The organism is Pseudomonas sp. S3E12, from assembly GCF_001702295.1.
GTDB classification, from domain to species: Bacteria; Pseudomonadota; Gammaproteobacteria; order Pseudomonadales; family Pseudomonadaceae; genus Aquipseudomonas; species Aquipseudomonas marginalis.
In genome coordinates this window covers 230,687-287,549 of sequence record NZ_MBDT01000035.1, presented here as the reverse complement: position 1 = coordinate 287,549, position 56,863 = coordinate 230,687, and the positions used below count along the sequence as shown (strand labels likewise).

The window sequence follows — 56,863 nt, the reverse complement described above, 5'->3', positions numbered from 1 at the left end:
TATGAGATAAGGGGGGCCTGCTCCGGTACCAGGGCACCGGAGTGTTCGGTCATTCCAGGGTCAGGCGTCTTCGAGATTGACGCCGGTCAGGCGCAGGTTGCGTGCCGCCCGGCACTTCACCAGGCTGGCGCCGAGTGCCAGCAGTACCACCGGCAGGCAGAGCCAGCCGGCCCAGCCAATGGTGGTGGCCAGGCTTCCGCTGACCTTGCCAACGGCCACGACCAGGATCGGGCTGAAAAACATGCCCAGGCAGTAGCTGCCGTACCACATGCCAGTGCCCAACCCGCGGCGCTGCCACGGCAGTTCACGCATGTTCCAGATGGCCAGGGTGGGCAACATCAGGCCGCAGCCCAGGCCGTTGATCAGTGCAACAACCATGATTGCCTGCCAGGTGTGCATCGCCGGAATCAACAGAAAGCTGGTAGCGATCAGGCCAAAGGCCAGGGCCAGGCAATGGGGGGTGCGCAGGCCCAGGCGAGTCAGCAGGTGCACGCTAAGAGTACCCAGCACGATCATCACGCTGCACGCCGACGCGACGAGGCCGGCGGTCTGCGGCGACGGTTCGCCGATGTCCCCGAGCAGATAGGCCATCTGGATCTGCAGGATCATGAACATGACCGCGCCGATGAAGGTCACCACACAAATCCCCAGCATCAGCAACGGCCGAAAGCTCACGTTGTTGCGCGCCTGCTCTTCGTCCGACGCCATGCTGGCGGCGCGCGGTTCCCACAGCATGACCTTGCTCAATAGCGCCAGTGCCAGGGGCACCGCGTAGACCACATAGGGCATGCGCCAGCCAAGTTCACCCAAGGCGCCGCCTACCATGAAGAACAGGATCGCCGACGACGACGCAAAGGTGGTTTGCAGCGCCAGGTACTTCTGGCGTTGCGCACCGCTGTAGTAGTCGCCGATCAGCATGGTGCTGATGGTCACCACCACCGCCTCCACGCAGCCCAGGGCGATACGACTGACGATGATTGCGTAGAGCGAGTCGAGGAACATCGGCATCAGGCCGAACACGCCGTAGCCGACAATCGACGCCACCAGCAATTGCTTGCGCCCATACCGATCGGCCAACACGCCCACCAGCGGGCTGAGCAACGCCACCAGCAAGCCGGGAATAGTCAGTGCCACCGGGATCAGGAACTCGACGTTAGGCACGTCGGAAAAATGCGCCTGCATCTGTGGCAGGCTCGGCGCTACCACGATGGCCGCCATCGGTGACAGACAGTTGATCAACAACAACAGGTACGTCGCGAGGGTCGCCTTTGACTGGGTGACGCGGGTAGGAGCGTTCATGGTCTCTCCGGATTGTTATTATTAAAGGGTGAAACGCACGCTGGGGTATTACAACTGCAGGGTTCGCTCGATCAGTTGTTCGATGCCTCCGTCATGGCGCAAGCCCAGGGCTTCGGATGCCTCGGCATGCAAGGGCGGGTAGCGGCCGAAATTCGCCTCCAGGTGTTCATCAGGCTGGTACTCCACCTGTGCACGGCGGTCTTCGCCGAAACGCCTGCACAGCCCGTCGACCAACTGCGCCATACTCAGGTGCAACACCGGCAGCGCGAACACTCGCCGCGCCACCAGTCGCTCGGGCGCCAGCGTAGCGGCGTGCAGCAGGTTATCGACACAGCGTGCCGCCGACATCCACCAGGCCTGCGCCTGCGGCGATACCGGGCACTCGAAACGCGTGCCCGCCGCCAGCGCCCAGAACACCTCGCTCATGAACGCCGACAACAACCCGGAAGGTTGCGGCGGTCGGGCCACAATGCCCGGTAAGCGCAGGCTGATGCCATCGATCCAGCCACGGCGGCTGAAATCATCGATCAGCAACTCACCCATCAATTTCTGGGTGGCGTAACTCAATTGCGGGTGCAGGCGCGTGTGGTCGTCTACCGCGGTCGGCAAGGGCGAGCCATACACTGCGATGGTGCTGGCGAACACTACACGCGCCGGGCTGGGTTGATCCTTGAGCCCTTCCAGCAACGCCAGCGTGGCGTCCAGGTTGACTCGACGGCCCAGGCTGTAGTCGCGCTCGGCGGCCCCACCGGGGATGCTCGCCAAATGGAAGGCGATATCGACCGGCGTTTCCAGGGCATCGGCCAGCAACCGCAGGTCGGCGATACTGCCGGCAAGGCAGCGCACGCGGGGGTCCGGCGGTATCTGAGGAAACGCCAGGTCCAGCAGGGTCAAACGTGTCCAGCCCGGCAGTGCATAGGGATCGGCCAGTAAGCGACGTACCAGGGTGGCGCCCACAAAACCATTGGCGCCGGTGATCAATACATGCATGTCAGTGCTCCTGCACGGGGGCTGGAACAAACCGGTGATCGATGGCGCCGAACAGGCTTTGCCCGTCCAGGCCAAAGATTTCAAAGCGCAAACGGTCGCCGAATTTCAGGAAAGGCGTGTTCGCCTCACCCTGCTCGATCACTTCTATTGCACGTCGCTCGGCCAGGCAGGCCGAGCCTTTGGCGGTGTAGTCACGGTTGGAGAAGGTGCCCGAGCCCAGCACCGTACCGGCGCGCAAGTTGCGGGTACGAGCCAGGTGCATTACCAGTTCCGGGAAGCTGAAGTCCATTTCATCGCCGTTGGGTTCGCCGAAACGCTGGCCGTTGCACTGCACATGCAGCGGCAGCTTGACGCGGCCGTCGTGCCAGGCTTCGCCCAGTTCATCCGGGGTGACCGCCACCGGCGCAAACACCGTACTGGGTTTGGCCCGCAGTGGACCGAAACCGATACTCACCTCCTTGAACAGATGCGCGCGCAGGCTCACGTCGTTGAGCAGCATCAGCAACTTGATATGCCCCGCCGCTGCCGTTGGCTGAATGCCCATGGGCACATCATCAAGCACCACTGCTACCTCGCCCTCGAAATCGATCTGGTGGTCCTCGCCGGGCACCGGGTAATCGTCGCAGGCACCGAAGAAATCGTCCCCGGCGCCCTGGTAGATGATAGGCACGCCGGGATCTTTCTTGATGTCCAGATTGTACGCACGCTCCATCAGGCTGCCGTGGTTGAGGAACGACGAGGCATCGGCCCATTGGTAGGCACGGGGCAGCGGTGCCATGGCCGCGCGCGGGTCAAAAGCGAACGCCTGGGGTGCCCGGCCTGCGTTAAGTGCTGCGGACAACTGCTGCAATGCCGGTTCGCAGCGGGTCCATTCTTCCAGCGCAGCCTGCAGGGTGCCGGCGATTCCACTGGCCAGCACCGCGCGGCCCAGGTCGCGACTGACAACCACCAAGCGCCCATCGCGGGTGTGATCCTTCAGGGTTGCAAGTTTCATCGGTGTGCTCCTGGCCCGGACCACAGGGCCGGGCATTCAATGAGTTCCAGCAGATTGCCGCTGTTGTCGCGCACAAAGCCCATGGGGGTGCCTTCGATGACCGTTTCGAAAACGATGTCGGCACCTTTGCCGCGCAACGCGTGGAAGGCAGTCGCGGCATCCTGCACGGCAAAGCACAAGTGCTTGTGGCCGTGGGTCTTGAGGTCCAGGTGCGGCTCGCGACGCTCGCTCGGTAACGGGTGCGCTTGGTCCAGCTGGAACAGCTCGATGCGGTAGTCGCCGCAGCGGATAAAGGCGATATGCGCCGGGATCCGGTCAATGTAGGCGCGGCTTTCCAGCTCGAAACCGAGCATCAGCCGGTACCAGCCGATGGACGCCTCCAGGTCGGGGACGCTGATCCCGCCGTGGTGGGGTTTGATCGCAAACATGGCAGCCTTCCTCAGCTCAGTGCCCGACCGCCATCCACTGGGATGACCGCGCCGGTGGTAAATGTCAGATGGCAGGCCAGGGCCAACACCGCCTGGGCGACCTCTTCGGGCAAGGCCAGGCGACCCAACGGGGTACGTGCGGCTTGCTCGTCACGCCAGCCCTGGGCCAGGCCCTGGACGAACTCCGTATCGGCCAACCCCGGCGCCACCGACACCACCCTTACCTGAGGCGCCAGGGCACGGGCCAGGGACTGGGTCAGGTTGTCCACCGCCGCCTTGCTCGCGCAGTAGGCAATATTGCTGCCCATGGCCGTACGCGCGGCAATCGAGCTGATGTTCACCACCAGCCCATCGCCGCCGGCCTTGAGCAGCGGTGCCAAGGCCCGGATACAGGCGATCGGACCGCGCACGTTGATGGCCAGGATATTGTCGATCAGCCCGTCATCCAGCCCCTCAAGGTCGGCATGCGCGACAAACCGCGTCGTGCCGGCGCAATTGACCAGAATGTCGCAACGCCCAAAGTGCCTCTGTACCTGAGTGGCCAGTCGCTCGAGCATGGCGCTGTCGGTGACAGGTGCCGCCACGGCGAGGTGGCCACCGGCAACAGTCGGCAGGTCAGTCACCAGGGTATGAGCGGCATCGCTGGAGCGGTTGTACCCCACCACTACGCTGGCACCCGCGCGGGCCAGGGCATGGCAGATCACCGCCCCCAACCCGCCGGTGGCTCCGGTAACGACGGCGACCTTGCCTTCCAGGCGGCCCATCAGGAGGCCTTCTTCAGCCGACGCACACGGATATCCGCCTGCTCCTTGTGGCCGGAGAAATGCTCCAGTGCACACAACCGCGAGCAGACTTCACCGATGGCCACGCTGGCTTCGTCTGTGAGCACCCGCTGGTAGGTATGAGTCTTGATGAACTTGCCCACCCAGAGCCCGCCGGTGTAACGCCCGGCGCCCATGGTCGGCAGCGTGTGATTGGTGCCGATCACCTTGTCGCCGTAGGACACATTGGTGCGATGCCCCAGGAACAGGCCGCCATAGTGAGTCATGCGCGCCAGGAACCAGTCCGGGTCGCGGGTCATCACCTGCACGTGTTCAGAGCAGATGCGCTCGGATTCGGCGAGCATCTCTTCGTCGCTGTCACACAAGATGATCTCGCCATAGTCGCGCCAGGCCACACTGGCCACCGGAGCAGTGTCCAGGCGCGCGAGCACCTGCTCGATGGCCGCCGGCAATTCTTCGGCAATACGGCGGCTGGTGGTCACGCAAAACGCCGGTGAAGTCGGCCCATGTTCGGCCTGGCCCAGCAGGTCGACCGCCACCAGTTCGGCATCCACCGTGTCATCGCAGATGACCATGGTTTCCGTAGGCCCGGCGAACAGGTCAATACCGACGCGACCGTACAGTTGACGCTTGGCTTCGGCCACGTAGGCATTGCCCGGACCGACGATCATGTCGACCTTCTCGATGTGCTCGGTGCCCAGGGCCATGGCAGCGACACCTTGCACGCCACCCATCACATAGATTTCATCAGCCCCCGCCATGGCCATCGCGGCGATGATCTCCGGCGACGGCTGGCCATCGAATGGCGGTGCACAGGCGATCACGCGTTTCACACCGGCCACTTTGGCGGTAAGCACGCTCATGTGCGCCGAGGCCAGCAGCGGGTACTTGCCGCCAGGGATGTAACAGCCTACCGAACTCACCGGGATGTGCTTGTGCCCGAGCACCACGCCCGGCAGGGTTTCGACCTCCACGTCGCGCATCGACAGCAACTGGATTTGGGCGAAACGACGGATCTGGGCCTGGGCGAAGGTGATGTCCTCAATGGCCTGGGGCGACAGGCTGTCTATGCACGCCTGGATCTGCTCCTGGCTCAGCCGCAGGCTCGGCGGGTTCCAGCCGTCGAACTGTTGCGAGTACTCCCGCACAGCCGCTTCGCCGCGCTGATCGATCGCATGGATAATCTGTTCGACCGTGTCGCGCACCTGGGCGTTGAGCGCCGCCTTGTGCTCCGCCGGTTTGCCTTTTTTCAGATAACGAATCATGAGCCGGTTCCTGTCTTGTTATTCGGTATTCAGCGCCAGTGGATCAGCGGTTGGCCCGCCAGTGGCGCCCGGAAAAACGGAATGCGTGTGCCCTGCAGACTGCCCAGGTACACGGTTTTCAAATCGGGCCCGCCAAACGTCAGGCTGGCCATCCATGGTGCCAGTGTGCCGTGGGCAGCCTGCATGATCTGCGGGGTGAGGGTTTTGGCGCGGTAGTGCTGGTTCAGCAACGCTGTGGCGACCGGGTTACCGTCATCAAGCAGGTTGAGTACTTCGCCATCGGGGGTCAGGGCAATCAGCTTGTCGCTCATCACCAAGGTCACCCACAGGTTGCCGAAGCTGTCGAAGGCAAAACCGTCGGGAAAGCCCTCCAGCTCCGCCGGGCCAAACACTTCACGCTCCCCTAGCGAGCCGTCGGCCTGCTGGCGCAGGCGGGAGATTCGCCGCACATTGCTTTCCACCACGTACAACCATTCTTCGTTGTCGTCGAAGCGGATTTCGTTGGTGCCGCCAAACCCTTCGGCGACGATGCGAATGCCCTGGGCGTCGATCACGCCGATGTAGCCATCCAGCACGCCGGAATTGATCGAGTCGGTCCACGGTTGCATCGTGGTCGTCACCGTGAACCAGATACGCCCCTTGCGATCCCGTAGAGGGAAGTTGGTCTTGCCCAGGGGCTTGCCGTCGAGCTGGTCAAACAGCACCTGGACATGGCCCTGGCGGTCGAGCTTCTCGATACGGTCCAGGCCCCAGTTGCAGATGATGAAGTCGCCCTGCTCCGTCAGCGCCAGGCCATTGGGCAGCGACGCGCCCTGGGACTGCACATAGCGCGATTCGAAGGACGCCGCCTGCGCCTCCACCTGCGTGGGCGCCAACAAGGTCTGCTCGCCATTGGCAGTAATATGCATCACCCCGCCACGTGCGTCGGCGGACCACAGGCTGCCGTCGGGCTGGGCGATGATGCATTCGGGGCGTTGCAGGTCGTGGCCGATGAAACCGATAGCGTCGCGGTCGACCTGCCAGCCTTTGAGCGGATTACGTTGCATGAGCATGTCCTTGGGTCATATAGGCTGGGCGACTACATCGATCATTTGTTTCATCAAACCGGCGAAGTTGGCATCCGGTGTCGGCCGCTGCTCCCACTCGCCGATCTGCACGGACCCTTGGTTGATGAATTTGCAACGCTCGTAGCGACGCAGCATGAAACCTTCGAGCACCTCGGCCAGGCTCAGCTCGGCGCCACACAGTTCACCCAGCACCACGGCATCCTCCACCGCCTGCGCGGCGCCCTGGCCCATGTGCGGCGTGGTGGCGTGCGCGGCATCGCCAATCAACAACACGCGCCCGCGGTACCAGGGGGCCGGCATCAACAGGGCTTCCAGCGGGCGATAGACCACTTGGGTGTTGTCGGTGATCTGGGCGCTCAGCTCCGGTACCAGGCCGCCGTAGCCTTCAAGGCGTCGGCGGAACTCGGCGGCCAGCGTGTCCGGGTCGAAGAACGGGTTGCCGGGTTCTTCGAACACCGACAGGATGTACAGGCTGTCTTCGGTCAATGGCGTGTAGCCAGCCTTGCCGCCCGGCTTGCCCTCAAACATGTGCGACCAGAGCAGGTCCTTGGGCCGTGGCAGGTTGTAGCGCCACACGCCCTGCCCCGTGAATTGCGGCGTGTACTGCTCGCCGAATATCGTCGTACGCACTTTGGAGTACACACCGTCGGCCCCCACCACCAGGTCATAATCACCCCGACTGCCGTCGGTGAACCCCACGCTGACGCCGTGTTCATGTTGAGAAATATCACTGAAGGTCAGGCCCAGACGCAGGTTGGCGCCACTGGCGGCCACCGCATCAAGCAATACCTGATGCAACGCGGGACGGGTCAGTCCGAGGTTCGCGGGATACTGCTCGCCGGCCAGCCGTGCACCACTGAGTTCGGCTTTTACCTCCCCCTGCTGGTTGCAGATGCGCAGGCCCTTGTAAGGGAAACCGGCGGCCACGGCCGCGTCGGCAATACCCAGTTGCGCCATGGCGCGAATGCAGTTGGCCTGGACCACGATACCCACGTGATACACCTTGGCCTGGGGGCTGATTTCGACAATATCGACCACTACGCCGGACTTGCGCAGGGCGATGGCGGCGCTGAGGCCGCCGATGCCACCGCCGACGATCAGCACATGCTTGATGGCGCTCATCAACGCACTCCTCTTGGATGCAGAGTGAAGTGGGCACACAGGCTTGGAAGCGTGAGGTGGGGCACAGGACTGCTCTCCATATTTATTGTTGTTATGGCCGGCCTCACAGGGGGCTGGCTGAACATGGGCCAACCTTACTCACCCCTCAGGTATGCCGGAAATTGTTTGTTCGGATAGGTCCCATCCATCAGATGGATAGCCCAACAGCCACCGCTATTTGCGTTTCAAATCCTTTGCCAGGCAGGTATAACAAGCCTGGATGCCCGTAAGCACAATCATAAAAAACGGAGTAACGCCATGCGCTTTCACGGTCTGGATTTGAACCTCCTCGTGGTGCTGGACATGCTGCTGGCGGAGCAGAACATCACCCGTACCGGTGAGCGCCTGCATCTCAGCCAGCCGGCCACCAGTGCGGCGTTGTCACGCCTGCGCGACTATTTCGAAGATGATTTACTGGTACAGGTCGGTCGCAGGATGGTCCGCACACCGATGGCCGAAACCCTGGCCCAGCCGATTCGTGATTTGCTGATCCAGATGCGCTCCACCTTGGAAAACCGCAGCCGATTCCAGCCGGACCTGGCACGCCGAAACTTCACGCTGATGGCGTCGGATTATGTGGGCATGGTGCTGCTGCCCGAGGTCAGTCGCAGGCTGAACACCCTGGCACCGTCATGCTCCATCGAACAGTTCCTGCCCACGGATGAGGCCGCCCTTGAGATCGAGCGTGGGCACGTGGACTTCCTGGTGCTGCCGGACAAGAACATCCTCAAGGAACACCCCTGTGTGGCGCTGTTCAGCGACGAATACGTGTGCGTGATGTGCAAGGACCATCCGGCGGCCAATGGGCCTTTGTCCATGGATGACTATAAGGCGCTGGGGCACGTGCTGGTGCGCTGGGGCGGCGAACATCGCGCCCCGATGGCTGATGAGTGGTTTGCGCGCAGTTTCGGGTTCACACGCCGTGTGGAAGTGACCACCAACACCTTCAACAGTGTGCCGCCGTTTCTGATCGGTACCCTGCGGGTCGCCACCATGCACCGTCGCCTGGCGGAGAGATGGGCGCAATACTTGCCGCTGCGGATCGTGTCCGCCCCCTGGACCGCGCCGCCGCTGACCATGTCCATGCAGTGGAACAAATACCAGCAGCTCGACCCCGGGCTGGCCTGGTTGCGCAACCTGATCATCGAGACCTCCGCCTCGATGGATCCCGATCAGGCATCGTAGGCCTGGCGGGCGGCCTCGATGACCGGGGCCTGTTGTTCGAGCCACACCAGCAGCGCCTCAAACTGGGTAACCAATGAAACGCCCAATGGCTTGAGGCTGTATTCCACCTGCGGCGGAATGGTAGCGATCACACGACGTTCGAGCATCCCGTCACGTTCCAGCGCACGCAGCTTGAGGGTGAGAATGCGCTGCGACAAGCTACCCTCCGCCATATCGTTGACCTGCCGTTGCAGTTCGGTAAAGCGCAGCGTACCGGTGTGCAGTACCAGCAACAGCAACGGGGTCCAGCGATCGCCAAGCCGAGCCAGGGATTCACGCACAGGGCCATGGGGATCATTGCCGCCGCGCAGCACCCGCGCTTTCAGATCATCCAGCGCCTGGCGCTGAATCTTGTCGACCACATGCATCGAGCCTTCACCTTTGTGCATCCCACTCTCCCTGCCAGCCCCTGGGGGGTACGTACATTCAGGTAACCGACCTACATTAAAGTGCCGTCTTCCGCCTGCCGGCCCGCTGCCCCAGTATCCGGCACAGCGGCGCCCTGCCCCCGGGCAGTACGCCGACAACAAAAACAACAGAAGCGGAAGATCCTATGAATCATTACGATATCGTCGCCATCGGCGGCGGGCACAATGGCCTCGTGGCCGCAGCCTATCTGGCCAAGGCCGGCAAAAAAGTCCTCGTGCTGGAACGCAAGGACTATGTGGGCGGTGGCGTGACAACGCGCCAGCTTAACACTCCAGGCTTCTGGCATGACGAGCACTCCAGCGTGCATATCATGATCCAGGGCAACCCCATGATCACCCGCGACGAGCTCGGTCTGTTCAGCCGGTTCGGCCTCAAGTACAACTACTCCGATGTGCCCCATGCGACCGTCTTCGAAGACGGCAGCGCACTGATCACCTACCGCGACCTGGACAAGGCCTGCGAATCCATCGCCAGCGTGTCGCCTCGCGACGCAGAGACCTATCGCAAGCTGGCGACCAAGGCCGCCGGGCTGCTACCGATGTTCCTCTCCGGTTTCTATTCACCCCCGCCGCCCATGGGGGCCATGGTCGCCATGCTTGACCAGAGCCAGGAAGGCCGCGAGATGTTCGACGCCATGCAGCGCAGTACCCTGGACATCGTCGATAACCTGTTTGAGCACGACAAGGTCAAGATCCACCTGTTGCGGGTGATCGCCGAAAACCTGCAAGCCCCGGACGAGTTGGGTACAGGTATGGGTGTGTATGTGTTCGTCGGCATCATGCACACGTACGGCGTGTCGCAACCGGTGGGTGGCAGTGGCAAGCTTTCAGAAGCCCTGGTGCGCTGCATCGAGCACCACGGCGGCGAGATCCGTTGTAACAGCGAAGTGCGCAAGGTGATCGTCGAAGACGGGCGCGCCAACGGTGTGGAGCTGGCCGACGGTGAGCGAATTCTAGCCCGAGACGCGGTGGTCGGCGCCTTGCACCCCCATGTAATCAAACGCTTCGTCGACGGGCTTGATCCTGGGGTGACCGCACGCGCCGAACGCGCCACGCTGGCCCCATTCAGCCTGTTCGTCAGCCACTACGACTTGCACCGGCAGGCCGAGTTTCATGCCGGCGCCGATGTCGGTCGCGCCACGATGCTGACCATGATGAGCTGCGACCGCCTGAGCGACATGCTCGACGACTTCGACGAGTTGCGCCGTGGGCGGGTGTCCAGGCGCAGGCTGGTGGCCGGTGGCGACGAGAGCATCAATGACCCGACCCGCGTGCCGCCAGGCAAGGGCATGTTCCACGGTATGACGTTCGCACCCTATAACCTCGCCGAAGGCGGTGCCGCGCGCTGGGACGAGTACAAGGAAGAATTCGGCGATCTGAGCCTCCAGGCGTATCGCAAGTTCGTCAAGAACCTTACGCCGGATAACATCATCGCCCGCAAGGTGTGCTCGCCGCTGGACCTGGAACGCAGTTCGCCCAACTCCATGGTCAAGGGCGATGTACACGGCGTCGCCCCCTACTTCTACCAGAGTTTCGCCCACCGCCCCACGCCCGACCTCGGCCGCTTGAGCGTACCCGGGCTGGACAACCTGTACCTGGTGGGTCCTTTCATGCACCCGGGCGGCGGCGTATTCGGTGCCGGCCGGGGCACCGCAATCAAAATATTCGATGACCTGGGCATCGATTTCGACCGTGTGACAAGGAACTGATCATGAAAATATTCGGCAGCGACAACAGCGAGCTGATGACCGTGAGCGCCATAGAGCGCAGCGGTGACGACCTGGTACTCAAGGGTAAGATTTTCGGCGCCATGCCCATGCTGGCCAGGGTGCGACCGGAAGAAGCACGTGCAGCCTTACGCCTGCTTGACATCAAGACGGCTGTGTTCCTCTTGAGCCTGCTGTTCAGGCCGGCCAGCCGCAAAGCCGGCAAGTAAGCGCCAGGGTGCTGCAGGAGAGCGGCTTGGCCACTCACCTGCAGCGCTGCATCAGTCCACTCCCAACTCCACCACCCCACGGCTCAGCCGCACCGGCCACACTCGCAAACGCTGGTGCGGTGCCTCCAGGCATTGGCCGTCGTGCAAACGGTAATGCTGCTTGTAGATCGGCGCGGCCACCACCAGGTCGCCCTTGATGCTGCCGACCAGCCCGCGTCCGATCACATTCGCGCCGGATTCAGGGTCGTGGTTGTCGATCGCGTACAGCGTCTGGTCCTGGGCGCCGGGCAGGTAGAACAGCGCGACTTGGGCGCCGTCCAGCCACACCACGACGCCGGAATTACTCACCAGGTCGGTCTCGTTGCACACGCTTTTCCAGGTGGCAAGGTTGCGCTGCGTGTTGGACTGGCTCATCAGGCAAGCTCCTCGGTGACGGCAATCAGGTTGAGTTCGGCGGCCATGATCGGCCGACGCTGGCCGCGTTCCTGGACAAAGTGGATGTCCGGGTCGGGGCGTTTATCGTTGACGAAGGTGCGGAAGCGCTTGAGTTTTTCCGGGTCCTTGAGGGCGTTGGCCCACTCGCATTCATAGCGGTCGACCACCAGTTGCATTTGCGCTTCAAGCTCGGCGCCCAGGCCCAGGCTGTCGTGCAGGATCACGTCCTTGAGGAAATCCAGGCCGCCTTCCAGGCTTTCGCGCCAGACCGAGGTGCGTTGCAACTTGTCGGCGGTGCGGATGTAGAACATCAGGAAGCGGTCGATGTACTGGATCAGCGTGGCGTCATCCAGGTCGGTGGCGAACAGTTCGGCGTGGCGTGGGCGCATGCCGCCGTTGCCGGCGATGTACAGGTTCCAGCCCTTCTCGGTGGCAATCACGCCCACGTCCTTGCTCTGCGCCTCGGCGCATTCGCGGGTGCAGCCGGACACCGCGAACTTGAGCTTGTGCGGCGAACGCAGGCCCTTGTAGCGGTCCTCGATCAGCAGCGCCATTTTCACGCTGTCCTGCACACCGTAGCGGCACCAGGTGCTGCCGACGCAGGACTTCACCGTGCGCGTGGATTTGCCGTAGGCGTGGCCGGTTTCAAACCCGGCGGCGATCAGCTCGGCCCAGATGTCCGGCAGCTCGTGCAGTTGCGCACCAAACAGGTCGATGCGCTGGCCGCCGGTGATCTTGGTGTAGAGGTCGTATTTCTTCGCCACTTCGCCAATCACGATCAACTTGTCGGCGGTGATCTCGCCGCCGGGAATACGCGGCACCACCGAGTAGGTGCCGTTCTTCTGCATGTTGGCCATGAAGGTATCGTTGGTGTCCTGCAGCGGCACCAGGGACGCGTCCATGATCGGCTGGTTCCAGCACGAGGCCAGGATCGACCCCACCGCCGGTTTGCACACGTCACAGCCGATGTGGCCACGGCCATGCTTGGCCAGCAGTTCTTCAAACGTGGTCACGCCTTCCACGCGCACCAGGGCATACAACTCCTGGCGGGTGTAGGCGAAGTGTTCGCACAGGCTCTTGTCGACGCTGACGCCACGGGCAATCAGCTCGTGCTCAAACACCTGCTTGAGCAACCCGGCACACCCACCGCAACCGGTGCAGGCCTTGGTCTGCGACTTGAGCAGGCCGAGGTCGCTGCACCCGCCGTCGATGGCCGAGCAGATCGCGCCCTTGTTGACGTTGTGGCACGAGCACACCGTGGCCGAGTCCGGCAAGGCGCCGGGGCCGAGGGTCGGTGCGCCGCTGGACGATGGCAGGATCAGGCTGGCCGGTTCGGCCGGCAGCGCGATGCTGTTCTGCATGTATTGCAGCAAGGTGTCGTAGTAGCTGTTGTCGCCGACCAGTACCGCGCCGATCACGTGTTTGCCGCTCGCATCCACCACCAGGCGCCGATAGCTGGCAGTCGCCTCATCGATGAACTGGTAGCTGCGCGCACCCGGCGTGTGGGCGTGGGCGTCGCCGATGGAGCCCACGTCCACGCCCAGCAACTTGAGCTTGGTGGACATGTCGGCGCCGACAAAGGGCTCGGCGCTGTGCTCGCATAACAGCGCGGCGACGCCACGGGCCATCTGGTAACCCGGCGCAACCAGACCGAACAGGCTGCCGTTCCAGGAAGCGCATTCGCCAATCGCGTAGATGTTGGGGTCGCAGCTCAAGCACTCGTCGTTAATCACTACGCCGCCGCGCGGGCCAATGTCCAGGCCGGCCTGGCGGGCCAGTGCATCCTGGGCGCGGATCCCGGCGGAGAACACGATCAAGTCAGTCTCAAGGAACTCGTCATTGGCAAAGTTCATGCGGTAGCGGTACTGCTCGCCGGCACTGATCGACTGGGTGGCGCGGGACAGATGCACACCGACGCCCAGCCGCTCGATCTGGGCCTTGAGGGCCAGGCCGCCAAAATCATCCAGTTGCACCGGCATCAAGCGCGGCGCGAATTCCACCACATGGGCTTCCAGGCCCAGGCTTTTCAGGGCGTTGGCGGCTTCCAGGCCGAGCAGGCCACCGCCCACCACCACACCACGGCGGGCATTGGCGGCTGCGGCACGGATGGCGTCGAGGTCTTCGAGGGTGCGATACACCAGGCGCGAGTCGCCTTCGGCGCCCTCGATCGGCGGCACGAACGGATAGGAACCGGTGGCCAGCACCAGCTTGTCGTAGCCCACGCAGCCCTGGGCGGTGATCACTTCACAGCGTTCGCGATCGATCTCCAGCACCGGTACACCCAGGTGCAGGGTGACACCCGGCGTCTGGTACAACGCGGCGTCCGACAACGCCAGGGACTCGGCATCGCGGCCGGTGAAATACTCGGAAAGATGCACGCGGTCATAGGCACGCATCGGCTCTTCGCTGAACACGTGCAACCGGTAGTGATCCAGCGCGCCGCGTTCGATCAATTGCTCCACGCAATGGTGGCCGACCATGCCATTGCCGACGACGATCAGGGTTTTCATCTGTTTGTTCATAGCAAGCACCCGACAACGTTCATCACGGTTTAAAAAGCAAAAAAAAACGCCTGAAACCTTGCGGTTCCAGGCGCCTTTGCCTGTTCTTATGCGGGATCGGATCGGCGACTGCGCCGGATCTACCGCTTTATGCCCCTGTTGTCGATCGTCGTTGACCGAGGTGGGTTGAGGGGGAGCTTGCAGGGTCTGTGCCAATTGGTCGCGAGCCTTACTGCGACGCCTTCTGGCGGCACTTATCGAGTCTGAATGCACACTTCAGCGCCTCCAACTGGTGCATCCCGCGACAAAAAAGTGCATTCCCGGATAGAAATCAAAGGGTCACGAAAAGCGGGCTTATTGTGGTGAGCGGGCTTGCCCCGCGCTGGGTGGCGAAGCCGCCCTATCACTGCCACTGCTTACTTCCTGTAAGGACTGAGGCGTCTGGGTTTAGGGCTGCTGCGCAGCCCAGCGCGGGGCAAGCCCGCTCACCACTGCAAGCCCGCTCATCACAGCAAGCCCACTCACCACAGTAACCCCGCTCACCACAACAAGCTGGCTTGCCACAATTTGCCCATGCTTAAGAAATTGGCGCGTGACTTGCTAGGAACACACACAGAGCAGTCAACGCTGATTGCCCATTCACGACAAAGGCGCTGTGCAATCCCCGTTTCCAACGGTGGGTTGCAGGGCGCTTTTTTGTTGGCGGGCAGAAAAAGTTTCGAGGGTGACGGATGGCAAACCAAAGCGTACGCAGTGTGTGTCCCTATTGTGGTGTGGGCTGCGGCATCATCATGCAGGTCGAGCACAATAAGGTGGTCAAGGTGATCGGTGACAAGGCCCACCCCACCAACTTCGGCCGCCTGTGCACCAAAGGCACCACCTGCGGGCAGGCCATCGCCGAGTCCGGGCGGATGGAAAACGCCTACCTGCGCGAGAAGCGTGACCACGACCCGGTGCGCATCGCCATGGACACCGCCATCAGCGAAACCGCCGGGCGCCTGCGCGGCATCCTCGACAGCCACGGGCCGGATGCCCTGTCCTTTTATGTGTCCGGACAAATGTCCCTGGAGGCCCAGTACCTGATCAATAAACTGGCCAAGGGCTTTGTGCGCACCCACAACGTCGAGTCCAACTCGCGCCTGTGCATGGCCAGCGCCGGCAGCGGCTACAAGCTGTCCCTCGGCGCCGACGGGCCGCCGGGCTCCTACGAAGACTTCGACCGCGCCGATCTGTTTTTCGTGATCGGCGCCAATATGGCCGACTGTCACCCGATCCTGTTCCTGCGCATGATGGACCGGGTCAAGGCCGGGGCGAAGCTGATCGTGGTCGACCCACGGCGCAGCGCCACGGCGGACAAGGCCGGCCTGTACCTGCCGATCAAACCCGGCACCGACCTCGCCCTGCTCAATGGCCTGTTGCACCTGCTGGTCAAGAACGGCCACACCGACCCGGCCTTTATTGCCGAGTTCACCGAGGGCTGGGAGGCCATGCCCGGCTTCCTCGAAGACTACCCGCCGCACACCGTCGCCGAGATCACCGGCCTGGCCGAAGCGGATATCCGCCAGGCCGCCGACTGGATAGGCGCCGCTGCCGAGTGGATGAGCTGCTGGACCATGGGCCTCAACCAAAGCACCCACGGCACCTGGAACACCAACGCCCTGTGCAACCTGCACCTGGCCACCGGCGCCATCTGCCGCCCCGGCAGCGGGCCGTTTTCCCTCACCGGCCAACCCAACGCCATGGGCGGCCGTGAGATGGGCTACATGGGCCCGGGCCTGCCGGGGCAGCGCTCGGTGCTGGTGGAAGCCGACCGCGCATTTATCGAAGACCTCTGGCAGATCCCCCCAGGCAGCCTGCCGCGCCAGGTCGGCGGCGGCACCGTGGCGCTGTTCGAGCAGATGAGCGCGGGGAAGATCAAGGCCTGCTGGATCATCTGCACCAACCCGGTGGCCAGCGCGCCCAATCGCCGCAAGGTCATCGAAGGCCTGCAAGCCGCCGAACTGGTGATCACCCAGGATGCCTTCCTCGACACCGAGACCAACCGCTACGCCGACATCCTGCTGCCCGGCGCGCTATGGGCCGAGGCCGAAGGGGTGATGATCAACTCCGAGCGCAACCTGACCCTGATGCAAAAAGCCGTCGAACCACCGGGCCAGACCTTGCCCGACTGGCAGATCATCGCCAGGGTCGCTTGCGAGATGGGCTTTGCCGCAGCCTTCACCTATGCCAGCGCCGCCGAGGTCTTCGACGAAATCAAGCGCGCCTGGAACCCCAAGACCGGCTACGACATTCGTGGCGCCAGCCATGCACGGCTGCGCGAACAACCGCTGCAATGGCCCTGCTCTTCAGAGGCTGGTGCGGAGCGCAACCCGATCCGCTACCTGAATACCGGCACGCTCAGATTCGCCACCGAAAATGGCAAAGGCCAGTTCCTCGCGCGTCCGCATATGCCGCCGGCGGAGATGCCCGACACAGCCTTCCCTTTCGTGCTCAACACCGGCCGTTTGCAGCACCAGTGGCATACCCTGACCAAGACCGGCAAGGTCGCCACCCTGAACAAACTCAACCCCGGCCCCTTCGTCGAACTGCACCCCGAAGATGCCGCCAGCCTGGGCATCCAGGACAAGGACCGCGTGGAGGTGCGCTCCTCCCGCGGGCGTGCCGTACTGCCTGCGGTGGTCACCGACCGCGTGCGGCCGGGCAACTGTTTTGCGCCTTTCCACTGGAACGATGTATTTGGCGAAAACCTGGCGATCAACGCGGTGACCAACGACGCGGTCGATCCGATTTCCCTGCAACCCGAGTTCAAGTTCTGTGCCGTCGCCCTGGCCCGGGTCGAGTTGATCGATCACCAGTTTCTCGATGGGCCGGTCTCGCAAGACCTGCCCGCCTTAGCAGAGGACCTCACCATGTCGCGCCTCGACGCCTTCGCCGATATTGCCGGCCTCCGTAACGTGCCAGCGCCGCCACTGAGCGACAGCGAGCGTACTTACCTGGCAGGTTTCCTCAGCGGTCTGCGCTCCGACGCCGGGCGCCAGGCAGCCGGTGTGCCGGTGATGCCAACCCATGCGCCGCTGACCAAGGATTCCCGACTGTGGCTGGACGGTTTGCTCGGCGGATTGTTCAGCCGCGCAGACGTCAGCGCCATCGCCGCAACGCCCTCCCCGGCCGTCACCCTGCTATGGGCCTCCCAGACCGGCAACGCCGAAGCCCTCGCCGAGCGATTCGCCAAGCGCCTGCGCGACGCCGGTATCAGCGTCGAGCTCAGCGCGATGGCGGATTTCCCGGCCAGCAAACTGGCGAGCACGCAAAACCTGGCGCTGATCAGCAGCACCTTCGGCGACGGCGACCCGCCGGACAACGGCGAAGGCTTCTGGCACAGCCTCAGCACCGCCGAGATGCGCCTGGAGTCGCTGCGTTTTGCGGTGCTGGCACTGGGCGATCCGAATTACGACCAGTTCTGCAAGCACGGCAAACGCCTTGACCAGCGCCTGCTGGAGCTGGGCGCGACCCGCCTGCTGGAGCGCGTGGATTGCGACACCGAATTCGAAGAGCGCGCCGATGCGTGGCTGGCCCGATTCCAACAGACCCTCCACCCGGCAAAGCCCGTAGCCCCGGTAACACCCGCCACACCGGCTGGCAAAACCAAGCTGCATGGCTCACGGCTGCTGCTCAACCGGCACCTGAACCCGCAGAGCACCCACAAGGAAACCCGCCAGTTCGCCCTGGACCTGACCGACTCCGGGCTGAGCTATGAAGCCGGTGATGCCCTGGGGGTCATGCCACGCAACTGCCCAGAGCTGGTCAGCGAACTGCTCGATCTGACGCGCCTGGATGCCAGTGCCTGCGTGAACATCGACACCTTCGGCGATGTACCGCTGCACCAGGCATTGACCCAGCGTTTCGAAATCGCCCGCCCCAGCAGCGACACCCTGGCCTTTATCGCCGAGCGCAGTGCCAACCCAGGCCTTAAGCGCCTGCTGAGCCCCGAGCACAAGACCGAACTGCAGGCTTGGCTGTGGGGCCGGCAACTGGTGGATGTGTTGCACGAGTACCCCATCGATTGCTCGGCGGACGAACTGCTCGGCACCCTCAAGCGCCTGCAACCACGGTTGTATTCAATCGCCTCCAGCGCCAAGGCCTACCCGCAGGAAGTGCACCTCACCGTGGCCGCCGTGCGCTATGGCAAGCGCAAGGGCGTGTCCTCGACCTTCCTCGCCGACCGCGCCGCAGACAGCGAGGTGCCGTTGTTCGTGCAGCCGTCCAAGCACTTCCGCACACCGGCCGACGGCGACGTGCCGATGATCATGATCGGCCCCGGCACCGGTGTGGCGCCGTTCCGCGCGTTTTTGCAGGAACGTCGGGCCCAGGGACACCAAGGCCGCAACTGGCTGTTCTTCGGCGAGCAGCACGCGGCCAGCGACTTCTATTACCAGGATGAACTGCAAGGCATGCAGCGCGACGGCCTGCTCACCCACCTGAGCCTGGCGTTCTCCCGCGACCAGGCGCAAAAGATCTACGTACAGGACCGCATCCACGAACAGGGGGCCGAGCTGTGGCGCTGGTTGCAGGACGGCGCCAGGCTGTATATCTGCGGGGACGCCAGCCATATGGCCAAGGACGTCGACCAGGCGTTGCGCCAGGTCGCGCAAACCCACGGCGGGCTTGGCGTTGAGGGCGCAGTGGAGTACTGGCGCCAGTTGAGCGAACAGAAGCGTTACCTGCGTGATGTCTACTGATTGGATACAGAACAATAAGCACTTTGTATTGTGTACAAAAAACCCTAAAGATTTACCGGCACCGGGCCGAAACAGCGGTGATAGCAAATCGCCGCGCTGTTTTCCTGAGCGGACGATTTGACCACCCTCTGCGCTGATGGTCGTCTCGATGAAAATAAAAAATAAGCTGGTGCTGGCATTTGTCTCTGTGGCGTTTATTCCGGTAAGCCTGGTGGCCGTGATCTCCGTGATGAACACACGGACCCAGGCGGTGGATCAGTTCATCGATGGCAGCACCCGGGAAATCCGCCAGATCGATGGCAATATCCGCCAGTTCTTCGACGGCACGCTGCAGAACGTCGATCAAATGGCCACCGATCCTGTATACACCTCCGTGGACACACTGAAGAATTACCAGCCTGCCGATGCAGCCAGCCAGCCGATGCCGGCGGCGGCGCAGGATGTGATCAACCGCTTTGCACGCTTCGGCGCCACGCACCCGGCCGCCGCGATCCTGTCCATCGGCCTGGAAGACGGTACCTACGCCAAATGGCCGGATGACCCGCAGTTGGCCAAGTACGACCCACGCACGCGCCCCTGGTACAAGGCGGCGATGGCCAGCCCCGGCAAGACCGTGCGCACGCCGGCTTACTACTACGACAAAGACGATGTGGCGCTGGTGGGCACTGCCCGGGCGCTGCTGGATAACGCCGGCAAGGCCAAGGGCGTGTTCGTGGTCAGCGTGTCGCTGAAGAACCTTACCGAACTGGTCAAGAGCATCAAGCTCGGCGAAAGCGGCTACGTGATGCTGATCGAAGACGGCGTGGTGCTGGTCGACCCGCGCGACGCCGCCCACAGTTTCAAGCCGCTCAAGGACCTGGGCGCCGCCTATGCGCACCTGGCCGAGACGTCCCAGGGTTCTACCGAGGTGGAAATCGACGGCGTGCGCTACATGGCCAACGTGTGGACCTCTCCCGGCCTGGGCTGGCGCTATATCGGCCTGATCGAGCACCGCGAAGTGATGGCCGAAGCCACGCGCATGACCTACCTCACAGCGGTCATCGTCGGCGTGCTGGTGCTGATCTTCGGCGTGCTTGCGGCGGCGTTTTCCAAGGTGATCGTCAAGCCCATCGGCCAGGTCAGCAGCGGCTTGCAGTCGATTGCCGAGGGCGAAGGCGACCTGCGCCACGCACTGCAGGTGCAGGGCAAGGATGAAACCGCTGAACTCGCCGGCTGGTTCAACAAGTTCCTTGCCGCGATTCGCCAATTGATCCAGCACATCGGTGCCGCCTCGGCCAATTTGCACAACGCCTCCCAGGTCAACAGCGAAGTGGCGCACAACATGAACGAAGCCGCCGGGCGCCAGCGCGAGGCGGTGGAACTGGTGTCCACCGCGTTCAACGAAATGGTCGCCACCGCCAACGAAGTCGCCCGCTCATGCAGCAGTGCGGCAGAGTCGGCGGAGAACGGCCATCGCCGCGTGGCCGAGGGCAAGCAGCAGATCGAAGTCACCACCGATAACGTCAACCGCCTGGGCCGCCGCTTGACCGAGTCGTCCGACGCCATGGTCGAACTCGAAGCCGGCAGCCGCAGCATCAACCAGATCATCGGCACCATCCGTGCGATTGCCGAACAGACCAACCTGCTGGCCCTCAACGCCGCCATCGAGGCCGCCCGTGCCGGTGACCAGGGCCGTGGTTTTGCCGTGGTCGCCGACGAGGTGCGCGCGTTGGCCAAGCGCACCTCCGACTCCACCGGCGAGATCGAGCACCTGCTCGGCACCCTGGAAAACAAGACCCAGGAAGTCACGCAAAAAATGGGCAGTTGCCTGGACCTGTCACGGGCCAGTGTGTCGTCCATCGAAAGCGCACGGGACAGCTTTGAAGGCATCCAGCTGTCGGTCAACGAAATCCGCGACCAGAACCTGCAAATCTCCGCCGCCGCCGAGGAACAACACAGTGTGGCCGAAGAGATCAACCGACATATCCAGCAGATCTACGACGAGGCACGCCTGGTGGAAAGCCTGGCCAACTCGGCGCAGGACGACTCGGGGCGCCTGTCGAATCTGTCGGATGAGTTGAATGGCCTGGTGGGGCGCTTCAAGTCCTGATGAATGCCGCGATCTGTTGCCACATCGCCTGCGGGTTGGAATACATCGGGAAGTGCCCGCACGTCGCAATGGGCGCCAGGCGCACACCGTTGGCCTGGATGTGCGGCAGGTAGGACAGCCCGGCGTTCTGCTCGCCGTACATGAACAGCTTCGGGCATGGCAGCCCGAGGAACTTGTCCATCAGGTCGGCGTTGTCGGAAAGCGTCACCATCGACCGGAAAATCCCGCGCACCGCACCGGCGCGGACCTTGTGGCGCAGGCTCGCTGAATACAGGGCGCTGGCATACGCCGGCGCATGGCGGGTGCGTTCGATAAAGGCACTGAAAAACGCTTCGGGATCCTGCGCCGGGTAGTCGACAATCTGGCGGCTGAGAAAGCAGTCTTCCGCTGCGATATTGCCTTCGATATCGGTGAAGCTCAGGACACGGCCAGGGAAACGGTGCGCCAGCAGCAAGGCCGTCAACCCGCCCATGGAGTGGCCGACCAGGTGGAAACGTTCGATTTGGAAGTGCTCCAGCACCTGCAAGGCGGCTTCGAGCAGGAACGGGATGCTGATTGCTCCCAGGTCGGCGCATTCACTTTCGCCACAGCCGGGCGCGTCATACGCAACAAAGGGATGCCCGTCGAAAGCCGGGTGCAGGACGATATCGGCATAGTCTTCCTTGGTGGAGCCAAAGCCGTGCAGGAACAGGATCGGCGCGTGCTCGCCGGAGCGATACAGGGCGGCGATATCCAGCGATACGCCATCTACCGTCAGCGGCAGACGGGTGTGAGTGAACGACATGGCGAGGGCTCCTTGAACACAAAGGCGGCCAATTTCAAGGGTTTCCCTACGCGTGTAAATGACCGATTGCAGAACGTTTTCATACGCCAATCGTATGAGCCTGGAATTGTGCGACCAGTTCTGTGACTAGCGGGTTTGGCCTTTGCGAGTTCCAGGCGACCGCCGTCGTCACGACGTTGAGCTTCTGGGTCAAGGCCCGCAGCACCACGTTATCCGGCGCGAGTTTTTTCAACGAAGCCGGCACCAGCGCAATGCCCTGGCCGCAGCTGACAAAGGCAATCTGCGAGGCCACCGAGCGCACCTCATGCAGCACCCGCGGCGAGAACCCGCTGGCGCGGCAGGTGGCGATCAGGTTGTCGAAATACACCGGGCTGACCTTGCGCGAAAACATCACCAAAGGCTCGCTGGCCAGGCTCGCCAGGCTGATGCGCGTGCGCGACGCCAGCGGGTGATCGCTGGGCAGCGCCACCATCAGGCGGTCCTCGCGCAACGGCAGGGACTGGATCGCCGGGCCGAGGTCGCCGTCCAATCGTGCAAACGCCAGGTCGATATCCCCCGCCTCCAGCGCCGGTACCGCCTCCACGCTGTCGATCTCGCGTACCGATACGGTGAGCTGGGGGTATCGCTGCTTGAGCAGGTCGATCAAGCCAGGCAACACATCAAACATCGCCGTGGAAATCGCGCCAATGGTGAGCATGCCCGACTGCCCCGCCACCGCCTCCTCCACCGCCAGCTCCAGGCGCTCCAACTGTTCGGCGAACTTGCGCACCGCCGGCAGGATCGCCGCACCCACCGGCGTCAACTTGGCGCCCCGCCGCGAACGCTCGAACAACGTGACCTTGAGCGCCTGCTCCAGCACCTGGATCTGCTCGCTCAACGGCGGCTGCGACATGCCCAGGCGCTTGGCGGCACGGCCGAAGTTCTGTTCTTCGGCCACGGCGAGGAACAGCCAGAGGTGGCGAATAAGGCGGAAGTTGATCATGGGGATTCCATAGGCTTGACGTATGAAAGGTCAGGTTTAACGCTAATAAACCTATCATCTTTGGATAAGCCATATGGCGCAAGCACAGCCCCACATTTTTAATCCGCTACGTACGTAGGAAGGACGGTGGGTGAATCCATCCAGTCCAGAAAAGCCCGAAGCCGCGCGGTGAAGTTTTCCATCGTGGCGCCAGGGTTCCTGGCCTCAAAGAGAAAGAACGCAAGGTGAGTGACCCGCTGCGGATACCCCCGGACGAACATCGCCACATGCTCTTCGAGGGTGCGGGGCCATGTCGACGCATCTTCCGAAAGCAATACATGGGTGGACCTGATCAGCTTGCGTGAAGCCTCGCGCTGCAAGCGAAGTCGCTGCACCTCGGTGTCGGCGCACGCGATGCGCGTGAGGTACGTGCTCAATACGGCGTGAAAATCACCATTTACCGCCAGCGCGATGTCACGGGATGGCCGAAACCGTTCGAAATGCACTGACAGATCATTGCCCCACAGGCAGCGGCACTGGTGTTTGAGCCAGAAGCCCCACCTGTTGCGGTTTTCCGCCGCCAGTACTTGCGCGCGGTGGCCGATATCGAAATCCACCTTGGTGACAAGGGGGTGCCGCTGCTCCAGCGCACGTCGGACTGCCTCCAGCCGGGCCAATAGCTCCGCGGTTGCCGGCTCGCGCAGCACCAAGGTGAGGTCGAGGTCGGAAACGCCGGGAGTGGCATCGCCCCTTGCGACACTGCCGTAGAGATAGAGGCCGTCCAGGCCCAGGTCGTCCCTCGAGAGCGACGCGCAGACGTCCGCCAGCAACGGCTGGTATTCAAGCTGCACGGCGGTGTCGGGGACGGTGAGGATAAAACCGTCCGCGTCGATGCCCGCAGAAGGCGTACTCATGGGCGATGCACCTCGATCACCAGCCCTTCCGCCTCGCTCGGCACGCAGAAATGCCGGGTGATCAGGTCGAACTCGGCATCCGTTGCCGCGAAATCATGATCGCCCCGGGCATTGCGCGCATGCAGCCTTGCGCGGCAGGTGGCGTCGTCCAGCTCGAGGTAATGCAGGCGGTGCGGCACCTTGGCGGCCTGCGCCAACCCCAGCAGCCATTCGCGATTGGCCAGGGTATTGGCGGGAAAATCCAGCACCACGTTGACGCCGGACTCAAGCAGGTTGATCACCAACGGGCCCAACGCCCCGCGAATACGCTGGGCACAGCGCAGGTAGTCGGCGATCGAGAGGATTTCACCGGGGTACAACTGGGCGAGCCAGGTGTCTTCGCTGAGCAGGATGGCGGCGTGTTCGGCCACCAGGGTCTTGGCCAGTGTTGACTTGCCCGAGGCGATCTTGCCGCACAGCAGGTGCAGGGTTGGCATGGGGACGGCTCCTTATGTGAAGCCTTGAGCATGCCAGCTTTCAGGCTGGTTCTTAATATTTCGACACGAATTATGCTGAACTATCTGATACGTAAGGCGTTCATTTTCTATGCGCAGCCCCGACCAGGGGCGTTGTACAACAAGGAGCCGCCTTACCATGACAACCCTTCCCGCCTACCGATACACGCCGGGGCCGCTGCATGCGACCTTGCTGGCCGGCACCGTGCCGCTGTTTCTTGGTGCCTTGCTCAGCGACATTGCCTACACCCAGACCTACCAGATCCAATGGGCCAACTTTGCGTCCTGGTTGATTGCCGGTGCTCTGGTGTTCTGTGGGTTCGCGTTCCTGTTTGCGCTGGTCAACCTGCTTCGCGCCGAGCGCAAGGCGGGGCAACCCACGCGGTATGTCCTGCTGCTGTTAGCCACCTGGGTATTAGGGCTGGTCAATGCCTTTCAACATGCCAAGGATGCCTACGCCTCAATGCCTGCCGGGCTGATCATGTCGGCCGTCGTCTTGCTGCTGACACTGGCGGCCACCTGGACCGGCCTGCGCTCGGGAGGTGCCAAATGAAAACGTCCCACACACTGAGCGTATTGAGCGCCGCGCTGTTGCTGAGCGCCTGCGGCGGCGAAGGTGACAAGACCCAGGCCCGTGGCCCCGACCCCACGTTGCCGGAGCAACAAAGCAGCCTGTTGCCGAGCATGAAGATCGCCGAGCCCACCCCCTGGGGCGATCAGAAACCCAAGGTGCCCGAAGGCTACAGCGTCACGGCCATCGCCACCGACCTGGCCATCCCGCGCCAGACGTTGGTGCTGCCCAACGGTGACATCCTGATCGCCGAAGGCCGTGGCGGCAGTGCGGCCAAGCTCAAGCCCAAGGATGTGATCGCCAGCGTGATCAAGGCCCAGGGCAACACCAAGGTAAAAGGCGGTAACCGCCTGACGCTTCTGCGCGATGCCGACGGTGACGGCACCTATGAGTTGAAGACGGTGTTCGCCGACAACCTCAACGCGCCCTACGGCCTGGCGTTTGCCGATGGCAAGCTCTACGTGGCCAACCAGGATGCGCTGGTGCGCTTCGACTACACCGATGGCCAGACCAAGGCCAGCGGCGCACCGGTGAAAGTCACCGACCTGCCGGCGCAGATCAACCATCACTGGACCAAATCCCTGGCGGTGAGTGCCGATGGACGCCAGTTGTATGTGGGGATCGGCTCCAACAGCAACGTGACCGAACGTGGCATGGAAGTGGAAATCGACCGCGCCATGGTCTGGCAGATCGACGCCGCCACCGGCGCGCACAAACCATACGCCACCGGCCTGCGCAACCCCACGGCGCTGACCATCCAACCCGACTCCGGGCAACTGTGGACGGTGGTCAACGAGCGCGACGAACTCGGCCCCGACCTGGTGCCCGACTACCTGACGTCGGTGAAAGAAGGTGCGTTCTACGGCTGGCCCTACAGCTATTGGGGCCAGAACGTCGACCCGCGCGCGCAACCGCAGAACCCGGCCAAAGTCGCCGCCGCGCTCAAGCCCGACTACAGCCTGGGCTCCCACGTGGCCGCACTCGGCGTGGACTTTTCCATCCCGGCCATGGGCGAGCAATTTGCCGACGGCGTATTCGTCGGCGAGCACGGCAGCTGGAACCGCGACAACCCGGTGGGCTACAAGGTGATCTTCGTGCCGTTCAGCAATGGCAAGCCATCGGGTGAGCCGATTGATTTCGCCACCGGCTTTCGCGGTGACGACGGCAAGACCCGTGGGCGCCCGGTGGGGGTGACGGTGGACCCGAAAGGCGCGCTGATCATCGCCGACGACCTGGCCAATACCGTGTGGCGGGTGACGCGCAAGCCATAGCGGCATATGACAGGGGCGGCGGCGCCCCTGTCAGCCTTCATCCTGCAATTGCACCTCCAGCCAGTCGAGCAACGCCATGACTTCAGCGCGGATGCCCTCTCCCTGCTGCCGATAAATCGATAGAGCCTGGGGCAAATGCACACTCTCGGCACAGGGCCTTACCAGCGCCCCGCTGTCAATCAACCGGCTCCCATGGCGCCGACTGGCAGCCCCCCTGGCATGCCTCACGACGAGCCTCGTGCTGTCGAACATCAGCAGTTTTCATCAACCTGCATTGGATACAAGCGCCTGGTTCGCGGGGCTGGCTTTGTCCCTGCGTGCGGTCGCCCTTTGGTTGTGGTTCAGCGTGATCAACCAACGGCAACTGACGCACCTCGCGGCGCAGGCAACCGGCCTCTGGACCGCACTGATGATGGGGGGCGCCGGTGTCGCCACGCTGTGCCTGCTGCCGTTCATCCAGGCACTTGGCTTGTTCACGCTGCCGACGCTCGGCTTCGGCCTTTCCCAAGCGGGCCCGCTCTATGCCTGGGCCCTGATCATTGCGGTAATGTCGACCCTCGTCGGCGCCTGGGCCTGGGCGCGGTGCTGATCGGCGTGGCCATGGCGATTCGAATCATATTGACGAGCCCACAGGCGACGGCCAAGCCTGGGATGACCATGATCGGCGATCATAGCCGTTGACATGCTTGCCTGAAGCAACAATATAATTGCCTCAGGCAACCATTCGAGCATCCACCATGTCCACCCCTCTGCTTGTGGAACGCGCCGGCATCGTGCGCGGCTTCAATCGCTTCTACACCCACCAGATCGGCGTGCTGCAGGAACACCTGCTGCACAGCGACTATTCCCTGACTGAAATTCGGGTGATGTACGAGCTGTCCTCCCGTGGCGACCTCACCAGCGCCGACCTGTGCCAGATGCTCAGCCTCGACGCGGGTTACCTGAGCCGCCTGACCAGTGGCTTCGAAAAAAACGGCCTGATCCAGAAAGTCCGCTGCGCCACCGATGCGCGCGCGGTGCAATTGCACCTCACCGATCTCGGTCGCGCGGTCCTGGCGCCCCTGGAACAGCAGACCCAGGATGAAGTCATCGCCCTGCTCGAGAGCCTGCCCGAACCTCAGCAGCATCAATTGACCGACGCCATGCAACGCATCCAGGCCCTGTTGCAAGGCCGCCCGTCGAGCTACCTGCTGCGTGATCCACGCCCCGGGGATATGGGCCTGGTGGTGCAGCAGCAAGCGGCGCTGTATGCCCGCGAATACCACTGGAACTGGGAGTTTGAAGCGCTGGTGGCGGAGATCGTCGCCAAGTACCTGCGCGAGTTCGACCCGGCGCGGGAGCGGTGCTGGATCGCGGAGAAGGATGGTGAGGTGGTGGGTTCGGTGTTCGTCGTGCGCCATGACGATACAACCGCCAAGCTGCGCATGCTCTACGTGGATGCGAGTGCGCGGGGCCTGGGCATCGGCCAGCGCCTGGTGGACGAATGCCTGCGCTTTGCCCGCGATGCCGGCTACACCCGCATGATGCTGTGGACCATGAGCGCCCTGACCGATGCGCGCAAGCTCTACCAGAAAGCCGGTTTCGAGTTGGTGGAAGAAGAGCCCACCTTGAGTTTCGGCAAGCAGCTGGTCAGCCAGACCTGGGCGCGCGCGTTGTAGAAAAGACGTTTGAAGGAATGGGTCTCGACACAACGTTATGGGTGATTCGACGGACCTGTGGCGAGCGGGCTTGTCCCGCGTCGGGCTGCGCAGCAGCCCCTAAACCAGGCGCAGCGGAGTGCCTGATACAACGCATCCGTCTTTATTAGGGGCGCTTCGCACCCCAACGCGGGCGGTGCGACGATTCGACAAGCCCGCTCACCACAGAGGTAGCGGGTCTGGGTTTACAGGTCAGTGATTTCCTTGTGGCGCGGCACCAGGGTCTTCATCACGCTCCACGCCACCAGGTACGCCAGCGCACAGATCGCGAACATGATCATGTAGCCGGTGTGGATGTCATTGATGGATTTGTAGTAGTCGAACACCCAGCCGCCGATCTTGGTCATCACCACACCGCCGATGCCGCCGGCCATGCCGCCGATACCGACCACCGAGGCCACGGTTTTCTGCGGAAACATGTCAGACACGGTGGTGAAGATGTTGCACGACCACGCCTGGTGCGCCGAGGCGCCGACGCCGATCAGCAATACCGGGACCCAGAAGCTGATATAGCCCAACGGTTGCGCCAGCAACACCACCAACGGGAACAGCGCGATCACCAGCATGGCTTTCATGCGGCCGTCGTAGGGGGCATCGCCACGGGCCATGAAGTAGCTGGGGAACCAGCCGCCGCCGATGCTGCCGACCATGGTCATGCTGTACAGCACGGCCAGCGGCATGACGATATCGGCGCCTTTCATGCCGTATTGCGCCGACAGGTAGGTGGGCAGCCAGAACAGGAAGAACCACCACACGCCATCGGTCATGAACTTGCCGAAGGCAAACGCCCAGGTCTGGCGGTAGGTGAGCAACTTGAACCACGAGACTTTTTTCTGTACCGCGCCTGCAACCGGCGGGATAGAGGGCTGCTGCGCCTGGTCGCTGCGGATATAGGCCAGCTCTTCGGCCGACAGGCGTTTTTGCTGCTCCGGCTTCTCATACACCGCCGCCCATACCGCCACCCACACAAAGCCCAGCATGCCGATGACCATAAAGGCCGCTTCCCAGCCCCACATCCCGGCGATCAGGGGCACACAGATCGGCGCCAGGATCGCGCCGACGTTGGCGCCGGAGTTGAAGATCCCGGTGGCCAGCGAGCGTTCTTTCTTGGGGAAATATTCGGCGGTGGCCTTGATCGCAATCGGGAAGTTACCCGCCTCGCCAATCGCCAGCACGGCCCGGGACAGCATGAAACCGGCGATGGACACCGGGATCACTGCCAGGCCGAGCGCACCGCTGACCGCCGCGATGCCCTCGCCCATCGGCACCGAAAACGCATGCATGATGGCACCGGTGGACCAGACCGCAATCGCGATCACGTACGCCGCCTTGGTGCCGATCTTGTCGACGAACCGCCCGGCGAACAGCATGGAGATCGCATACACAAACTGGAACACCGCCGCGATATTGGCGTAATCGGTGTTGCTCCAGCCAAATTGCGTCGACAACTGCGGCGCGAGCAGGCTGAGCACCTGGCGGTCGAGGTAGTTGACGGTGGTCGCGAAAAACAACATCGCGCAGATGGTCCAGCGATAGTTGCCTACAGCTTGGCCAACGCGCTGGGCGTTGATGGGCTCGATCAAGTTCATGGCATCACTTTTTATTTTTGTTAGGTAGGACATATGTAACGTCATATGTCGTCGTACAACTGTGGCTTTTATATCGGGCTACCTACCCGCTGTCAATCTGAAAGATTATGGCTTTTGCGGGCTATCTCACGGGTGTGAAAAGTGTCAGGCGCGGCTAGGTTGTAGGACGACAAGCGCGCATGACCGTGGCGAACAGGCTTTTTGTGGTGAGCGGGCTTGCCCCGTGCCGGGCTGCGAAGCGGCCCGAAAACCAGGCACTGCGGTTTGTCTGATGGAACACAGTGATCTTGATTGGGGCCGCTTCGCAGCCCAGCGCGGGGCAAGCCCGCCCACCACAGAATGCCGGATCGCCCCAGGGTAGGTGCTCACCCCGAAACCCAGCCCATTGCACGCAAATTGCGCCCAAGGCAAAAAAACGCAAATAGCGGTGAATTATTTCATGTCCGCTTGTATCTGAACTGACAGAGCGGTGCCATCGCAACGATGGCACCTCCCCTGTTCTGTTTTAGAGTGGTCCGCATGAAATTACGTAAGAAAAGCGTCAAGCCCATCGGTTTGAAAGACATCACCATTGTTGACGACGCCAAGATGCGCAAGGCGATCACCGCCGCCGCACTGGGTAACGCCATGGAGTGGTTCGACTTTGGTGTCTACGGGTTTGTCGCCTATGTATTGGGCAAGGTGTTCTTCCCCGACGCCTCCCCCAGCGTACAAATGATCGCGGCACTGGCGACGTTCTCCGTGCCGTTCCTGATTCGTCCCCTGGGCGGCCTGTTCTTCGGCGCGCTGGGCGATAAATACGGACGCCAGAAAGTCCTCGCCGCGACCATTGTGATCATGTCGCTGAGCACCTTCGCCATCGGCCTGATTCCCGGGTACGCCTCCATCGGCATCTGGGCACCGATCCTGCTGCTGCTGTGCAAAATGGCCCAGGGCTTCTCGGTGGGCGGTGAATACACCGGCGCCTCGATCTTCGTCGCCGAATATGCGCCGGACCGCAAGCGCGGCTTCCTCGGCAGCTGGCTGGACTTCGGCTCCATCGCCGGTTTCGTCCTCGGTGCCGGTGTCGTGGTGCTGATCTCCAGCGTGCTGGGCGAAGCCGACTTCGAGGCCTGGGGCTGGCGCCTGCCGTTCTTCCTGGCCCTGCCCCTGGGCATGATCGGCCTGTACCTGCGCCATGCGCTGGAAGAAACCCCGGCGTTCCAACAGCATGTCGACAAGCTCGAACAGGGTGACCGCGAAGGCCTGACCCATGGCCCGAAAGTGTCGTTCAAGGAGATTGCCACCAAGCACTGGCGCAGCCTGCTGACTTGCATCGGCATCGTCGCGGCCACCAACGTGACGTACTACATGCTGCTCACGTACATGCCGAGCTACCTGTCCCATAACCTGCACTACTCCGAAAACAGCGGCGTGCTGATCATCATCGCGATCATGGTCGGCATGCTGTTCGTGCAGCCGTTCATCGGTTTTGTCAGCGACAAGATCGGCCGCAAGCCCTTCATCATCGCCGGCAGCATCGGCCTGCTGTTCCTGGCCATTCCGGCCTTCATGCTGATTACCAGCGGCAAGACCGGCTTGATCTTCGCCGGCTTGCTGATCCTGGCCGTCGTGCTTAACTTCTTCATCGGCGTCATGGCGTCCACGCTGCCGGCGATGTTCCCCACGCACCTGCGCTACAGTGCCTTGGCCAGTGCGTTCAACGTCTCCGTATTGATCGCCGGCGTCACCCCTACCGCGGTGGCCTGGCTGGTGGAAAGCACCAACGACCTGTACATGCCCGCCTACTACCTGATGGTGTTTGCGGTGGTCGGCCTGATCACCGGCCTGACCATGAAGGAAACCGCCAACAAACCCCTGCGCGGCGCCGCACCGGCTGCGTCGGACATGGAAGAAGCGAAGGAGTTGCTGCAGGAGCATCACGACAATATCGAGCAGAAAATCGAAGACATCGACGCCGAGATTGCCGAACTGGAAGCCAAGCGCCAGAACCTGGTGCAGCAGCATCCGCGTATCAATTAAGACCTGACCAAGCGTGGTGGCAAGGGCCGCCACGCCAGTGGAGTGTTCAACCATGCTTCCAAGCTTCACCGCCGCACACGCGTTACTCAGTGCCGACGAACGCGCTGCCATCGCCGAAATCGAAGCCACCACCAGCATCCTGCAATTGGTCACCCGCCTGACGGGCATGCGCTTTGCCGGCATCGCCAAGTTCACTGACCTGGAATGGATTGTCTGTTCAGCGCACGACCCCTTCGACATGGGCATTCATGCCGATGACGTGCTCGACCTGGAAACCACCCTGTGCAGCGAGTTCTGCATCAACCCGCAGACCCTGTTCATCCCGCAGGTCAGCGCCAATGGCCGCTTTGCCACGCGCCCGGTGGTCAAGCAATACGCCATCGAGAGCTACGCCGGGGCGCCGATCTTCCTGCCGGATGGCCGCCTGTTCGGCGCACTGTGTGCGCTGGATTCCCGGGCGATGCTGTTTGACGACCCCAACCTGCCGGAAACCCTCAGCCTGTTTGCGCGGCTGATCGGCTGCATCTTCTACGCTAACTTGACGCCAGCGGACCGCTGACCGGCGCTTTGCCGCGCAGCATGGCCATATCGCGCTTGGGCGGCACACCAAACAGCCGGCTGTACTCGCGGCTGAACTGCGACGGACTTTCATAGCCGACCTTGAACGCCGCGCTGGACACGTCCCGATGCTCGTTCAACATCAAACGCCGCGCCTCGTTGAGGCGCAGCCATTTCTGATACTGCAGCGGGCTCATCGCCGTCAGTTGGCGAAAGTGATGGTGAAAGGTCGCCGCGCTCATCTGCACGCGCGCGGCCAGTTCGTCCACGCGCAGCGGCACGTCGTAATTGAGCTTGAGCCAATCGATCGCCCGCGCAATCCGATAACCCTGCCCGTCCACGGAACAGATCTGGCGCAGTCGGCCGGCCTGGTCGCTCTGCAATAGCCGGAAGTGAATCTCGCGCTGGATCAAGGGTGCGAGCACCGGTATCGCTTCGGGCTCATCAAGCAATTCAACCAGGCGCGCAAAGGAGGCAAGCATGGCGCCGGTCACCACACCAATCCCCACACCTTTCATCACCGCCCGCTCACGCGTTGGCGGCAACTCCCCCTGGGCGATCAACTCGGCCAGGATGCGCAGGTCGAGCTTGAAGGTCAGGCCCAGGCACGGGCGGGTCGGGCTGGCGACCAGCACTTCGGAGTTGGCCGGTATATCCAGCGACGTGACCAGAAATCGTGCCGTGTCATACGGGTACCCCTCGCCGCCGACCCACAGCCGCTTCTCACCCTGGGCAACCAGCACGATGCTCGGCTCGACCATGCACACCACGGGTGTCGCGGGCTGCTCACGCCGATAAAAGCCCAGGCCAGGGATGGGCATGGGGTAGTCGCCGGGTACGCAGACCCTTGAGCCGATCGCGTGGACCAGCACGTCCAGGGGCGTTTGATTGATCTTCATAAAGGGCCCTTTGCTCTGATCGTTGGACTTTACCCCGACCGGCCCGCTTGCGTCCCCGGCAATCCGCCAGACTCAGAGGATCAGGCAAGTAATCCAGTGGAACGCACTACAGAACCCTCAGCCACGCCGGGAAAATGTGCCGACCCCCTTCTCAAGGATCCATCCATGAAAAGCCTCTTGCTCACCCTGAGTCTGCTGGTGATTTCGTTCTCTTCTCTGGGAGCCGACATGTCCAACGGTGCAAACAACTTCTACACAAGCGACAAGGTGTCCGTCGAAAAAGTCACCTTCAACAATCAATACGGCATGCCGGTGGCGGGCAACCTGTTCGTGCCCAAACAGCTCGCCCCGGCCTCGAAAAACGCCGCGCTGATCGTCGGCCACCCGATGGGTGCCGTAAAGGAACAGAGCGCCAACCTCTACGCCACCAAAATGGCCGAACAGGGCTTTGTCACCTTGTCGCTGGACCTGTCGTTCTGGGGCGAAAGCGCAGGCACACCACGCAATGCGGTGCTGCCCGACCTCTACGCCGAAGACTTCAGCGCCGCCGTGGACTTCCTCGGCACCCGGCCGCTGGTCGATCGTGAGCGCATCGGCGTGATCGGCATCTGCGGCAGCGGCAGCTTTGCCATCGCGGCGGCCAAGATCGACCCGCGCCTCAAGGCCATTGCCACGGTCAGCATGTACGACATGGGCGCCGCCAACCGCAACGGTCTCAAGCACGGCATGACAGCGGAACAACGCCGGCAGGTGCTGGTGCAGGCGGCCAACCAGCGTTACGTGGAATTCCAGGGCGGCGAGCCCCTCTACACCAGCGGCACGCCGCTCAAGCGGACCGGCAACCCGATTGGCGATGAGTTTTTCGATTTCTACCGCACACCGCGCGGCGAAGTCACCCCGGCCGGCGCGTCGCCGCAGACCACCACCATGCCGACGCTGACCAGCAACGTGAAGTTCATGAACTTCTATCCGTTCAACGACATCGAGACCATTTCCCCTCGCCCGTTGCTGTTGATTGCCGGTGCCGATGCCCACTCCCGCGAGTTCAGCGAAGATGCCTACAACCGTGCCGCCGAGCCCAAGGAACTGGTGATCATCCCCAACGCCGGCCATGTGGACCTCTACGACCGGGTCAACCTGATCCCCTTCGCCAAGCTCACCAGCTTCTTTAAAAGTCACTTGAAGTGATCTCGATAAACCCTCACGCGCCCCGCTGGGGCGCCGTCTTCGCCCTGTCCCTGGCGGCCTTTGCCCTGGTGGCCTCGGAGTTCATGCCGGTGAGCCTGTTGACCCCGCTGGCCGCCGACCTGGGCATCAGCCAAGGCCAGGCCGGCCAGGGTATTTCGGTGTCAGGCCTGTTTGCCTTGCTCACCAGCCTGATGATCGCCCGAGTGGCGGCGCGCATGGATCGCAAGCGCCTGCTGGTCGCGCTGACCTTGCTGATGATCGTGTCCGGCAGCGTGGTAGCGTTCGCGCCGAACTACCTGATCTTCATGCTCGGCCGCGCCCTGATCGGCGTGGCCATCGGCGGCTTCTGGTCGCTGTCGGCAGCCACCGCCATGGGCCTGGTGCCCGAGGGCCAGGTGCCGCGCGCCTTGGCTATCGTCAATGGCGGTAACGCACTGGCAACCGTGATCGCGGCACCGCTGGGCAGTTTCCTCGGTGGTTTGATCGGCTGGCGTGGCGCGTTTTTCTGCGTGGTGCCGGTGGCCGTGGTCGCGGTGCTGTGGCTGCTGCTGAGCCTGCCGTCGATCAAGCCCCGCAGCCAGGCCGGCAACGGCCACCTGTTGCGCTTGATCAAGCGTACCCCGGTGGCCCTGGGCATGCTGGCCGTCAGCGTGTTTTTCATGGGCCAGTTCATGCTGTTCACCTACCTGCGACCCTTTCTGGAAGGTGTTACCCAGGTGGGTGTATCGCTGCTGTCGTTGATGCTGCTGGTGCTCGGCCTGGCCGGTTTGGCCGGCACACTGCTGATCGAGCGTGTCCTGAAGAACGGCCTGTACCCCACGCTGATCGCCATTCCCGTATTGATGGCGGTGATCGCCCTGGCGTTGGTCGCATTCGGCAGTTCGCCCGTTATCACCGGCGCGCTGCTCTGTGTGTGGGGCCTGGTAGCCACCGCCGCGCCGGTGGGCTGGTGGACCTGGCTGGCAAAAAACCTGCCTGAAGATGCCGAGGCAGGGGGCGGCTTGATGGTTGCCATCATCCAACTGGCAATCGCCGCCGGGGCAACGCTGGGCGGTGTGGTGTTTGACCTGTGCGGCTACCAGGTGACGTTTGCCTTGAGCGCCGCACTACTGTGCATGGCGGCGATACTCGCCTGGGCCGCTGCGCGGGTCAGTCAACGCGCACTGTCGATGATCTGCCCGCCATCCGGTGTCAGGCTGTAGCCGGTGATGAACTGCGCATCCTGGCTGGCCAGGAACAGCGCCACCGGCGCGATGTCGTCTTCCGGCGAGCCATAACGCCCGAGCACATTGGTGGGTGCCGGCGCGTCATAACTATCACCCCAGGTATCGGCCACCGGCAGCAGGTTATTGACGGTGATGTTATCCACGCCCCATTCCCGCGCGGCCGAGCGGGTCAGCGCGCGTACCGCTTCCTTGGCCATGTTGTAGGGCGCGTAGCCTTGCAGGCCGATGATGCCGGCCAGCGAACCGAAGTTGATCACCCGCCCTGCGCCGCTGGCCTTGAGGTACGGGTAGCAGGCTTGCATGGTGCGCAGGTAGGCGATCGGGCCCATGTCCAGGTTGCGTTGCAGTTGTTCGACCGGCAACTCGAGCACCGAGGAAAACACCACGGACGGGTCGAATGCGTTATTGACCAGAATGTCGATGCCGCCATAGGTGGCGACGACGTTCGCCACCGCTGCGCTGACCTGCGCCGCATCAGCCAGGTCGCACACCACGCCGAGCGCCGTGCCGCCTGCGGCCTGGATATCGGCCACCACGCGCGCGACGTTTTCCGGGGTGCGCGACACCACGGCGACCTTGGCGCCCTGGGCCGCGAACAGCTTGGCCGTGGCGCGGCCGATACCACGTCCGGCACCGGTGACAATGGCGACTTTTGCGTTGAGTCGGGACATGTGTTTTCTCCAGTCTGTGAGGGATGAATTTCAGCTAAGATCCCCGCCGAGATGAATTCGCACAAGTAGGATGAAAAAGTGGCAGTCAGTATGGAAAACCAGACTAAAAGCGTTGAAAAGCTGAATATGCATGAAGAAATGCGGCGTGCATTTTCACTGCTCAGCGGCAAGTGGAAACTGGAAATCATGTGGCTGTTGAACCAGCGGGTCTATCGGTTCGGCGAGCTGCGCAAGACCATCGGCGGCATTACCCAACATATGCTCACGGCCCAACTTCGCGAGCTGGAAGACGATGGCCTGGTGACCCGCACGGTGTTCGCCGAAGTACCGCCCCGGGTCGAATATGAAATAACCGCCAAAGCCCGCGCGCTCGCGCCGACCCTGCAGGCGCTGATGGCGTGGTGGGCTGAATACGGCGACAGCCTGCCGGTGAAGCCGCCATCCCGAGGGCGCACCGCGCTTCAACGCCCGCCAACACCGAAGCGCTAAGTTTTTTACCCGCGCCGCCGATAACCCGTCATACCAATGACTTGCAGCGACGTCCTGCGGGAAACCATGCCGAACTCTCTCGCCCCTATCGTCCGCACCTTGTCCGACCGCAGCAGCCTGTCGCTGGCGCGCACGTCGCTGTTCAATTTCGTGGCGTTGCTGGCCCTGGTCTTTGCCGCCGCCGCCTATTCCCTGGTTTACCTCGCGCACGAACTGGATCACTCCGAACAGCAGGAAAGCGCGTTTTATACGCGTAAAGCCGTGCAATCCCTGGAGAAGTCCCTGCGGGTGACTGTCAAGGACTACGCCTTCTGGAGCGACGCCTACAAGCACCTGCACATGACCGTCGACAGCGACTGGGCCTATGCGCGCGGCAACGTCGGCGCCACGCTGTATCAGGACTTCGGTTTCCAAGGCCTGTTTGTGGTCGATAACGACAATCGCACGGTCTACTCGGTGATCAAGGGCGAGCTGCAAAGCATCGAGCTCTCGCAGTGGCTCGACCAGCCCTTGACCGAAATTATCGAGCAGGCGCGTGCCGGGGCTGAAAACGAAACACCGGTCACGGCGTTCATCAATGTACGCGGCAGCCCGGCACTGGTGGCCGCCGCCGCGATCACACCCGGCACCGACCCCACGGTAGTGCCCGATGGCCGGCCGGCCTCGGTGTTGATCTTCGTCGATGTCCTCAACAGCGCCAAGTTGCACGCAATCGGCGATGAGTTCGGCGTGGGCAAGCTGCATGTGGCCACGCCCGATGACATCGGCCAGACCCTGGTTTTCCCCCTGGGCGACAACGGCGCCGCCGGCAGCCTGCACTGGGAACCGGCCCGGCCCGGCCTGCGCTTGATGGGCGTAGGCCTGCCGCTGCTGGGCCTGGCCGCGTTGCTGGTGTGCCTGATGACCTGGGTGATACTGCGCCGCACCACCGCCGCCGCCCTCGCCCTGGATGCCAGCCACACCTCGCTGCAAGACAGCCAGGCCGCCCTGGCCACCAGCGAGGCGCGCTTTCGTGACGTGGTGGAGGCCAGCTCGGACTGGGTCTGGGAAATCGATGTCGGCTGGCGTTTTACCTACCTGTCGGAGCGTTTCGAAAGCGTCACCGGCCTGACCCGGCAAGCCTGGCTCGGTGCGGCCATGAGCGACCTGCTGGACACCGAGGCCGACCTGCTGTCGCAGTGGCTGAGCACTCCGGGCCGGCGCGTGGACATCAGTGTGCAATGCCGCTATATCGATGCCCAGGGACAGGAGCGCACAACCCGGCTGTCGGCCCGGGAAATGCCCTGTGGCGGGTTTCGCGGGACGGCCACCGACGTCACCGAAGAAGTCGAAGCACGTCGGCGCATCGAGTACCTGTCTCAACACGACGCCCTGACCGGGCTGCCCAACCGCACACGCCTGCAGGCGTTCCTGGACGGCAAACTCAAGGCCCTGCCCAGCGCCGAGCAGCCGCTGGTGATGCTCAGCCTCGACCTGGACCGCTTCAAGCCGGTCAATGACCTGCTCGGCCACGCCGCCGGTGACCGGGTGCTCAATCAAGTGTCCGGCCGCCTGGCCGCCTGCGTGCGCCACGGCGACCTGGTGGCCCGCGTCGGCGGCGATGAGTTTGTGCTGATCCTCAGCGACGCCGGCAGCCAGGATGAAGTCGAAAGCCTGTGCCTGCGCTTGATCGAGTCCATCGAGCAGGCGATCAAAATCGACGAACAAGAGGTGTTTATCAGTGCCAGTATCGGCATTGCCCTGGCGCCCACCGATGCCCGCGATGCCACCGAACTGCTGCGCTACGCCGATATCGCGCTGTATGAGGCCAAGGCGGCCGGGCGCAATACCTGGCGCTTTTACTCCGGGGACATGAATACGCGGATCATCGAGCGGCGGCGCCTGGAGAGCGATCTGCGCTTTGCGATCAAGCACGCCGAACTGCGCCTGCACTTCCAGCCGCGCTATCGCATCGCCGATGGGCAGATGGTCGGGGCCGAAGCCCTGGTGCGCTGGCAGCATCCGGTACGCGGGCTGATCGCCCCGGACACCTTTATTCCGATTGCCGAAGAATCGGGGCTGATCCTGGCGCTGAGTGACTGGGTACTGGCAACCGCGTGTGCATGCGCGGCGCAGTGGCCCGACACGCTGTTCGTCTCGGTGAACCTGTCACCCACCGAGTTCAAGCGCGGCAACCTGGTGGAGCGCGTGCGCCACGCCCTGGGCGCCTCAGGTATCGACCCTGCGCGCCTTGAGGTGGAAATGACCGAAAGCGTCATGCTCGAGGACGCCGTCGGCGCACTTGAAGTGATGCGCACACTCAAGCAACTGGGCATCCGCATTGCCATGGATGACTTCGGCACCGGCTATTCGTCCCTCAGCTACTTGCGGGCGTTCCCGTTCGATGGCCTGAAAATCGACCGCAGCTTCCTCACCCGGCTGGAGGAAAGCGAGGATGACAAGGCGATTATCCAAGCCATTGTCGGCTTGGGCCGTGCCCTTGCCCTGACGGTCACGGCCGAAGGCATCGAAACCGCTGAGCACCTGGCCATGCTCAAAAGCGTGGCGTGTGAAGAAGGCCAAGGCTACTTCCTCAGCCGACCGCTGGATATCGACGCATTCAACGGCCTGCTGGACGACTACTGCGCCGACGTCAGCGGAAAAAATGACTCGGGGTCTTGCCAAACTGTTTCTTGAACATGCTGGTAAATGCGCTGGGGCTTTCGTAGCCCAGCTCCAGGGCCACGTCGATAATCTTCTGCCCCACCGCGATACGCTCCAATGCCAGCAGCAGCCGCGCCTGCTGGCGCCATTGGCCGAAAGTCATGCCGGTGTCCTTGCGGAACAGGCGCTGGATGGTTTTCTGGTCGAGGGCCAGGCGCTCGCTCCAATCCGCCACGGTGGAGGCATCGCCCGGGTCCTCCTGCCACGCCAGGCAGATCTGCTGGATCCGCAGATCGGCGGGCTGCGGCAGCGACAGCGGCAAGGCCGGCAACAGCGCCAGCTCGTCGAGGATCAGGTGCATGATCCGCGCATCGCGGGAGTCTTCGGCATAGGGCGGTTTCAAGCTCACGGAGGCCTTGATCAGCTCGCTGAGCAGCGGCGAAATACTCACCGCCTTGGTCTCGGTCGGCAGGTTGGGGAAACTGTCGGGGCGCACGAACACGCTGCGCATTTTCAGGGCGCCCACGCAGCGCAGGGAGTGCACGTGCCCGCAGGGCATCCAGAAGCCGCGATTGGGCGGAACCGTCCATTGGTTGTGCGCCGAATGCACCACCATCACGCCTTCGGTGGCGTAGAGTAATTGATGCTTTTCGTGACTGTGGTCGGGGATCACCCAGTTTTCCGGATAATCGGTGGCCGAACTGATGACGGCCCAGTCGCCCTCATCGATTTCCTGCAAAAATTTATCCAGTGATTTGATCATTTCGCCCTTTTTACGATGGTTGCCTCCCGAATTACGCGAGACAGGCATTCCTGGCGAATCTAGCATAAGCTCTGAAACAAATTGAAATGGGCAGCCTGCTCAAGTACTCGCTGCCCCTGTTCGCTGCCTTGTATGGAATGCCTGCATGTCGACCCTGACCGCATCACCTGCCGCCACCTCGAGTCCGCCCCACGTAAGCCCGTTAGTCCTGCGTATCCTCGGCGCCTGTGCCCTGGCGCACCTGATCAATGACCTGATCCAGGCCGTATTGCCGTCGATCTACCCGATGCTCAAGGCCAACTATGGCCTGACGTTTACCCAGGTCGGCCTGATCACCCTGACGTTCCAGCTGACCGCCTCGCTGCTGCAACCCTGGATCGGCTACCACACCGACCGGCATCCCAAACCGTGGCTGCTGCCGGCGGGCATGGTCTGCACCCTGGTCGGCATCCTGATGCTGGCGTTTGTCGGCAGCTTCCCGGCGATCCTGCTGGCGGCAGGCCTGGTGGGCGTCGGCTCGTCGACCTTCCACCCGGAAACCTCGCGCGTCGCGCGCCTGGCCTCCGGCGGGCGCTATGGCCTGGCGCAATCGACCTTCCAGGTCGGCGGCAACACCGGCAGCGCGTTGGGGCCGTTGCTCGCGGCGGCGATCATCATTCCTTACGGCCAGGGCAACATCGCCTGGTTCGGGCTGTTTGCCGTGTTCGCGATCCTGGTGCTGTACGGCTTGAGCCGCTGGTACCGCAACCACCTCAACCTGTTCAAGCTCAAGCAAGGCGGCAAGGCCACCCACGGCTTGTCCAAGGGCCGCGTGACGTTTGCCCTGGTGGTGCTGGCGGTGCTGGTGTTCTCCAAGTACTTCTACATGACCAGCCTGACCAGCTACTTCACGTTCTACCTGATTGAAAAATTCCACCTGTCGGTGTCGAGTTCCCAGATGTACCTGTTCCTGTTCCTCGGTGCGGTGGCCGTGGGCACCTTCGCGGGCGGGCCGATCGGCGACCGGATCGGGCGCAAGAAAGTCATCTGGTTCTCGATCCTCGGTGCCGCGCCGTTCACCCTGGCCCTGCCCTACGTCGACCTGTTCTGGACCGCCGTGCTCAGCGTGGTGATCGGCTTTATCCTCGCCTCGGCGTTCTCGGCCATCGTGGTGTTTGCCCAGGAACTGGTGCCGGGCAATGTCGGCATGATCGCCGGGATCTTTTTCGGCCTGATGTTCGGCTTCAGCGGGATCGGCGCGGCCTTGCTCGGACTGCTCGCCGACAGCCACGGCATCGAATACGTCTACACACTGTGCTCGTTCCTGCCACTGGTGGGCATCCTGACGATACTGCTGCCGTCGACCAAAGGCGTCTAGACCGCCGATCATCGGATGGCTGTATGCCATTATCGTTTGGGCTCTGAAAAACCTGCGTGTGCGCTTACAATCCCCGGCTTCAACGCACACCCAGGCAGACCCGGCACGAAATGACGCTCGACCCTCCTACGATTTTGGCACTCACCGTTGCCCTGGCCGCTGCTGCTGCCCTGTACCTGGCCATAGAATGGCGCAGCGTGCGCGAACCTTCGCTGCTGTTCTGGAGCGCCGGTTTCGCCACCATCACCGTCGGCTCCACCCTGGCCCTGCTGCGCATCAATGGCTACCTGCTCATCGGCATCTGGTTTGCCAACGGCTTGCTGGTGGTCGCGCACTGCCTGTTCTTGCTCGGGGTCGCGCGCTTTACCCAGGTACGCCTGTCGCCGCGATGGTGGCTGCTGCTGGCCGTGTGGCTGGGCATGCTGATGCTCCCGACCGACCTGCCGTGGTCCAAAGCCATGTTGGGCGTGCAGTCGCTGCTGGTCGCACTGCCGACCCTGCGCGCCAGTTTCCTGCTACGGCCCCACGGCCGATCATTGAGCATCGGCGCGGTGCAACTGCGTTATGTGCTGCTGATCCACGGCATGTTCTACGTGGCCAAGGCGCTGTCGGTGGTGATCCCCGGCACCTTGATCGACCTTGCGGCGTTCAAGGGCGAGATCATCCAGGTGTCCCTGGTGGAAGGCGCCATGGCGATCATGCTGATTGCGCTGTCGATGACCGGCTCGGAACGCTACCGCCGCGAACAGCAGATCGCCCGCCTCGCCGCCCGCGACCCGCTCACCGCCCTCTACAACCGCCGCGCCCTCGACCTGCGCGCGCCGCGCCTGCTGGCCCAGGTGTCGGCGCAACAACCGGGCGCCCTGCTGCTGATCGATATCGACAACTTCAAGTCGGTCAACGACCTCCACGGCCATACCGCCGGCGACCGTGTGTTGATCGCCTTGAGCGAGATGATTCGCGCAGTCGTACCCCGAGGCGCGCTGGCCGCACGTTTGGGCGGTGATGAGTTTGTGATCCTGCTCAACCCGGCCTCGACCGAGCAGATCGTCGAACTGGGCAGCAGCCTGCGCGAGCAGTTCCAGCAACTGGCCGCACAAACCTTCGCCACGCCCGCGCCGGTGACCCTGAGCATCGGCGCCACCCTGTTCGACCAGCCGCCGGCCAGCCTGGCGGCGCTGATCGAACAGGGCGATACCACGCTGTATGAATCCAAGCGTGGCGGACGGGACAGCATTCGGCTGGTGGATCGGACCGGGGCCTACAGGTCGTAACTGACCGCCACACACCTCCCCGTCCTCACCGACTCCAACGCACAATCGGCCAGATGCAGCGCATACAACCCGTCGCGCACACTGGTGGGCAGTGCCTGGCCGCTGTTCAGCGCATCGATAAACCGGGTCAGCTCATTGCGATAGGCATCGGCGTAACGCTCCAGGAAGAAATGCTGCAACGGTTCCAGCGCTTCGGTGTGGTCGGCGCTCCAGTGGCGCAGGGTGCTGGGGCGATGGTTGTCGGTGAGCAGCACGCCAAGGGCGCCGGAGACTTCCACGCGCTGGTCGTAGCCGTACACCGCCTGGCGGCAGCAGTTGATATGGCATTGCTTGCCGGAGGCGGTACGCAGCAGGACCATCACGCTGTCGTAGTCGTCGATCTGTTCCAGGCTCGGGTCCACCAGGCGGCTGGCAATGGCGCTGACTTCCACCGGTTCTTCGCCGAGCAGGTGGCGGGCGGTGTCGAAGTCGTGGATGGTCATGTCGCGCAGGATGCCGCCGGAGTGTTCCAGGTAATCCCGCGGCGCCAGGCCTGGGTCGCGGCTGGTGATGATCACCTGGCGCACCGCGCCGATCTGGCCGGCATCCAGGGCCTGGCGCAGGCGCAGCATGTCGGGGTCGAAGCGGCGATTGAAGCCGAGCATCACCTTGCCGCCCTGGCGTTCCACGGCCTGGGCGGCGCTGCGGGCCTTGGCGATGTCGAGGTCGATGGGCTTCTCGCAGAGTACCGCCTTGCCCTCGGCGACGGCGGCCAACAGCAGGTCGATATGGGTGTCGGTGGGGGTGCCGATGACCACGGCGTCGATGTCTTTGCGCGTGAGGACCGCGGCACAATCGTAGGCCGCCTCGCAGCCCAGTTGGCGGCTGAGGGCATCGACGCCTTCGCGCCAGGGGTCAGCCACCAGCACCAGCGTGGCATTCGGGTGGGCGGCGACGTTGGCGGCGTGGATCCTGGCGATGCGCCCGGCACCTAGAACAGCAATACGTAGCATGGTTGAACTCCTGATGTTGTTGTTGGAGGGAGTACTCAGTCCGGCAGGTTGAACGGGGTGACGATCTGCACCTGTGACGGCGCAATCGGCCCGGCCTTCCACAACCGGTGGTAGTGCAGGATGTGCAGGAACACGTGGCGGGCATCGATCTGCAGGTTGTGGTCGATGATCGCGGCGATTTTTTCGTCCAGCAGCAGTTGGCGGTTTTCTTCGTCGAGGTCGTGGCCGATAAACACCTCCAGCGGGCGACCCAGGGCGGCGAAGGCGTCGACAATCGCACGGTTGCCGCCACCGACGCTGTACACCGCCTTGAGGTCGGGATGCTGTTGCAGCGCCTGGGTGACCCGCTCGAAGGTGCGCGGGTACACGCCATAGCCGCCGCTGACGTCCAGCACCCGCAGGTGCGGGGCACGCCCGCGCAGCCAGGCGCGAAAGCCCATCTCGCGCTCCTCCTCGCCCCGGAACAACTCGCTGCCGATCACCACCGCCACGTCCTGGGGCAACGCCGGTAGCCAGCGCGACATCAGGTAGGCGGCGGTCTGGCCGGCGGTGCGGTTGTCCATGCCGACGTAGCCGATGCGTTCGCTTTGCGGCAGGTCCGTCACCAGGGTCACCACCGGGATGCCCGCTGCGATCAGGTGCTTGACGGCCTGGTTCACCGCCGGTTCGTCGGCGGCCTTGAGCACCACGCCCTGGCTGCCGGTGTCGAGGCAGCGCAGCAACTGATCGTGCATGGCCTGGGGCTCGATTTCTTCGAACAGGTGAAAACGCGGGGCGATGCGAAACGGCGCCAGGCTGGCCAGTTGCGCGGTGATCGCCGCCTGCACCGCGGCGCTGAAACGCTGAGGGGTGTGCATGATCACGTCGACATGGAAGGTGCGCCCTACCGCCAGGCCGTTTTTCTCCTGGGACTCCAGTTCATCCAGCGCCTGCTCGATACGTCGGCGAGTCTGGGCGTGCACGCTGCCGCGCTGGTGCAGCACGCGGTCGACCGTGGCCTTGCTCACGCCCGCCTGGGTAGCGAGCTGCTTGATGGAGAAGTGTTTGGCGCGTTCGAGCATGGGTTTCGCCTGAGGTGTTTATGAGGTCTTTTTTAGGTATTACTGAGGTTTTGCAATGCTAGTCTCAGTTTTGTCCGGCGTCGAGCCGGGCAATCAAAACAACAACAATCCAGGAGAACCCCATGCCTCAAGCCGACCTCGCCAGTACGTTCAACGGCCAATATTTTGTCGTCACCGGCAGCACCCAGGGCCTGGGCGCCGCCGTGGCCCACACCCTGGCGCGACGCGGCGCCGCCGGGCTGATCATTTGCGGGCGGCGCCGCGCCCAGGGCGAAGAACAGGTGCGGCAGTTGGCGCAGCTGGATTGCCAGGCGTTTTTTGTCGAGGCCGACCTTGAACAGGTCGAGGATTGCCGCGCGATCATCGACGCCGCGCGCACCCACTTCGGCACCTTGCATGGCCTGGTGAACTGCGCCGGAATGTCGGACCGCGGCACCATTGTCGACACCTCGCCGGAGCTGTTCGATCGGCTGATGGCGGTGAATGTGCGGGCGCCGTTTTTCCTGATGCAGGACGCGTTGAAATTGATGATCAGCCAGGGCGTGGAAGGCGCCGTGGTGAATATCCAGAGCATCACCGGGCATGGTGGTCAATCGTTCCTCAGTGCCTATGCGGCGTCCAAGGGGGCGCTGGCGATCCTGACCAGGAACGTGGCGTTCAGTGCGCTGCGCAACCGGATCCGCGTCAACGGCCTGAACATCGGCTGGATGGACACGCCCCATGAGGATCAAATCCAGCGCCAGTACCACGGCGCCCAGGACGGTTGGCTGGCTGAGGCTGAACGCGCGCAGCCGTTCGGTCGCCTGCTCAAGCCCGAAGAGGTGGCGCAAAGCGTGGCGTTCCTGCTGTCGCGCGAGTCGGGGATGATGACCGGCGCGGTGATCGACCTGGAACAAGGCGTGGTCGGCTGCACTGACAGCGGCAGCCCGCAGCCCTTCAAGGCCCTGAGCCTGGGAGGTGAGTAATGTCGGCATTTGCGACAGCGCAGGATGTACGCATTGAGGATTTCAAGCGGATTTGCGCGCAACAGGCGCGTGCCGAGGACTATCCCCTGGCTGCGGAAGTGCTCGGCAACGTGCCGGTCTATCAGGCCCGCACCTTGCGCAACAGCGACCGCCACACGGTGATGAATGAGCTGCACCGGTTGTTTCGCGATGGATCGGGCGTGATGGTGGTGCGCCGCGCCTATGAGGACCTGGAAGTGGTGGATCGCCACAGCCAGGTGTTCGAGGCGATCTTTGCCCAGGAGGCCGCCCAAGGCGTGGCCGCCGACCATTTTGCCAAGGCCGGCAGTAACGGGCGTATCTGGAATTCATTGCAGAAGGCCGCGCTGCAGTCGCCGCAATCCTTTGTGGAGTATTACGCCAACCCGCTGCTGGGGCTGATCGCCGAGGCATGGCTGGGCCCGAGCTATCAGGTAACGGCGCAAGTGAACGTGGTGCACCCCGGCGGCCAGGCGCAACAACCGCACCGCGACTATCACCTGGGCTTCCAGACCACCGAGGTGGTGGAGCGCTTTCCCCTGCCCTTGCATGTGCTGTCCCAGTACCTGACGTTGCAGGGCGCCGTGGCCCACTCGGCGATGCCGCTGGAAAGCGGCCCCACCCAGTTGCTGCCGTTTTCCCAACAATACGCCCTGGGTTACCTGGCCTGGCGGCGCCCCGAATTTATCGAGCACTTCCAGCAGCACGCCGTGCAACTGGCGCTGGACAAGGGCGACCTGCTGTTTTTTAACCCGGCGCTGTTCCACGCCGCCGGCACCAACCGCACGGCCGGCCACCAGCGCATGGCCAACCTGCTGCAAATCTCCTCGGCCTTCGGCAAGCCCATGGAAGCCCTCGACCGCGACCGCATGATGCTGGCGGTGTACCCGGCCCTGCTGGCCAACACGGCCCTGGATGCCCAGGCAATTGCAGCGGTGGTGGCCTGCACCGCCGACGGCTATGCCTTCCCCACCAACCTCGACACCGACCCACCCTTGCAGGGCCTGGCCCCGCAAACCGGGCAACAACTCATGCTGCAAGCCCTCGACGAACGCTGGGCGTATGAGGACTTCGCCGCGGCCGTGGCGCAACTGCGGGCCAAGCGCCAGGCGTGATGCTTTAACAACAACAAAAACAACGGAGCACAACCATGAAGAAGCAATTCCTTGCGGCACTCTTGACCCTCGCCATCACCCCCTGGGCGCTGGCCGATATACGGATCGGCGTGAGCATCGCCCAGGTCGACGACGTGTTTCTCGCGCAAATGCGTGACTACATGGCCGCCCACGCCAAGGAACTGCCCGGCGTGACCCTGCAATTCGAAGACGCCCAGGGCGACGTGGTGCGCCAGCTTAACCAGGTGCAGAACTTCACCGCCCAGGGCATGGACGCGATCATCGTCAACGCCGTAGACACCGCCGCCACCCAGAAAATGACGGTCAATGCCCAACAGGCCAGGATCCCGCTGGTGTACGTCAACCGCCGCCCCGAGTTCAAGGAAGTACCGCCGGGGGTTGGCTATGTCGGCTCGGATGAGATCAAGGCCGGTGAAATCCAGATGCGCTACCTGGCCGAGAAAATGGGTGGCAAAGGCAACCTGGCGATCATGCTCGGGCTGCTCTCCAACAACGCCACCCACAACCGCACGCAGGGGGTCAAGAACGTGCTCAAGGACTATCCGGGTATCAAGATCGTCGAGGAGCAGAGTGCCGAATGGCAGCGCAGCAAGGCGATTGACCTGATGAACAACTGGATCGTGTCCGGGCGCAAAATCGACGCCGTGGCGGCGAATGCCGATGAAATGGCGATTGGCGCGGCCATGGCGATCAGCCAGGCCGGCATGCAACCGGGCAAGGATATTCTGGTGGCCGGCAGCGATGGCGGCGCGGCCGGGCTGGATGCGGTGAAGAAAGGCCAGTTGCTGGTGACGGCGTATCAGGACAACAAAGGGCAGGCCGTGGGCTCCATTGACCTGGCGGTGAAGATGGTCAAGAAACAGCCGTATGACGCCGAGCTGACCATTCCTTACCAGCAGATCACCAAGGACAACTACCAGGCATTCCTCAACCCATAAACTTCATTGTGGCGAGGGAGCTTGCTCCCGTCGGGCCGCGAAGCGGCCCCAGCTCTTTGTTTGAAAAAAACGGGACTGCTGCGCAGTCCAACGGAAGCAAGCTCTTATCAAACTTAAAATAACTCACTGATTTTAAAGGATTAAAGTTTCACACTGAAGTCTTGAGTCCTGCATAAATAATTTCAGGCGAGCGCATTCTTGTGGTGAGCGGGCTTGTCCCGCGTTGGGCTGCGCAGCAGCCCCAAAACCAGGTGCAGAGGAGTGTCTGATACACCACATTTGTCTTCATCAGGGGCGCTTCGCACCCCAACGCGGGACAAGCCCGCTCACCACAGAGGTCCCAGTTTGCTGCGCGACAGCGCGGCGTCGAAGACGGGGTGGGGCCTCCCTCGCCACAAGTAGACCCGTCAGCCCTGACGTTCCGCGCGTCGCACAACCCCATTTACGACGATATAAAGCAACGGCCCCACCGACACGAACACCGCCGTCAGCAAGAAATACGGCAGCACCGACGCCAGCGACCGCCCCCGCGCCCGTGCATCCCTGGCCTGGCAACGGGCAAGCCGCGAGGCGCTGGACAACCCTGTGCTGGCCGCTCTACTGGCGAGCCTGCCCGCCCCCGCCCATACCACGCCGCCGCCTGAAATGCCGCCGCTGGTGTTGACCCGCGTGCACACCAGCCGGGGCGAGCTGAGCTTTCTGTCCACCTTCACCACCTTCGGCATGCCCCAGGACATCACCCTCGCCTCCCTGCGTATCGAGCATCTGATTCCCGCAGACGATGCCACCTGGCAGGTGATGCGTGCCGCCCATGGGGAAAATGCCGCACTGGTTTTGTGAAATATCTGTCCGTAGACTGCCGCCATACCTCAACTTAAGGCGGCGAAGAAAACGTCATGCAAGTTACCGAAGTCTCCATTGCCCAATTGCGCGCGGCACTCGAATCCGGCCAGACCACGGCCATTGAACTGGTGCAGGCTTACCTCGCGCGGATCGATGCCTACGACGGTCCGCAGACCGCCACCGCACTCAACGCCGTCGTCGTGCGCAACCCCGACGCCCTGAAGGAAGCCGAGGCCTCCGATGCACGCCGGGCCAAGGGCGAAACCCTGGGGCCACTGGATGGTATTCCCTACACCGCCAAGGACAGCTACCTGGTCAAGGGGCTGACCGCCGCCTCCGGCAGCCCGGCGTTCGCCAAGCTGGTCGCCCAGCGCGATGCCTTCACCATCGAGCGCCTGCGCGCCGGTGGCGCCATCTGCCTGGGCAAGACCAACATGCCGCCGATGGCCAATGGCGGCATGCAGCGCGGCGTGTATGGACGCGCGGAAAGCCCGTATAACGCCGACTACCTCACCGCGCCGTTCGCCTCCGGTTCATCCAACGGTGCCGGCACCGCCACCGCCGCCAGCTTCGCCGCCTTCGGCCTGGCGGAAGAAACCTGGTCCAGCGGCCGTGGCCCGGCGTCCAACAATGGCCTGTGCGCCTACACCCCGTCCCGTGGGGTGATTTCGGTGCGCGGCAACTGGCCGTTGACCCCGACCATGGACGTGGTGGTGCCCTACGCCCGCACCATGGCCGACCTGCTGGAAGTGCTCGACGTGGTAGTGGCTGAAGACCCGCACACCCGTGGCGACCTGTGGCGCCTGCAGCCGTGGGTGCCGATCCCCAGCGTCGCTTCGGTACGCCCGGCGTCTTACCCTGAATTGGCGGCGACGGCCGAATCCCTGGCCGGCAAGCGCTTCGGCGTGCCGCGCATGTACATCAACGCCGACCCCGAGGCCGGCACCAGCGAAAAACCCGGCATCGGCGGCCCCACCGGCCAGAAGATCAACACCCGCGCCAGCGTGATCGACTTATGGAAGGACGCACGCCAGGCCCTTGAAGCCGCTGGTGCCGAAGTCATCGAGGTGGACTTCCCACTGGTGTCCAACTGCGAAGGCGACCGCCCCGGCGCGCCGACCGTGTTTACCCGTGGCCTGGTGTCCAGGGAATTCCTGCACGATGAACTGTGGGAACTGTCGGCCTGGGCCTTCGATGATTTCCTGCGCGCCAACAACGACCCGGCCCTGAACCGCCTGGCCGATGTGGACGGGCCGAAGATCTTCCCCCACGACCCCGGCACCCTGCCCAACCGTGAGGACGACCTGGCCGCCGGCATGGACGAGTACGTGCGCATGGCCGAGCGCGGCATCACCCCGTGGAACGAGATCAGCACCGTGCCCGATGGCCTGCGCGGCCTCGAGCAAACCCGGCGGATCGACCTGGAAGACTGGATGGACGGCCTTGGCCTGGACGCGGTGCTGTTCCCGACCGTGGCCGATGTGGGCCCGGCGGATGCCGACGTGAACGAAGCCAGTGCCGATATCGCCTGGAGCAATGGCGTGTGGGTGGCCAACGGCAACCTCGCCATCCGCCACCTGGGCGTGCCCACCGTTACCGTGCCCATGGGCGTGATGGCGGACATCGGCATGCCGGTCGGGCTGACCTTTGCCGGGCGCGCCTACGATGATTCGGCATTGCTGCGCTTTGCGGCGGCGTATGAAGCCACCGGCAGCAAACGCCTGATCCCGCCGCGCACGCCGCCGCTGGCGACAAACTAACTGATTCACTGTGGGAGGAGTGTCAGTTGATGCATCGGTGGCTGACCCACTGCAATCGGGAGCAAGCCCCCTCCCACAGTTCTAACCGCATTTCAAGTCAGGCCATATAGGGCATGGCAATCAGCAGGATTGCCGTGCCATGGGCAGGCCGTAGTTGAACAGGACGACCAGACCCTGGCTGACCATCAGTCGTGCGCAACCGCGATCATGTCGATCTCCACCGCCGCCGACTTCGGCAGTTGCATCACCCCCACCGACGTGCGCGTATGCACCCCAGCACTGCCGAGGATCTCGTGCAACAGGTCCGACGCGCCATTGGCCACTTCACTCTGCTGATCGAAGTCCTCGGCGCTGCGCACATACACGGTGATGCGCGGGATGGCCTTGACCCGGTCCAGCGAACCGAGTGCCTGCTTGAGCAGGCCCAGGCAGCGCAATGCACTGATGCCGGCGGCGATTTGTGCCTGGGCCAGGGTCAGGGTGTCACCGACTTTACCCGGCAGCATGATCGTGTCGCCGACGCGAGGGATCTGCCCGCTGATGTACAGGTGGTTGCCGTCGCGCACCAGCGGCGTGTAGTTGCCGCCGACTTTGAATTCATCCAATTGATAGCCGAGGCGTTGTTGCACGGCTTGGTATTTTTCATCGGGCGTCATGGGCGTGCTTCCTCGTTGTGTCGTTGCCATTCATCCACCACGTCGCCCATGGTCTTGGGCGTTGCGTTGCGAATCCAGGCCATGAAAGGCCGGTCGAACTTGAACCCCGGCCCACAGTGTTCAAGCATGAAGCGTCGCACGTTCTTGGTGTTTTTATAGTGTGGGGTCACGGGAGTGGCGCGGGTGATGGGGTCGCTGTGCCAGTCAACATCCATTTTGTCTCTCCGGGATCTGGGGGGCGGGCAGTAGCATAGCGATGTGCTACTTGCACCGGAAGCGGGGTTTAAGCCAAACGAGGTGTTGAGACATCGTATAAGAAACTCAGATGTTCACCCCCCCTTTAAACGCCAATCCTTTCGAGATATTTCAAATTTTTCTTTCCTTCCCTGGGGAAAATATTGCATGGTTGTACGATGACTTAACGAGTCATATCCGCCCCCAACAACAATAAGGAAACACCCATGCAAAACGTCAAAGTGCTGATCGGATTTCTGTGCCTGTTCAGCGGCTATGTGGCCGCCGCCCCTGCCGCCGACAAAGACGTCGCCCAAGCAGTCGACCACCTCACCCAGGCCATGCTGCATAAAGACCTCAAGCAGCTCCAGAGCCTGACCGCCGAGAACCTCACCTACGGCCACTCCAGCGGCAAGATCCAGAACAAGCAGGAATTCATCGCCGACATCGAGACCGGGCGCAGCGGCTTCAAGACCCTGGAAATGCAGAAACAGACCATCACCCTGAGTGGCGATACCGCCCTGGTACGCAACCACTTCTCCGCCCTGGCGGTGAACAGCGGCAAGGAAGTGCCCACCGAAATCGAGAACTTCCAGATCTGGCAAAAACAGAAAGGCCACTGGCTGCTGATCGGTCGCCAGGCGTTTAAATTCTGATGGCTAGCGGTGGGCCATCGGGCTCACCACTGCACCACCTTGCGCACCTTCAGCAACGCCTCGCGCAGCGCCGGCATGTCCACCGAGCCCAAGGCCAGGCGCAACGCATGGGGCACGTGGGCCGAGACGGCGAAGGGCTCAGCGGTGGAGACGGAAATGCCGTCGCGCTGCAAGGTCATGGCGACTTGATCGGCGCGGGCCTCTTCCGCCAGAGGCAGCCACAAGAAATACGATGACGGGTGGCTGGTGTAGGCCAGCCCCTTGAGCACCTGCGCCGCCAAGGCTTGCCGCGCCCGCGCATCCTGGCGCTTTTGTGCTTCAAGTTGCGCCACCGTGCCATCCTCGAGCCAGGCCACCGCAATCGCACTCATCACCCCCGGCACGTTCCAGGTGGTGGCCATGATGGTGCGTTCCAGTGCTTTGACCCAACCCGAAGGGGCAGCGATAAACCCCACGCGCAGGCCGGTCGCGACACTTTTCGACAGCCCGCCCACGTAGACCGTGCGCTCCGGCGCCAATCTCGCCACGGGCAGCGGCACGTCCTCGGCCAGGAACGCGTAGGCCGCGTCCTCAATAATCATCAGGTTGTGCTCACGGGCAATCGCCACCAACTGCTCGCGCTGCGCCAGGCTCAGCACCCAGCCCAACGGGTTATGCAAGGTTGGCATGCTGTACACGGCACGCACCGGACGCTTGCGGCACAGGCTGTGCAGGTGGTCCAGGTCCGGGCCGTCGGCGGTGACCGGGATGGCGACAATTTCCAGGTACAGGGTCTCGGCCAGCACCTTGAACCCCGAATACGTCAAGGCGTCGACGGCGATCACATCACCGGGCTTGAGCAAGGCCATCATGGTCACGGCCAACCCGTGCTGGGCGCCGCTGACCACCAGCACCTGTTCGGCCTCGACCGTCAGCCCTCGATTCAACAGGTGCCGCGCGACAGCGGCGCGCTCATGCAGGCGACCGGCGTGGGGCTGGTAACGCAGCAGCGCGTCGAGGTCGCCGGACAGTGCCAACTGGCGCAAGGCCGTGCGCAGCAAGTCGGCCTGGCCGGGCAAGGACGGGTAGTTGAAATTCAGATCGAGCATGCCCGCCGCCACACTCATCTGCCCGCTGCCCTGCCCCGGCGGCAGCGAGATTTCGCGCACGAAGGTGCCTCGGCCTGTTTCGCCGCTGACCAGGCCCATGGCCTCCAGCTCGGCGTACACCCGGCTCGCGGTGACCAACGCCAGGCCATGCTCGGCGGCCAGTTGGCGGTGGGTCGGCAGTCGCGTGCCGGGAGGCATGCTGCCTGAGCGAATGGCCTCGGCGAAGCTGTCGACCAACGACTTGTAGCGGGCACGGGGCATAAGCGATGTATCCATGACAATTTTTTGATTGTCTTTATCTTCAACCCTAGGATGCCTGCCACGCAACTCATCCTTTTCGGACCCCCCTTATGGAACGTACAGCTCCCCTCAGCAACCTCGACACCCGCACCCAAGGCTGGATCAACGGTTTCATCGGCGTAGTGATCTTCAGCGGCTCGTTGCCGGCCACGCGCCTGGCGGTGATGGAATTCGACCCGGTGTTCCTGACCATGATCCGCGCCGCCATTGCCGCGCTGCTGGGGCTGGCCTTGCTGGGGCTGTTCAAGGAGCAACGCCCCGCGCGCCAGCAATGGATGCCCCTGGCCATCGTCGCCCTCGGCGTGGTGATCGGCTTTCCTTTACTCACCGCGCTGGCCCTGCAATACGTGACCTCCGCGCACTCCATCGTCTTCATCGGCCTGCTGCCGCTGGCGACCGCCGTGTTTGCTGTACTGCGTGGCGGCGAGCGTCCACGCCCGGTGTTCTGGCTGTTTTCGATCCTCGGCAGCCTGCTGGTGATGGGGTACGCCTTCGCCCAGGGCTTGAGCGCCGCACCGGCGGGTGACGTACTGATGCTGCTGGCGGTGCTGGTGTGCGGCCTGGGGTATGCCGAAGGCGCCAAACTGTCGCGCAGCCTGGGCGGCTGGCAGGTGATCTGCTGGGCACTGGTGGTGTCGTTGCCGGTGGTGGTGCCGTTGAGCCTGGTGCTGGCGCCGTCGAGCGTCAGCGGCATCAGCCTGCCGGCCTGGCTGAGCCTGGGCTATGTGTCGCTGTTCAGCATGCTGATCGGCTTTGTGTTCTGGTATCGCGGCCTGGCCCAGGGTGGCATCGCCGCCGTCGGCCAATTACAACTGCTGCAACCGTTCTTCGGCCTGGCGCTGGCAGCGGGCTTGCTGCATGAACAGGTCAGCCTGGGCATGCTGCTGGTGACGGTCGCGGTGATCGGCTGCGTGGCCGGGGCCAAGCGGTTCGCGCGCTAACGCTGGGGCGCGACCATCTTGAACTTGATGTTGATGTCGTCGGACACCACGCTGTTGCCGGCCCATTCGCCTTCGCCGATCCTGAAGTCGCCGCGCTTGAGGATGAACTCACCGTCGAACACGCCAATGCCATCCAGCTCCTTGAGCACCACGTTGACCGCCACCGGGCGCGTGGTGCCCTTGATCGTCAGGTTGCCGCTGATGTTGAAGCGGTTATCCCCCAAGGCCTTGACAGCGGTGGACTCATACACGCCCACCGGATAGGTCGCGGTATCGAACCACGAGGCCCGTTGCAGCTCGTCGTTGGCATCGGGGCTGCCGGCATCGATACTCGCCAGCTGGATCTTGAGCAAGGCATGTCCGATTTCGGGCTTCTGCGTGTCAAAGCTCAGCGTGCCTTCGAAGTCGCCGAAGGTGCCATACACCCGCTGCCCCAACTGCTTATAGGTAAAACTGATCTGGCTGGCGGTGCGATTGACGTCGGTGTACTCCGCCGCCTGGGAACAGCCGATAGCACCCAGGACCAGGACCAACGGGAGAATTCGACGCTTCATGCCACACTCCGCAAAAAAAAGGATGTATTCCCATCAGGTGCCTGTCCTGCTAAACAGATTAGCCGCTCACAACAATAAGGACGCTGCATGCCCACCCCTTCTCTACAGGACATCACCGCGCCGGAAGGCATCTGCTACGGCTGCGGCGGCAGTAACCCCCATGGCTTGCATATCAAGAGCCGCTGGGATGCCGATGGTGTCCATCTCATCGCCGAACATCACCCCGAGGCAAAATACAGCGGCTGGCCCGACCTGGTCTACGGCGGCCTGATCGCCATGCTGGTGGACTGTCATTCCAACTGGACCGCCATGGCCTACCACTACCGTGCCGAACAACGCGAACCCGGCAGCCTTGCGCGGGTCGAGGGCGACGTGGGTCGCAAAAGCCGCGTGGTCTGCGAGGTGTACGCCGGCGAGGTGCTCACGGCCATCGGCGATTCGCTGTTCGTGCGCGTCGACACCCGCGAACTGGCTGCGGCCGCCCATGGCCGTGACGGCTGATCCTGGTCTACATTGACTGGCACCGCTAATCGAGGACCGAACCGATGACTCGTCTCACCGCGAAAGACTTTGCCCCCGAACTGCTGGAACTCTACGACGGCTACGCCCACGGCAAGCTCAACCGCCGCGAATTTCTCGACCGCGCGGCGCTGTTTACCTTTGGCGGCCTCACCGCCTCGGCCCTGCTGGCGGCCCTGAGCCCCAACTATGCCCTGGCCGAACAGGTGAAATTCACCGACCCGGACATCGTTGCCGACTACATCACCTACCCCTCGCCCAAGGGCAACGGCACCGTACGTGGCTACCTGGTGCGCCCGGCCAAGGCCACCGGCAAGCTGCCGGCCGTGGTGGTGGTCCACGAAAACCGTGGCCTCAACCCCTACATCGAAGACGTCGCCCGGCGCCTGGCCAAAGCCGGGTTTATCGCCCTCGCGCCGGACGGCCTGACCTCGGTGGGCGGCTATCCCGGCAACGATGAAAAAGGCGTGGCGCTGCAACAGACAGTCGACCCGACCAAGCTGATGAACGACTTCTTCGCCGCCATCGAATGGCTGATGCACCACGACAGCAGCACCGGCAAGGTCGGCATCACCGGCTTCTGCTATGGCGGCGGCGTGACCAATGCGGCGGCGGTGGCTTACCCGGAACTGGGCGCGGCGGTGTCGTTCTATGGGCGCCAGCCGGAAGCCAAGGACGTGCCGCATATCAAGGCGCCGATCATGCTGCATTACGGCGAGCTGGATACGCGGATCAACGAGGGGTGGCCGGCGTATGAAAAGGCCCTGAAGGCCGCCGGCACGACTTATGAAGCGTACATCTACAAGGGCGCCAACCATGGCTTCCATAACGATTCGACACCGCGTTATGACGAGGCCGCGGCGAATCTGGCGTGGGAAAGGACACTGGGTTGGTTCCGCAAATACCTGGCATGAATACAGTCCAAATATGGGAGGAGGCAAGCCCCCTCCCACATTGATCGTCACCTCATTCCAGCTCAGTGTTCCAGCGCATACCGGCGGCAATGGTTGAGGTAGCCCTGCTCATGGCTGCCCACCAACTGCACCACGCTGGTCCATAACCACGACGGCGCATCCAATTGCCTGGAGCGGTTTTCCTGCAGCACCGACATCCAGCCCTTGCGCGTCGCCCGGTCCATCTGCCGGGCATGGGCGATACCGACCACCCGCGCCAGGTAACCGGCGGCGTGCATGGCATCGAGTTCACTCAGTTCGTCCAGTTCCAGCTTCATGTCCTGGGGCAACAGTTCGCGGATGAAAAAGCCATGGTCCAGAAACCGTGTCGCCACCATGCGTTCACCCAGGCCCGGCGACAGCTGGCGGGCGCCCTCCACCACTCGGCGGCCGTTGTCCCTGGGCATCTTCGCCCGTGCCGCGCGCGGTGCGGCGGCGCCGACGGCTTCCTTGATATCGAGCAGGCAGTATTCCTCATCGTCCTTGTCGCCCACCCCCAGCAATACGGCGTAGCGCAGCAGGCCGAGGGAGCTGCAGCCC

General features: G+C 63.2%; 51 protein-coding genes and 3 pseudogenes (1 of these 54 only partly in view). 27 read left to right on the top strand and 27 right to left on the bottom strand.

All coding sequences use genetic code 11. The features are described from left to right. Positions 1–60: 60 nt before the first annotated feature. From BB029_RS30475 to BB029_RS30440, 8 genes are read right to left on the bottom strand one after another with little or no spacing between them, the layout of a single operon-like run. A complete protein-coding gene (locus tag BB029_RS30475; protein ID WP_027608473.1) occupies positions 61–1,299 on the bottom strand; it encodes an MFS transporter in 1,239 nt (412 codons plus the stop codon). 48 nt (positions 1,300–1,347) lie between these two features. Continuing rightward, positions 1,348–2,289, bottom strand: a complete 942-nt coding sequence (locus BB029_RS30470; protein ID WP_065942102.1) for an NAD-dependent epimerase/dehydratase family protein — start codon at positions 2,287–2,289, stop codon at positions 1,348–1,350. Position 2,290: 1 nt separating this feature from the next. After that, positions 2,291–3,283, bottom strand: a complete 993-nt coding sequence (locus tag BB029_RS30465) for a fumarylacetoacetate hydrolase family protein (RefSeq protein ID WP_065942101.1) — start codon at positions 3,281–3,283, stop codon at positions 2,291–2,293. Then, positions 3,280–3,711, bottom strand: coding sequence for a VOC family protein (locus tag BB029_RS30460; RefSeq protein ID WP_065942100.1), 432 nt, complete (start codon positions 3,709–3,711; stop codon positions 3,280–3,282). Before BB029_RS30460 ends, BB029_RS30465 begins: the two co-directional genes overlap by 4 nt. Before the next feature lie 11 nt (positions 3,712–3,722). Further along, complete coding sequence (locus tag BB029_RS30455; RefSeq protein ID WP_065942099.1) at positions 3,723–4,475, bottom strand: SDR family NAD(P)-dependent oxidoreductase; 753 nt, start codon at positions 4,473–4,475, stop codon at positions 3,723–3,725. Beyond that, entirely contained in the window at positions 4,475–5,758 is a 1,284-nt protein-coding gene (hisD, locus tag BB029_RS30450) for a histidinol dehydrogenase (protein ID WP_027608478.1), read from the bottom strand. Before hisD ends, BB029_RS30455 begins: the two co-directional genes overlap by 1 nt. A 29-nt stretch (positions 5,759–5,787) precedes the next feature. Continuing rightward, positions 5,788–6,804: an SMP-30/gluconolactonase/LRE family protein gene (locus BB029_RS30445; protein ID WP_065942098.1), complete on the bottom strand. Its 1,017-nt coding sequence runs from the start codon at positions 6,802–6,804 to the stop codon at positions 5,788–5,790. A gap of 15 nt (positions 6,805–6,819) precedes the next feature. Next, positions 6,820–7,947 (bottom strand): FAD-dependent oxidoreductase, encoded by a 1,128-nt coding sequence (locus BB029_RS30440; RefSeq protein ID WP_065942097.1) that lies wholly within the window; start codon positions 7,945–7,947, stop codon positions 6,820–6,822. Positions 7,948–8,244: 297 nt separating this feature from the next. Between BB029_RS30440 and BB029_RS30435 the strand changes: the two genes are divergently transcribed. Further along, complete coding sequence (locus tag BB029_RS30435) at positions 8,245–9,171, top strand: LysR family transcriptional regulator (protein WP_065942096.1); 927 nt, start codon at positions 8,245–8,247, stop codon at positions 9,169–9,171. On the opposite strand, the gene BB029_RS30430 is transcribed toward BB029_RS30435, so the two are convergent. Next, positions 9,159–9,599 (bottom strand): helix-turn-helix domain-containing protein, encoded by a 441-nt coding sequence (locus tag BB029_RS30430; RefSeq protein ID WP_027608482.1) that lies wholly within the window; start codon positions 9,597–9,599, stop codon positions 9,159–9,161. The two genes, BB029_RS30435 and BB029_RS30430, sit on opposite strands and share 13 nt — an antisense overlap. A 164-nt stretch (positions 9,600–9,763) precedes the next feature. Here BB029_RS30430 and BB029_RS30425 point away from each other — a divergent pair, with 164 nt between their 5' ends. Both BB029_RS30425 and BB029_RS30420 read left to right on the top strand, forming a co-directional pair. Next, complete coding sequence (locus BB029_RS30425; RefSeq protein ID WP_065942095.1) at positions 9,764–11,347, top strand: NAD(P)/FAD-dependent oxidoreductase; 1,584 nt, start codon at positions 9,764–9,766, stop codon at positions 11,345–11,347. A gap of 2 nt (positions 11,348–11,349) precedes the next feature. After that, a complete protein-coding gene (locus BB029_RS30420) occupies positions 11,350–11,574 on the top strand; it encodes a hypothetical protein (RefSeq protein WP_027608484.1) in 225 nt (74 codons plus the stop codon). A gap of 51 nt (positions 11,575–11,625) precedes the next feature. On the opposite strand, the gene nirD is transcribed toward BB029_RS30420, so the two are convergent. After that, positions 11,626–11,988, bottom strand: coding sequence for a nitrite reductase small subunit NirD (nirD, locus tag BB029_RS30415; protein WP_065942094.1), 363 nt, complete (start codon positions 11,986–11,988; stop codon positions 11,626–11,628). Further along, a complete protein-coding gene (gene nirB, locus BB029_RS30410) occupies positions 11,988–14,531 on the bottom strand; it encodes a nitrite reductase large subunit NirB (RefSeq protein WP_065942093.1) in 2,544 nt (847 codons plus the stop codon). The genes nirD and nirB overlap by 1 nt, the downstream gene beginning before the upstream one ends. A gap of 710 nt (positions 14,532–15,241) precedes the next feature. On the opposite strand from nirB, the gene BB029_RS30405 reads away from it, so the two are divergent. From BB029_RS30405 to BB029_RS34430, 3 genes and pseudogenes are all read left to right on the top strand, one after another. Next, a complete protein-coding gene (locus tag BB029_RS30405) occupies positions 15,242–19,249 on the top strand; it encodes a bifunctional nitrate reductase/sulfite reductase flavoprotein subunit alpha (protein ID WP_065942092.1) in 4,008 nt (1,335 codons plus the stop codon). Positions 19,250–19,385: 136 nt separating this feature from the next. Further along, positions 19,386–20,483, top strand: a pseudogene (locus BB029_RS34435) (cache domain-containing protein); the annotation flags it as partial. Positions 20,484–20,570: 87 nt separating this feature from the next. Next, the gene (locus BB029_RS34430) at positions 20,571–21,338 is read left to right on the top strand and encodes a methyl-accepting chemotaxis protein (protein ID WP_370737674.1); all 768 of its coding nucleotides are present in this window, start codon (positions 20,571–20,573) and stop codon (positions 21,336–21,338) included. On the opposite strand, the gene BB029_RS30395 is transcribed toward BB029_RS34430, so the two are convergent. The 4 genes from BB029_RS30395 to BB029_RS30380 all read right to left on the bottom strand — a co-directional run bounded on the left by BB029_RS30395 (position 21,328) and on the right by BB029_RS30380 (position 24,473). Beyond that, positions 21,328–22,122, bottom strand: coding sequence for an alpha/beta fold hydrolase (locus tag BB029_RS30395; RefSeq protein ID WP_065942090.1), 795 nt, complete (start codon positions 22,120–22,122; stop codon positions 21,328–21,330). The two genes, BB029_RS34430 and BB029_RS30395, sit on opposite strands and share 11 nt — an antisense overlap. Positions 22,123–22,201: 79 nt before the next feature. Further along, the gene (locus tag BB029_RS30390) at positions 22,202–23,104 is read right to left on the bottom strand and encodes a LysR family transcriptional regulator (RefSeq protein WP_065942089.1); all 903 of its coding nucleotides are present in this window, start codon (positions 23,102–23,104) and stop codon (positions 22,202–22,204) included. A gap of 98 nt (positions 23,105–23,202) precedes the next feature. Then, positions 23,203–23,997: a nucleotidyltransferase domain-containing protein gene (locus tag BB029_RS30385; protein ID WP_065942088.1), complete on the bottom strand. Its 795-nt coding sequence runs from the start codon at positions 23,995–23,997 to the stop codon at positions 23,203–23,205. Next, complete coding sequence (locus BB029_RS30380; protein WP_065942087.1) at positions 23,994–24,473, bottom strand: ATP-binding protein; 480 nt, start codon at positions 24,471–24,473, stop codon at positions 23,994–23,996. The genes BB029_RS30385 and BB029_RS30380 overlap by 4 nt, the downstream gene beginning before the upstream one ends. Positions 24,474–24,630: 157 nt before the next feature. On the opposite strand from BB029_RS30380, the gene BB029_RS30375 reads away from it, so the two are divergent. The 4 genes from BB029_RS30375 to BB029_RS30355 all read left to right on the top strand — a co-directional run bounded on the left by BB029_RS30375 (position 24,631) and on the right by BB029_RS30355 (position 27,991). Beyond that, complete coding sequence (locus BB029_RS30375) at positions 24,631–25,044, top strand: DUF2231 domain-containing protein (protein ID WP_065942086.1); 414 nt, start codon at positions 24,631–24,633, stop codon at positions 25,042–25,044. Next, the gene (locus tag BB029_RS30370) at positions 25,041–26,333 is read left to right on the top strand and encodes a sorbosone dehydrogenase family protein (RefSeq protein ID WP_065942085.1); all 1,293 of its coding nucleotides are present in this window, start codon (positions 25,041–25,043) and stop codon (positions 26,331–26,333) included. The genes BB029_RS30375 and BB029_RS30370 overlap by 4 nt, the downstream gene beginning before the upstream one ends. Positions 26,334–26,571: 238 nt before the next feature. Then, the gene (locus tag BB029_RS33130; RefSeq protein WP_174557020.1) at positions 26,572–26,922 is read left to right on the top strand and encodes a hypothetical protein; all 351 of its coding nucleotides are present in this window, start codon (positions 26,572–26,574) and stop codon (positions 26,920–26,922) included. Positions 26,923–27,070: 148 nt separating this feature from the next. Next, on the top strand, positions 27,071–27,991 hold the full coding sequence (locus tag BB029_RS30355; protein ID WP_065942082.1) for a helix-turn-helix domain-containing GNAT family N-acetyltransferase: 921 nt from the start codon (positions 27,071–27,073) through the stop codon (positions 27,989–27,991). A gap of 224 nt (positions 27,992–28,215) precedes the next feature. On the opposite strand, the gene BB029_RS30350 is transcribed toward BB029_RS30355, so the two are convergent. Continuing rightward, positions 28,216–29,619 (bottom strand): MFS transporter, encoded by a 1,404-nt coding sequence (locus BB029_RS30350; protein WP_065942081.1) that lies wholly within the window; start codon positions 29,617–29,619, stop codon positions 28,216–28,218. A 519-nt stretch (positions 29,620–30,138) separates the two neighbouring features. On the opposite strand from BB029_RS30350, the gene proP reads away from it, so the two are divergent. Both proP and BB029_RS30340 read left to right on the top strand, forming a co-directional pair. Then, the gene (gene proP, locus BB029_RS30345) at positions 30,139–31,641 is read left to right on the top strand and encodes a glycine betaine/L-proline transporter ProP (RefSeq protein WP_027608499.1); all 1,503 of its coding nucleotides are present in this window, start codon (positions 30,139–30,141) and stop codon (positions 31,639–31,641) included. Between the two features lie 52 nt (positions 31,642–31,693). Then, a complete protein-coding gene (locus BB029_RS30340) occupies positions 31,694–32,200 on the top strand; it encodes a GAF domain-containing protein (protein WP_027608500.1) in 507 nt (168 codons plus the stop codon). Here the strand turns inward: BB029_RS30340 and BB029_RS30335 are convergent. After that, positions 32,175–33,098 carry an AraC family transcriptional regulator gene (locus BB029_RS30335; RefSeq protein ID WP_065942080.1) on the bottom strand — a complete coding sequence of 308 codons (924 nt, stop codon included), beginning with the start codon at positions 33,096–33,098 and terminating at the stop codon, positions 32,175–32,177. The genes BB029_RS30340 and BB029_RS30335 overlap by 26 nt on opposite strands. Positions 33,099–33,263: 165 nt before the next feature. Here BB029_RS30335 and BB029_RS30330 point away from each other — a divergent pair, with 165 nt between their 5' ends. Then, on the top strand, positions 33,264–34,286 hold the full coding sequence (locus BB029_RS30330) for an alpha/beta hydrolase (protein ID WP_065942079.1): 1,023 nt from the start codon (positions 33,264–33,266) through the stop codon (positions 34,284–34,286). Beyond that, the gene (locus tag BB029_RS30325; protein ID WP_065942078.1) at positions 34,283–35,488 is read left to right on the top strand and encodes an MFS transporter; all 1,206 of its coding nucleotides are present in this window, start codon (positions 34,283–34,285) and stop codon (positions 35,486–35,488) included. Before BB029_RS30330 ends, BB029_RS30325 begins: the two co-directional genes overlap by 4 nt. Here BB029_RS30325 and BB029_RS30320 read toward each other — a convergent pair. Continuing rightward, positions 35,440–36,183 carry an SDR family NAD(P)-dependent oxidoreductase gene (locus tag BB029_RS30320; protein WP_065942077.1) on the bottom strand — a complete coding sequence of 248 codons (744 nt, stop codon included), beginning with the start codon at positions 36,181–36,183 and terminating at the stop codon, positions 35,440–35,442. The two genes, BB029_RS30325 and BB029_RS30320, sit on opposite strands and share 49 nt — an antisense overlap. A 138-nt stretch (positions 36,184–36,321) precedes the next feature. On the opposite strand from BB029_RS30320, the gene BB029_RS30315 reads away from it, so the two are divergent. Both BB029_RS30315 and BB029_RS30310 read left to right on the top strand, forming a co-directional pair. Beyond that, the gene (locus BB029_RS30315; protein WP_199275504.1) at positions 36,322–36,672 is read left to right on the top strand and encodes a helix-turn-helix domain-containing protein; all 351 of its coding nucleotides are present in this window, start codon (positions 36,322–36,324) and stop codon (positions 36,670–36,672) included. Between the two features lie 66 nt (positions 36,673–36,738). Further along, positions 36,739–39,348 carry an EAL domain-containing protein gene (locus tag BB029_RS30310; RefSeq protein ID WP_065942076.1) on the top strand — a complete coding sequence of 870 codons (2,610 nt, stop codon included), beginning with the start codon at positions 36,739–36,741 and terminating at the stop codon, positions 39,346–39,348. On the opposite strand, the gene BB029_RS30305 is transcribed toward BB029_RS30310, so the two are convergent. Then, on the bottom strand, positions 39,305–40,126 hold the full coding sequence (locus BB029_RS30305; protein ID WP_065942075.1) for a helix-turn-helix domain-containing protein: 822 nt from the start codon (positions 40,124–40,126) through the stop codon (positions 39,305–39,307). The genes BB029_RS30310 and BB029_RS30305 overlap by 44 nt on opposite strands. Positions 40,127–40,223: 97 nt before the next feature. Here BB029_RS30305 and BB029_RS30300 point away from each other — a divergent pair, with 97 nt between their 5' ends. Continuing rightward, positions 40,224–41,435 carry an MFS transporter gene (locus BB029_RS30300; protein WP_065942074.1) on the top strand — a complete coding sequence of 404 codons (1,212 nt, stop codon included), beginning with the start codon at positions 40,224–40,226 and terminating at the stop codon, positions 41,433–41,435. Positions 41,436–41,545: 110 nt separating this feature from the next. Then, positions 41,546–42,709, top strand: coding sequence for a GGDEF domain-containing protein (locus tag BB029_RS30295; protein WP_065942073.1), 1,164 nt, complete (start codon positions 41,546–41,548; stop codon positions 42,707–42,709). Here the strand turns inward: BB029_RS30295 and iolG are convergent. Together iolG and BB029_RS30285 are read right to left on the bottom strand one after the other, a co-directional pair. After that, a complete protein-coding gene (gene iolG, locus BB029_RS30290) occupies positions 42,697–43,701 on the bottom strand; it encodes an inositol 2-dehydrogenase (RefSeq protein ID WP_065942072.1) in 1,005 nt (334 codons plus the stop codon). The genes BB029_RS30295 and iolG overlap by 13 nt on opposite strands. A 35-nt stretch (positions 43,702–43,736) precedes the next feature. Beyond that, positions 43,737–44,762, bottom strand: coding sequence for a LacI family DNA-binding transcriptional regulator (locus BB029_RS30285; protein ID WP_065942071.1), 1,026 nt, complete (start codon positions 44,760–44,762; stop codon positions 43,737–43,739). A 122-nt stretch (positions 44,763–44,884) separates the two neighbouring features. Between BB029_RS30285 and BB029_RS30280 the strand changes: the two genes are divergently transcribed. From BB029_RS30280 to BB029_RS30270, 3 genes are read left to right on the top strand one after another with little or no spacing between them, the layout of a single operon-like run. Next, positions 44,885–45,727 (top strand): SDR family oxidoreductase, encoded by an 843-nt coding sequence (locus tag BB029_RS30280; protein ID WP_065942070.1) that lies wholly within the window; start codon positions 44,885–44,887, stop codon positions 45,725–45,727. After that, positions 45,727–46,860 carry a phytanoyl-CoA dioxygenase family protein gene (locus tag BB029_RS30275; RefSeq protein ID WP_065942069.1) on the top strand — a complete coding sequence of 378 codons (1,134 nt, stop codon included), beginning with the start codon at positions 45,727–45,729 and terminating at the stop codon, positions 46,858–46,860. The genes BB029_RS30280 and BB029_RS30275 overlap by 1 nt, the downstream gene beginning before the upstream one ends. A gap of 35 nt (positions 46,861–46,895) precedes the next feature. Beyond that, positions 46,896–47,819 carry a sugar ABC transporter substrate-binding protein gene (locus BB029_RS30270; RefSeq protein ID WP_065942068.1) on the top strand — a complete coding sequence of 308 codons (924 nt, stop codon included), beginning with the start codon at positions 46,896–46,898 and terminating at the stop codon, positions 47,817–47,819. Positions 47,820–48,226: 407 nt separating this feature from the next. Here BB029_RS30270 and BB029_RS33990 read toward each other — a convergent pair. After that, positions 48,227–48,364: pseudogene (locus BB029_RS33990) on the bottom strand (DUF2834 domain-containing protein); the annotation flags it as partial. Here BB029_RS33990 and BB029_RS30265 point away from each other — a divergent pair. Together BB029_RS30265 and BB029_RS30260 are read left to right on the top strand one after the other, a co-directional pair. Next, positions 48,360–48,659: pseudogene (locus tag BB029_RS30265) on the top strand (transcriptional regulator); the annotation flags it as partial. The pseudogenes BB029_RS33990 and BB029_RS30265 overlap by 5 nt on opposite strands. Before the next feature lie 56 nt (positions 48,660–48,715). Continuing rightward, a complete protein-coding gene (locus BB029_RS30260; RefSeq protein ID WP_065942067.1) occupies positions 48,716–50,422 on the top strand; it encodes an amidase in 1,707 nt (568 codons plus the stop codon). Between the two features lie 185 nt (positions 50,423–50,607). Here the strand turns inward: BB029_RS30260 and BB029_RS30255 are convergent, their stop codons facing one another. Both BB029_RS30255 and BB029_RS30250 read right to left on the bottom strand, forming a co-directional pair. Continuing rightward, positions 50,608–51,078, bottom strand: coding sequence for a RidA family protein (locus BB029_RS30255; RefSeq protein ID WP_065942066.1), 471 nt, complete (start codon positions 51,076–51,078; stop codon positions 50,608–50,610). Beyond that, on the bottom strand, positions 51,075–51,293 hold the full coding sequence (locus BB029_RS30250; protein ID WP_065942065.1) for a DUF6434 domain-containing protein: 219 nt from the start codon (positions 51,291–51,293) through the stop codon (positions 51,075–51,077). Before BB029_RS30250 ends, BB029_RS30255 begins: the two co-directional genes overlap by 4 nt. 246 nt (positions 51,294–51,539) lie before the next feature. On the opposite strand from BB029_RS30250, the gene BB029_RS30245 reads away from it, so the two are divergent. Then, complete coding sequence (locus tag BB029_RS30245) at positions 51,540–51,968, top strand: nuclear transport factor 2 family protein (RefSeq protein ID WP_024075865.1); 429 nt, start codon at positions 51,540–51,542, stop codon at positions 51,966–51,968. A 23-nt stretch (positions 51,969–51,991) separates the two neighbouring features. Here BB029_RS30245 and BB029_RS30240 read toward each other — a convergent pair whose 3' ends face one another. Continuing rightward, entirely contained in the window at positions 51,992–53,317 is a 1,326-nt protein-coding gene (locus BB029_RS30240; protein ID WP_065942064.1) for a PLP-dependent aminotransferase family protein, read from the bottom strand. A gap of 89 nt (positions 53,318–53,406) precedes the next feature. Between BB029_RS30240 and BB029_RS30235 the strand changes: the two genes are divergently transcribed. Then, a complete protein-coding gene (locus BB029_RS30235; protein WP_065942063.1) occupies positions 53,407–54,297 on the top strand; it encodes a DMT family transporter in 891 nt (296 codons plus the stop codon). Here the strand turns inward: BB029_RS30235 and BB029_RS30230 are convergent. After that, positions 54,294–54,851 (bottom strand): YceI family protein, encoded by a 558-nt coding sequence (locus BB029_RS30230; RefSeq protein ID WP_065942062.1) that lies wholly within the window; start codon positions 54,849–54,851, stop codon positions 54,294–54,296. The genes BB029_RS30235 and BB029_RS30230 overlap by 4 nt on opposite strands. A gap of 87 nt (positions 54,852–54,938) precedes the next feature. Here BB029_RS30230 and BB029_RS30225 point away from each other — a divergent pair, with 87 nt between their 5' ends. Beyond that, entirely contained in the window at positions 54,939–55,352 is a 414-nt protein-coding gene (locus BB029_RS30225) for a thioesterase (protein WP_065942061.1), read from the top strand. A gap of 44 nt (positions 55,353–55,396) precedes the next feature. Continuing rightward, complete coding sequence (gene yghX, locus BB029_RS30220) at positions 55,397–56,284, top strand: YghX family hydrolase (protein WP_065942060.1); 888 nt, start codon at positions 55,397–55,399, stop codon at positions 56,282–56,284. Between the two features lie 62 nt (positions 56,285–56,346). Here yghX and BB029_RS30215 read toward each other — a convergent pair whose 3' ends face one another. After that, a protein-coding gene (locus BB029_RS30215; RefSeq protein WP_065942059.1) for a DUF2252 family protein crosses the window boundary here: on the bottom strand, positions 56,347–56,863 show its 3' end. Its footprint extends 668 nt past the window's final position; the window shows 517 of its 1,185 coding nt (coding positions 669–1,185); its start codon lies off the right edge, out of view; its stop codon occupies positions 56,347–56,349.

Coding starts and splice junctions, on each gene's coding strand:
- BB029_RS30270 (WP_065942068.1), top strand. CDS start 46,896: ATGAAGAAGCAATTCCTTGCGGCACTCTTGACCCTCGCCATCACCCCC.
- BB029_RS30355 (WP_065942082.1), top strand. CDS start 27,071: ATGTCCACCCCTCTGCTTGTGGAACGCGCCGGCATCGTGCGCGGCTTC.
- BB029_RS30470 (WP_065942102.1), bottom strand. CDS start 2,289: ATGCATGTATTGATCACCGGCGCCAATGGTTTTGTGGGCGCCACCCTG.
- BB029_RS30385 (WP_065942088.1), bottom strand. CDS start 23,997: ATGAGTACGCCTTCTGCGGGCATCGACGCGGACGGTTTTATCCTCACC.
- BB029_RS30350 (WP_065942081.1), bottom strand. CDS start 29,619: ATGAACTTGATCGAGCCCATCAACGCCCAGCGCGTTGGCCAAGCTGTA.
- BB029_RS30475 (WP_027608473.1), bottom strand. CDS start 1,299: ATGAACGCTCCTACCCGCGTCACCCAGTCAAAGGCGACCCTCGCGACG.
- BB029_RS30275 (WP_065942069.1), top strand. CDS start 45,727: ATGTCGGCATTTGCGACAGCGCAGGATGTACGCATTGAGGATTTCAAG.
- BB029_RS30405 (WP_065942092.1), top strand. CDS start 15,242: ATGGCAAACCAAAGCGTACGCAGTGTGTGTCCCTATTGTGGTGTGGGC.
- BB029_RS30285 (WP_065942071.1), bottom strand. CDS start 44,762: ATGCTCGAACGCGCCAAACACTTCTCCATCAAGCAGCTCGCTACCCAG.
- BB029_RS30255 (WP_065942066.1), bottom strand. CDS start 51,078: ATGACGCCCGATGAAAAATACCAAGCCGTGCAACAACGCCTCGGCTAT.
- BB029_RS30370 (WP_065942085.1), top strand. CDS start 25,041: ATGAAAACGTCCCACACACTGAGCGTATTGAGCGCCGCGCTGTTGCTG.
- BB029_RS30245 (WP_024075865.1), top strand. CDS start 51,540: ATGCAAAACGTCAAAGTGCTGATCGGATTTCTGTGCCTGTTCAGCGGC.
- nirD (WP_065942094.1), bottom strand. CDS start 11,988: ATGAGCCAGTCCAACACGCAGCGCAACCTTGCCACCTGGAAAAGCGTG.
- BB029_RS30330 (WP_065942079.1), top strand. CDS start 33,264: ATGAAAAGCCTCTTGCTCACCCTGAGTCTGCTGGTGATTTCGTTCTCT.
- BB029_RS30225 (WP_065942061.1), top strand. CDS start 54,939: ATGCCCACCCCTTCTCTACAGGACATCACCGCGCCGGAAGGCATCTGC.
- BB029_RS30380 (WP_065942087.1), bottom strand. CDS start 24,473: ATGCCAACCCTGCACCTGCTGTGCGGCAAGATCGCCTCGGGCAAGTCA.
- BB029_RS30430 (WP_027608482.1), bottom strand. CDS start 9,599: ATGCACAAAGGTGAAGGCTCGATGCATGTGGTCGACAAGATTCAGCGC.
- BB029_RS30320 (WP_065942077.1), bottom strand. CDS start 36,183: ATGTCCCGACTCAACGCAAAAGTCGCCATTGTCACCGGTGCCGGACGT.
- BB029_RS30440 (WP_065942097.1), bottom strand. CDS start 7,947: ATGAGCGCCATCAAGCATGTGCTGATCGTCGGCGGTGGCATCGGCGGC.
- BB029_RS30230 (WP_065942062.1), bottom strand. CDS start 54,851: ATGAAGCGTCGAATTCTCCCGTTGGTCCTGGTCCTGGGTGCTATCGGC.
- BB029_RS30305 (WP_065942075.1), bottom strand. CDS start 40,126: ATGCCTGTCTCGCGTAATTCGGGAGGCAACCATCGTAAAAAGGGCGAA.
- BB029_RS30250 (WP_065942065.1), bottom strand. CDS start 51,293: ATGGATGTTGACTGGCACAGCGACCCCATCACCCGCGCCACTCCCGTG.
- BB029_RS30300 (WP_065942074.1), top strand. CDS start 40,224: ATGTCGACCCTGACCGCATCACCTGCCGCCACCTCGAGTCCGCCCCAC.
- BB029_RS30315 (WP_199275504.1), top strand. CDS start 36,322: ATGCGGCGTGCATTTTCACTGCTCAGCGGCAAGTGGAAACTGGAAATC.
- BB029_RS30375 (WP_065942086.1), top strand. CDS start 24,631: ATGACAACCCTTCCCGCCTACCGATACACGCCGGGGCCGCTGCATGCG.
- iolG (WP_065942072.1), bottom strand. CDS start 43,701: ATGCTACGTATTGCTGTTCTAGGTGCCGGGCGCATCGCCAGGATCCAC.
- BB029_RS30235 (WP_065942063.1), top strand. CDS start 53,407: ATGGAACGTACAGCTCCCCTCAGCAACCTCGACACCCGCACCCAAGGC.
- BB029_RS30455 (WP_065942099.1), bottom strand. CDS start 4,475: ATGGGCCGCCTGGAAGGCAAGGTCGCCGTCGTTACCGGAGCCACCGGC.
- BB029_RS30280 (WP_065942070.1), top strand. CDS start 44,885: ATGCCTCAAGCCGACCTCGCCAGTACGTTCAACGGCCAATATTTTGTC.
- BB029_RS30335 (WP_065942080.1), bottom strand. CDS start 33,098: ATGAAGATCAATCAAACGCCCCTGGACGTGCTGGTCCACGCGATCGGC.
- BB029_RS30295 (WP_065942073.1), top strand. CDS start 41,546: ATGACGCTCGACCCTCCTACGATTTTGGCACTCACCGTTGCCCTGGCC.
- BB029_RS30260 (WP_065942067.1), top strand. CDS start 48,716: ATGCAAGTTACCGAAGTCTCCATTGCCCAATTGCGCGCGGCACTCGAA.
- yghX (WP_065942060.1), top strand. CDS start 55,397: ATGACTCGTCTCACCGCGAAAGACTTTGCCCCCGAACTGCTGGAACTC.
- BB029_RS30240 (WP_065942064.1), bottom strand. CDS start 53,317: ATGCCCCGTGCCCGCTACAAGTCGTTGGTCGACAGCTTCGCCGAGGCC.
- BB029_RS30465 (WP_065942101.1), bottom strand. CDS start 3,283: ATGAAACTTGCAACCCTGAAGGATCACACCCGCGATGGGCGCTTGGTG.
- BB029_RS30420 (WP_027608484.1), top strand. CDS start 11,350: ATGAAAATATTCGGCAGCGACAACAGCGAGCTGATGACCGTGAGCGCC.
- BB029_RS30445 (WP_065942098.1), bottom strand. CDS start 6,804: ATGCAACGTAATCCGCTCAAAGGCTGGCAGGTCGACCGCGACGCTATC.
- BB029_RS30390 (WP_065942089.1), bottom strand. CDS start 23,104: ATGATCAACTTCCGCCTTATTCGCCACCTCTGGCTGTTCCTCGCCGTG.
- BB029_RS30340 (WP_027608500.1), top strand. CDS start 31,694: ATGCTTCCAAGCTTCACCGCCGCACACGCGTTACTCAGTGCCGACGAA.
- nirB (WP_065942093.1), bottom strand. CDS start 14,531: ATGAACAAACAGATGAAAACCCTGATCGTCGTCGGCAATGGCATGGTC.
- BB029_RS30395 (WP_065942090.1), bottom strand. CDS start 22,122: ATGTCGTTCACTCACACCCGTCTGCCGCTGACGGTAGATGGCGTATCG.
- BB029_RS30425 (WP_065942095.1), top strand. CDS start 9,764: ATGAATCATTACGATATCGTCGCCATCGGCGGCGGGCACAATGGCCTC.
- BB029_RS34430 (WP_370737674.1), top strand. CDS start 20,571: ATGAACGAAGCCGCCGGGCGCCAGCGCGAGGCGGTGGAACTGGTGTCC.
- BB029_RS30460 (WP_065942100.1), bottom strand. CDS start 3,711: ATGTTTGCGATCAAACCCCACCACGGCGGGATCAGCGTCCCCGACCTG.
- proP (WP_027608499.1), top strand. CDS start 30,139: ATGAAATTACGTAAGAAAAGCGTCAAGCCCATCGGTTTGAAAGACATC.
- BB029_RS30310 (WP_065942076.1), top strand. CDS start 36,739: ATGCCGAACTCTCTCGCCCCTATCGTCCGCACCTTGTCCGACCGCAGC.
- hisD (WP_027608478.1), bottom strand. CDS start 5,758: ATGATTCGTTATCTGAAAAAAGGCAAACCGGCGGAGCACAAGGCGGCG.
- BB029_RS30435 (WP_065942096.1), top strand. CDS start 8,245: ATGCGCTTTCACGGTCTGGATTTGAACCTCCTCGTGGTGCTGGACATG.